The 57671-nt window shown below is 65.2% G+C and carries 49 protein-coding genes (1 of these 49 only partly in view); 25 read left to right on the top strand and 24 right to left on the bottom strand.

Going from position 1 to position 57671, the window contains the following annotated elements:
- Positions 1-43 precede the first annotated feature (43 nt).
- Genes B5X73_RS13285 through prmB form a run of 5 tightly spaced genes read right to left on the bottom strand, consistent with a single transcriptional unit; the run spans position 44 to position 4435 of the window.
- A complete protein-coding gene (locus tag B5X73_RS13285; RefSeq protein ID WP_079522075.1) occupies positions 44-334 on the bottom strand; it encodes a hypothetical protein in 291 nt (96 codons plus the stop codon).
- Complete coding sequence (locus B5X73_RS13280; RefSeq protein WP_079522074.1) at positions 334-1362, bottom strand: aspartate-semialdehyde dehydrogenase; 1029 nt, start codon at positions 1360-1362, stop codon at positions 334-336. Before B5X73_RS13280 ends, B5X73_RS13285 begins: the two co-directional genes overlap by 1 nt.
- Before the next feature lie 31 nt (positions 1363-1393).
- Complete coding sequence (locus tag B5X73_RS13275) at positions 1394-2392, bottom strand: 2-hydroxyacid dehydrogenase (protein ID WP_079522073.1); 999 nt, start codon at positions 2390-2392, stop codon at positions 1394-1396.
- Positions 2389-3498: a chorismate synthase gene (gene aroC / locus B5X73_RS13270; protein ID WP_079522072.1), complete on the bottom strand. Its 1110-nt coding sequence runs from the start codon at positions 3496-3498 to the stop codon at positions 2389-2391. Before aroC ends, B5X73_RS13275 begins: the two co-directional genes overlap by 4 nt.
- A gap of 16 nt (positions 3499-3514) precedes the next feature.
- A complete protein-coding gene (prmB, locus tag B5X73_RS13265; RefSeq protein WP_043693369.1) occupies positions 3515-4435 on the bottom strand; it encodes a 50S ribosomal protein L3 N(5)-glutamine methyltransferase in 921 nt (306 codons plus the stop codon).
- Between the two features lie 124 nt (positions 4436-4559).
- On the opposite strand from prmB, the gene B5X73_RS13260 reads away from it, so the two are divergent.
- Entirely contained in the window at positions 4560-6047 is a 1488-nt protein-coding gene (locus B5X73_RS13260; protein WP_079522071.1) for a tetratricopeptide repeat protein, read from the top strand.
- Positions 6048-6074: 27 nt separating this feature from the next.
- Here B5X73_RS13260 and B5X73_RS13255 read toward each other — a convergent pair whose 3' ends face one another.
- Together B5X73_RS13255 and hisN are read right to left on the bottom strand one after the other, a co-directional pair.
- Positions 6075-8204, bottom strand: a complete 2130-nt coding sequence (locus B5X73_RS13255) for a phosphocholine-specific phospholipase C (RefSeq protein ID WP_079522070.1) — start codon at positions 8202-8204, stop codon at positions 6075-6077.
- A gap of 6 nt (positions 8205-8210) precedes the next feature.
- On the bottom strand, positions 8211-9002 hold the full coding sequence (hisN, locus tag B5X73_RS13250) for a histidinol-phosphatase (protein ID WP_079522095.1): 792 nt from the start codon (positions 9000-9002) through the stop codon (positions 8211-8213).
- Between the two features lie 137 nt (positions 9003-9139).
- Between hisN and B5X73_RS13245 the strand changes: the two genes are divergently transcribed.
- From B5X73_RS13245 to B5X73_RS13220, 6 genes are all read left to right on the top strand, one after another.
- The gene (locus B5X73_RS13245; RefSeq protein ID WP_079522069.1) at positions 9140-10141 is read left to right on the top strand and encodes an ABC transporter substrate-binding protein; all 1002 of its coding nucleotides are present in this window, start codon (positions 9140-9142) and stop codon (positions 10139-10141) included.
- 28 nt (positions 10142-10169) lie between these two features.
- Complete coding sequence (locus B5X73_RS13240) at positions 10170-11171, top strand: ABC transporter ATP-binding protein (RefSeq protein ID WP_079522068.1); 1002 nt, start codon at positions 10170-10172, stop codon at positions 11169-11171.
- Positions 11168-12826 (top strand): ABC transporter permease subunit, encoded by a 1659-nt coding sequence (locus B5X73_RS13235; RefSeq protein WP_079522067.1) that lies wholly within the window; start codon positions 11168-11170, stop codon positions 12824-12826. Before B5X73_RS13240 ends, B5X73_RS13235 begins: the two co-directional genes overlap by 4 nt.
- Positions 12816-13571 (top strand): DeoR/GlpR family DNA-binding transcription regulator, encoded by a 756-nt coding sequence (locus B5X73_RS13230; protein ID WP_036114096.1) that lies wholly within the window; start codon positions 12816-12818, stop codon positions 13569-13571. Before B5X73_RS13235 ends, B5X73_RS13230 begins: the two co-directional genes overlap by 11 nt.
- Positions 13572-13635: 64 nt before the next feature.
- On the top strand, positions 13636-16647 hold the full coding sequence (locus B5X73_RS13225) for a TonB-dependent receptor (RefSeq protein WP_079522066.1): 3012 nt from the start codon (positions 13636-13638) through the stop codon (positions 16645-16647).
- A gap of 10 nt (positions 16648-16657) precedes the next feature.
- Positions 16658-18601, top strand: a complete 1944-nt coding sequence (locus B5X73_RS13220; RefSeq protein WP_079522065.1) for a CocE/NonD family hydrolase — start codon at positions 16658-16660, stop codon at positions 18599-18601.
- Positions 18602-18716: 115 nt separating this feature from the next.
- Here B5X73_RS13220 and B5X73_RS13215 read toward each other — a convergent pair whose 3' ends face one another.
- Positions 18717-24155, bottom strand: coding sequence for an autotransporter outer membrane beta-barrel domain-containing protein (locus tag B5X73_RS13215; protein ID WP_217699775.1), 5439 nt, complete (start codon positions 24153-24155; stop codon positions 18717-18719).
- A gap of 272 nt (positions 24156-24427) precedes the next feature.
- On the opposite strand from B5X73_RS13215, the gene asd reads away from it, so the two are divergent.
- Both asd and B5X73_RS13205 read left to right on the top strand, forming a co-directional pair.
- Positions 24428-25282 (top strand): archaetidylserine decarboxylase, encoded by an 855-nt coding sequence (asd, locus tag B5X73_RS13210; RefSeq protein ID WP_079522064.1) that lies wholly within the window; start codon positions 24428-24430, stop codon positions 25280-25282.
- A gap of 129 nt (positions 25283-25411) precedes the next feature.
- Positions 25412-25855, top strand: coding sequence for a hypothetical protein (locus B5X73_RS13205; RefSeq protein WP_036114103.1), 444 nt, complete (start codon positions 25412-25414; stop codon positions 25853-25855).
- A gap of 15 nt (positions 25856-25870) precedes the next feature.
- Here the strand turns inward: B5X73_RS13205 and B5X73_RS13200 are convergent, their stop codons facing one another.
- Complete coding sequence (locus B5X73_RS13200; RefSeq protein ID WP_079522063.1) at positions 25871-27406, bottom strand: transglycosylase SLT domain-containing protein; 1536 nt, start codon at positions 27404-27406, stop codon at positions 25871-25873.
- Positions 27407-27542: 136 nt separating this feature from the next.
- Here B5X73_RS13200 and B5X73_RS13195 point away from each other — a divergent pair, with 136 nt between their 5' ends.
- The 3 genes from B5X73_RS13195 to greB are packed head-to-tail and all read left to right on the top strand — an operon-like array spanning position 27543 to position 30825.
- Positions 27543-29063 (top strand): helicase HerA-like domain-containing protein, encoded by a 1521-nt coding sequence (locus tag B5X73_RS13195; protein ID WP_079522062.1) that lies wholly within the window; start codon positions 27543-27545, stop codon positions 29061-29063.
- Positions 29064-29065: 2 nt separating this feature from the next.
- Positions 29066-30328, top strand: coding sequence for a DUF4013 domain-containing protein (locus B5X73_RS13190; RefSeq protein ID WP_079522061.1), 1263 nt, complete (start codon positions 29066-29068; stop codon positions 30326-30328).
- The gene (gene greB, locus B5X73_RS13185; RefSeq protein ID WP_036114111.1) at positions 30325-30825 is read left to right on the top strand and encodes a transcription elongation factor GreB; all 501 of its coding nucleotides are present in this window, start codon (positions 30325-30327) and stop codon (positions 30823-30825) included. The genes B5X73_RS13190 and greB overlap by 4 nt, the downstream gene beginning before the upstream one ends.
- Positions 30826-30893: 68 nt before the next feature.
- Here the strand turns inward: greB and B5X73_RS13180 are convergent, their stop codons facing one another.
- Positions 30894-34520 carry an ATP-binding protein gene (locus B5X73_RS13180; protein ID WP_176167839.1) on the bottom strand — a complete coding sequence of 1209 codons (3627 nt, stop codon included), beginning with the start codon at positions 34518-34520 and terminating at the stop codon, positions 30894-30896.
- An 84-nt stretch (positions 34521-34604) separates the two neighbouring features.
- Here B5X73_RS13180 and B5X73_RS13175 point away from each other — a divergent pair, with 84 nt between their 5' ends.
- Positions 34605-35240, top strand: coding sequence for a response regulator (locus B5X73_RS13175; protein ID WP_036114118.1), 636 nt, complete (start codon positions 34605-34607; stop codon positions 35238-35240).
- A gap of 10 nt (positions 35241-35250) precedes the next feature.
- On the opposite strand, the gene B5X73_RS13170 is transcribed toward B5X73_RS13175, so the two are convergent.
- The 4 genes from B5X73_RS13170 to B5X73_RS13155 form a co-directional block, all read right to left on the bottom strand.
- A complete protein-coding gene (locus B5X73_RS13170; protein ID WP_079522058.1) occupies positions 35251-36039 on the bottom strand; it encodes a DUF3025 domain-containing protein in 789 nt (262 codons plus the stop codon).
- Between the two features lie 5 nt (positions 36040-36044).
- Complete coding sequence (rimO, locus tag B5X73_RS13165; RefSeq protein WP_079522057.1) at positions 36045-37361, bottom strand: 30S ribosomal protein S12 methylthiotransferase RimO; 1317 nt, start codon at positions 37359-37361, stop codon at positions 36045-36047.
- Between the two features lie 136 nt (positions 37362-37497).
- Entirely contained in the window at positions 37498-38451 is a 954-nt protein-coding gene (locus B5X73_RS13160) for an acyltransferase family protein (protein ID WP_176167838.1), read from the bottom strand.
- Positions 38452-38461: 10 nt separating this feature from the next.
- Positions 38462-38788, bottom strand: coding sequence for a nucleoside triphosphate pyrophosphohydrolase family protein (locus tag B5X73_RS13155; protein ID WP_079522093.1), 327 nt, complete (start codon positions 38786-38788; stop codon positions 38462-38464).
- A gap of 186 nt (positions 38789-38974) precedes the next feature.
- Here B5X73_RS13155 and B5X73_RS13150 point away from each other — a divergent pair, with 186 nt between their 5' ends.
- Together B5X73_RS13150 and B5X73_RS13145 are read left to right on the top strand one after the other, a co-directional pair.
- Positions 38975-39646: a dienelactone hydrolase family protein gene (locus B5X73_RS13150; RefSeq protein WP_079522055.1), complete on the top strand. Its 672-nt coding sequence runs from the start codon at positions 38975-38977 to the stop codon at positions 39644-39646.
- Positions 39643-40059: an HIT domain-containing protein gene (locus tag B5X73_RS13145; RefSeq protein ID WP_079522054.1), complete on the top strand. Its 417-nt coding sequence runs from the start codon at positions 39643-39645 to the stop codon at positions 40057-40059. The genes B5X73_RS13150 and B5X73_RS13145 overlap by 4 nt, the downstream gene beginning before the upstream one ends.
- A gap of 146 nt (positions 40060-40205) precedes the next feature.
- Here B5X73_RS13145 and B5X73_RS13140 read toward each other — a convergent pair whose 3' ends face one another.
- From B5X73_RS13140 to apbC, 3 genes are all read right to left on the bottom strand, one after another.
- A complete protein-coding gene (locus tag B5X73_RS13140) occupies positions 40206-40697 on the bottom strand; it encodes a hypothetical protein (RefSeq protein ID WP_036114138.1) in 492 nt (163 codons plus the stop codon).
- 85 nt (positions 40698-40782) lie between these two features.
- The gene (gene dcd, locus B5X73_RS13135; protein WP_036114141.1) at positions 40783-41349 is read right to left on the bottom strand and encodes a dCTP deaminase; all 567 of its coding nucleotides are present in this window, start codon (positions 41347-41349) and stop codon (positions 40783-40785) included.
- Between the two features lie 59 nt (positions 41350-41408).
- Entirely contained in the window at positions 41409-42494 is a 1086-nt protein-coding gene (apbC, locus tag B5X73_RS13130; protein ID WP_079522053.1) for an iron-sulfur cluster carrier protein ApbC, read from the bottom strand.
- 184 nt (positions 42495-42678) lie between these two features.
- Between apbC and B5X73_RS13125 the strand changes: the two genes are divergently transcribed.
- The 4 genes from B5X73_RS13125 to nth all read left to right on the top strand — a co-directional run bounded on the left by B5X73_RS13125 (position 42679) and on the right by nth (position 46615).
- Entirely contained in the window at positions 42679-43125 is a 447-nt protein-coding gene (locus B5X73_RS13125; protein WP_036114148.1) for a DUF2147 domain-containing protein, read from the top strand.
- Positions 43126-43232: 107 nt separating this feature from the next.
- Positions 43233-45347, top strand: coding sequence for a methionine--tRNA ligase (gene metG, locus B5X73_RS13120; RefSeq protein ID WP_079522052.1), 2115 nt, complete (start codon positions 43233-43235; stop codon positions 45345-45347).
- Between the two features lie 24 nt (positions 45348-45371).
- On the top strand, positions 45372-45980 hold the full coding sequence (locus B5X73_RS13115; protein WP_036114155.1) for an RnfABCDGE type electron transport complex subunit B: 609 nt from the start codon (positions 45372-45374) through the stop codon (positions 45978-45980).
- Between the two features lie 20 nt (positions 45981-46000).
- Positions 46001-46615: an endonuclease III gene (gene nth / locus B5X73_RS13110; protein WP_090355794.1), complete on the top strand. Its 615-nt coding sequence runs from the start codon at positions 46001-46003 to the stop codon at positions 46613-46615.
- Positions 46616-46662: 47 nt separating this feature from the next.
- On the opposite strand, the gene B5X73_RS13105 is transcribed toward nth, so the two are convergent.
- The 4 genes from B5X73_RS13105 to B5X73_RS13090 form a co-directional block, all read right to left on the bottom strand.
- Entirely contained in the window at positions 46663-48180 is a 1518-nt protein-coding gene (locus B5X73_RS13105; protein WP_079522050.1) for a SulP family inorganic anion transporter, read from the bottom strand.
- 12 nt (positions 48181-48192) lie between these two features.
- Positions 48193-48882, bottom strand: a complete 690-nt coding sequence (locus B5X73_RS13100; RefSeq protein ID WP_036114164.1) for a carbonic anhydrase — start codon at positions 48880-48882, stop codon at positions 48193-48195.
- Positions 48883-49017: 135 nt separating this feature from the next.
- On the bottom strand, positions 49018-49383 hold the full coding sequence (locus tag B5X73_RS13095) for a hypothetical protein (protein WP_036114167.1): 366 nt from the start codon (positions 49381-49383) through the stop codon (positions 49018-49020).
- A 307-nt stretch (positions 49384-49690) separates the two neighbouring features.
- Positions 49691-51076: a hypothetical protein gene (locus tag B5X73_RS13090; protein ID WP_043693309.1), complete on the bottom strand. Its 1386-nt coding sequence runs from the start codon at positions 51074-51076 to the stop codon at positions 49691-49693.
- Between the two features lie 223 nt (positions 51077-51299).
- Between B5X73_RS13090 and rnt the strand changes: the two genes are divergently transcribed.
- The 6 genes from rnt to phoU all read left to right on the top strand — a co-directional run bounded on the left by rnt (position 51300) and on the right by phoU (position 56709).
- Positions 51300-51959 (top strand): ribonuclease T, encoded by a 660-nt coding sequence (gene rnt / locus B5X73_RS13085; RefSeq protein WP_079522049.1) that lies wholly within the window; start codon positions 51300-51302, stop codon positions 51957-51959.
- Positions 51960-52126: 167 nt separating this feature from the next.
- Positions 52127-53122 carry a phosphate ABC transporter substrate-binding protein PstS gene (gene pstS / locus B5X73_RS13080; RefSeq protein ID WP_255349741.1) on the top strand — a complete coding sequence of 332 codons (996 nt, stop codon included), beginning with the start codon at positions 52127-52129 and terminating at the stop codon, positions 53120-53122.
- A gap of 124 nt (positions 53123-53246) precedes the next feature.
- Entirely contained in the window at positions 53247-54278 is a 1032-nt protein-coding gene (pstC, locus tag B5X73_RS13075; protein WP_051943743.1) for a phosphate ABC transporter permease subunit PstC, read from the top strand.
- Positions 54278-55147: a phosphate ABC transporter permease PstA gene (pstA, locus tag B5X73_RS13070; RefSeq protein WP_036114177.1), complete on the top strand. Its 870-nt coding sequence runs from the start codon at positions 54278-54280 to the stop codon at positions 55145-55147. The genes pstC and pstA overlap by 1 nt, the downstream gene beginning before the upstream one ends.
- A 79-nt stretch (positions 55148-55226) precedes the next feature.
- The gene (gene pstB / locus B5X73_RS13065; RefSeq protein ID WP_239709154.1) at positions 55227-55970 is read left to right on the top strand and encodes a phosphate ABC transporter ATP-binding protein PstB; all 744 of its coding nucleotides are present in this window, start codon (positions 55227-55229) and stop codon (positions 55968-55970) included.
- 25 nt (positions 55971-55995) lie between these two features.
- Positions 55996-56709, top strand: a complete 714-nt coding sequence (phoU, locus tag B5X73_RS13060) for a phosphate signaling complex protein PhoU (RefSeq protein WP_036114183.1) — start codon at positions 55996-55998, stop codon at positions 56707-56709.
- 145 nt (positions 56710-56854) lie between these two features.
- On the opposite strand, the gene sugE is transcribed toward phoU, so the two are convergent.
- The 3 genes from sugE to rlmB form a co-directional block, all read right to left on the bottom strand.
- Positions 56855-57175, bottom strand: a complete 321-nt coding sequence (sugE, locus tag B5X73_RS13055; protein ID WP_079522047.1) for a quaternary ammonium compound efflux SMR transporter SugE — start codon at positions 57173-57175, stop codon at positions 56855-56857.
- 139 nt (positions 57176-57314) lie between these two features.
- Positions 57315-57590 (bottom strand): CBU_0592 family membrane protein, encoded by a 276-nt coding sequence (locus B5X73_RS13050; RefSeq protein WP_036114189.1) that lies wholly within the window; start codon positions 57588-57590, stop codon positions 57315-57317.
- Positions 57587-57671, bottom strand: the final stretch of a protein-coding gene (gene rlmB / locus B5X73_RS13045) for a 23S rRNA (guanosine(2251)-2'-O)-methyltransferase RlmB (RefSeq protein ID WP_079522046.1). The gene runs 662 nt beyond the window's last position; 85 of the gene's 747 nt are visible here — the last part of the coding sequence; its start codon lies beyond the right edge, outside the window; it ends in the stop codon at positions 57587-57589. Before rlmB ends, B5X73_RS13050 begins: the two co-directional genes overlap by 4 nt.

Below are 57671 nucleotides of genomic sequence, written 5' to 3'. Positions count from 1 at the left end.
ACGTTGCGGTCGTTCGCGAATCCCGTACACGCCCCCCTTACAGTTAACGCGGCCGTTGCTCGGCGGCCAGTTGCTTTTCCAGCTCGGCGATCTTCCGGTCGCGTTCGGCCAGGGCTTTCGCCGCCGCGTCGGAGTTCGACTCCAGCGTGTCGACCCTGGCCTTGAGCTGCTTCACACTGGCATCCTGCGCCGTGACCTCCCGGTGCGTCGCGTCCAGTCTGGCCCGGGCGGCCTGCGCATCTTCAGCTCGCGCCGGCGCCGTCGCCCGCTGCCCGGCCATCGCAAGAGGCGATACCAGAACGAGCAGGCAAGCGGCGACGGCGCGATGATTCATTACAGATAGTCCTCGATCAGGATCTCCGCGATCTGCACGGCATTCAGCGCCGCACCCTTGCGGATGTTGTCGGACACGACCCAGAGGTCGAGGCCGCGCTCATGGGAAATGTCTTCACGGATACGGCCCACGAACACGGGATCCTTGCCGGCGACATCGCCGACCGGGGTCGGATAACCGCCGGCCTTGCGCTCGTCCTGCACGACGATGCCCGGCGCCTGCTCCAGCAGTTCGCGGGCGCGCTCGGCCGTGATCTTGTCGCGGGTCTCGATGTGCACGGCCTCGGAGTGGCCGTAGAACACCGGCACGCGCACCGCCGTCGGGTTCACCTGGATCGAAGGATCCTCGAGGATCTTCCGGGTCTCCCAGACCATCTTCATTTCTTCCTTGGTGTACCCGTTGGGCTGGAAGTCGTCGATGTGCGGGATCACGTTGAAGGCGATCTGCTTGGGAAACTTGGACGTCTCGACGTCCTGGAAGTTGAGCATCTGCGCGGTCTGCTTGCCCAGCTCTTCCAGGCCGCTGCGGCCCGCACCCGACACCGACTGGTAGGTGGCCACGTTGATGCGTTCGATGCCCACCTCGCGATGGATCGGCGCCAGCGCCACCAGCATGCCCATGGTCGAGCAGTTCGGGTTGGCGATGATGCCGCGCACCGTGTAATCGGCGATCGCGTGCGGGTTGACCTCGGACACCACCAGCGGAATGTCGTCCTGGTAGCGGAATTCGGAGGTGTTGTCGATCACCACCGCACCGGCCGCCGCGGCGCGCGGCGCGTGCTCACGACTGACGGAGCCGCCGGCGGAGAAGAAGGCGATATCCACGCCGTCGAAGTCGTAATTGGCGAGATCCTGGACGACGTAAGGTTTTCCAGCGAAATCGACCGTACCGCCCGCCGAGCGCTCGCTCGCCAGGGGCACCAGTTCGCTGACCGGGAAGTCCCGTTCGGCGAGGATCGAAAGGAGGGTTTCGCCGACCGCGCCGGTCGCACCCACCATGGCTACCTTGTAACTCGTCTTCTTGCTCATCAGTCGCTTTCGTCAGGGCGTGGGAAACAGGTCAGCTGGCGTCGGCCAGTACACCCGGATTGAGAATCGTGGGTGGCCGGCCGGCGTGGGGACCATGTCCAAACGCCGCCAGCACATTGTCCACAGCCAGCGCCGCCATATCGCGACGTGTGTCGCGACTTGCGCTGGCGATGTGCGGACTGAGCACGATATTTTCGATTTTCAGCAGGTCGGGGTGCACCTGGGGCTCCCCTTCGAACACGTCGAGGGCGGCCGAGGCGATCGTCCCGTCGGTCAGCGCCCGGGCCAGGGCCGCGTCATCGACGATGCCGCCGCGGGCGATATTGACCAGGGTGGCCGTCGGCTTCATGGCCTTCAGCTCCGCCTCGCCGATCGTATGGCGATTGGCCGGGGTGAACGGCAGCACCAGAATCAGGTGGTCCGACTGGGCGAGCAGCGTGGCCTTGTCGACGTACCGGGCCCCGCAGTCGCGCTCGATCGAGGCCTCGAGGCGCGACCGGTTGTGGTAGATCACCGGCGAGCGGAAACCGGAGGCACGGCGCGCGATGGCCTGCCCGATCCGGCCCATGCCGAGGATACCGATGGTCTTGCCGTGCACGTCGGCGCCCAGCCAGCCCTCGAAACGCGAGCCATGCCACTGCCCGTCACGCAGCCAGCGTTCGGACTCGCCCACCCGGCGGGCCGCGGCGAGCATCAGGGCCCAGGCGTAATCGGCTACCGTCTCGTTGAGCACGTCCGGAGTGTTCGACGCACCGACACCGGCGCTGGTCAGGGCATCGATGTCGAGGTTGTTGTACCCCACTCCGAGATTGGCCACGAAGCGCAGCTTCGGCGCGCCCTGCAGCACCTTGCCATCGATCTTGTCGGCGAGGCCGACGATCGCGGCGTCGGCGTCGGCCAGACGTTCCGCCAGCTCAGCTGGCGAGAACGGCCGTTCTTCGGTCTCGGCGCGCACGTCGAAGTGCTCGCGCAGACGGTCGACGATATCGGGAAAGAAGGGTCGCGAGACCCAGACGACTGGCTTGCTCATGCGTTGTCCTGTACGGCGCCGGGGATCCGCGGGGGCACCTCGCCCACATCGCCGCATTGCGCGCGATGGCGCAGCGCCTGATCCATCAGGACCAGAGCCAGCATGGCCTCGACGATGGGCACGGCGCGGATACCCACGCAGGGATCATGGCGGCCCTTGGTCACGACCTCGGCCGGCTGCCCTGCCCGGTCGACGCTGCGCCCCGGGATCAGGATGCTGGAGGTCGGCTTGAAGGCCACCGAGACGACGACAGGCTGGCCCGAGGCGATGCCGCCCAGGATGCCGCCCGCGTGATTGGAGAGAAAACCGTCGGCGGTGAGTTCGTCGCGGTGCTGCGTGCCGCGCTGGGCCACGGCGGCGAAGCCGTCGCCGATCTCGACACCCTTGACCGCATTGATCGACATCATGGCGGCGGCGAGTTGGCCGTCCAGCTTGCCGTAGATCGGCTCGCCCCAGCCCGCCGGCACGCCGTCGGCGACCGCGGTGACTCTGGCGCCCACGGAATCGCCCGACTTGCGCAGGGAGTCCATATAGGACTCGAGTTCGGGAATCTGGGCCGCGTCGGGCCAGAAGAACGGGCTGGTCTCGATGGCATCGGCGTCGAAGCCACGCGGCACCATCTCGCCGATCTGGGACACGTGGCCGCGAACGGTAACGCCATAGCGCTGGGCCAGCCACTTCTTGGCGATGACACCAGCCGCCACGCGCATGGTGGTCTCGCGCGCCGACGACCGGCCGCCGCCGCGCGGGTCGCGCACGCCGTACTTCTGCCAGTAGGTGTAGTCGGCATGCCCCGGGCGGAACGTGTCGAGGATATTGCCGTAATCCTTTGACCGCGCGTCGGTATTGCGGATCACAAGCGCGATCGGGGTGCCCGTGGTCACCCCCTCGTAGACGCCCGAGAGGATCTCGATGTCATCCGCCTCGCGGCGTTGCGAGGTGTGCCGCGAGCGCCCGGTGGCGCGGCGCTCGAGGTCGGCACGGAATTCGGACGCCTCCAGTGCCAGACCCGGGGGACACCCGTCGACCACGCACCCGATCGCCGGGCCGTGGCTTTCGCCGAAGGTGGTGACAGAGAGCAGCTTGCCGAACGTATTGGAGGACACGGTACTTCCGATGGATTCAGTTTCTTGCCGCGCGTGCGGCTGCGATATCCGAGGCGTGCTCGATCAGGTCGCGCCGCTCCAGCGCGAAGATGCCCATCTGACCGACCTTGAACTCCAACCAGACGAAGGGCACGCGCGGCAGCAACGCCGCCAGAGCGTGCTCGCTGTCGCCGACTTCGACGATCAGCAGGCCGTCTTCGCTGAGATGGTCGGCGGCCTCATCGAGCATGCGCAGGGTGATGTCCAGTCCATCATCGCCGGATGTCAGTCCGAGGACGGGTTCGTGGCTGTATTCGGCCGGCATGGCGGCGTATTCGGCATGAGTGACGTACGGCGGGTTGGAGACGATCAGGTCGTAGACCTCCCCCTTCACGCCGTCGAACAGGTCGGACTTGATGGCGCGGACGCGATCTTCCACATGCTGGAAGACGATGTTCTCGTTGGCCAGCGACAGCGCGTCGTCGCTGACGTCGATCAGGTCGACCTGCCAGTCGGGGTTGTACTCGGCCATGGCGATGCCGATGCAGCCCGAGCCCGTGCACAGGTCCAGCGCGCGCTCGATGTGGCGGTCGTCGAGCCACGGCGTGAAGCGGCCTTCGATCAGCTCGGCGATGGGCGAGCGCGGGACCAGCGCACGGTGGTCGCTCTTGAACTTCATGCCCGCGAACCAGGTTTCGCCGACCAGATACGCGACGGGCACGCGCTCGGTGACCCGGCGTTCGATGAGGGCCAGCACTTTCGCCTTCTCCTCCGCGATCAGCTTGCCTGCACCGTAAGCCGGCGGGATATCCGGCGGGAGGTGCAGCGCGGCCAGCACCAGATGGGTGGCCTCGTCGATCGGATTGTCGTGGCTATGGCCAAACGTCAGGCCGGCGGCCGAGAAACGGCTGGCGCCGTAGCGGATGAAATCGATGATCGAGGAGAGTTCGCTGGTCACGGGATACGGCTTTCGATGGGGCTGACCACGGAGTATAGCCGTCCGGGAGATAGGCGGGGCCGCCCGGCGGGCGTAGATTGGGCAGCTTCACGGGCAGCCTGTGCCCGGATCATGGGAGCCCGGCATGACCGGTTCGCTGCGCGTTTTCGCTTTGACGCTCGCCCTGACATCCACCGCCTGGGCCCACGACATGCACGATCATGGCGTGCCCGAAAAGCTCGGCACCGTGTCGTTCCCGGTCTCGTGCGCGGCGGCCGTCCAGCCCTCATTCAACCGTGCGGTGGCCCTGCTCCATTCCTTCGCCTATGGCGCCGCCGCGCAGGCGTTCCACGAGGTGACCGCGAAGGACCCGACCTGCGCCATGGCCCACTGGGGCATGGCGATGACGGCCTTCCATCCGGTGTGGGCGCCGGCCCTGCCGGCGGACAGCTTTGCCGGTGCGCAGCGGGAAGCCCTGGAGGCCACGCGCCTCGCGCCCCCGTCGCCGCGTGAGCAGCAATACATCCATGCGCTGGGCCTTTTGTTTCAACCAGGCAAGGATCTCAAACCTGCGCAGCGGACCCAGGCCTATGAGCATGCGATGGCGCAACTGGCGCGCGCCAACCCGAACGATGTGGAAGCGCACGTGTTCTACGCACTGGCGTTGCTCTCGAACGCATCGATGACGGACAGGACGCACGCGAAGCAGAAGGAGGCCATCGCCATTCTCGACCCGCTGTTCCGCCAGTACCCGGACCATCCGGGTATCGCGCACTATCTGATCCACGCCTCGGACAGTGCGGAACTGGCGGCGAGCGGCCTGCCGGCGGCACGCAAATACGCCAGCATCGCTCCCTCCGCGCCCCACGCCTTGCACATGCCATCGCACATCTTCACGCGACTGGGACTGTGGGACGATTCCATTCGGTCCAACCTCGCGTCCGAAGCGGCCGCCAAAGCCCACGACGATGTCATGGGCGAACTGCACGCGATGGATTATCTGGTCTACGCCTACCTTCAGACGGGTCGGGATAAGGAAGCCAGGCAGGTGATCGCCGACATGAAGGCCCTGGCCGATCCCGACATGAGCGACTTCGCCATCGCCTATGCCACCACGGCCATGCCGGTCCGCGAGGCGGTCGAACAGGCGCGCTGGAATGACGCCGCAGCCATCGTCCCACCGAAGACAGCGCCACCGTCCGTCGTGGCCATCGCCGTATGGGCAAGAGGCATCGGACTGGCCCGGACCGGCCATCCGGCCGAAGCGCGTGCGGAGGCCCATCGTCTGGACCAGATCGAGGCGACACTGAGGACCTCGGGCGACGACTACTGGTCGATGCAAACCGGCATCCTTGCGTCCGAAGTCAAGGCATGGGCAGCACAGACGGCCGGCGATACCTCCGCCGCGGTCGCCCTGCTCACCGATGCCGCCGAACGCGAGGATCGGGTCGAGAAACGGCCGGTCACGCCGGGTCCCGTCGTCCCCGCACGCGAGCAACTGGGCGATCTTCTGCTGCTGCAGAAGCAGCCTGCCGCCGCCCGGTCGGCTTTCGAAAGCGCCCTGGCGCAGGCACCCGGCCGCGCGGGGTCGCTACGCGGCATAAAGGCGGCCGACGCCATGCAACGCCCTTGAACGGAGGCGACGGAATGCGGTGACCGGTCAGGCGGTCCGCGGTCCCGGATCGCTCGTCGCCGGCCGACCGTCTTCGTGATGGCCAGCGAACCGTCGCAGGTAGCGCGGCTGCGCCGGTGAGACGATGTCGATGTCGTACCAGCCCGCGCTCGCCTGCAGGTCGAACGACAACGTCACCGACTGGCCCGCCGCCAGTTCCAGCTCGCGTGAGTCTTCCGGCGCATACGCGTTACGTACGCGGACCGGCACCGGGGTTGTTCCAACGTTGCTGAGCCGGACCTCCACACGACGCGCGCCAGGCACACCGGCGAGAACGGCCTCGACCGCATCGCCGGCGAAGCCGCGAAGATGCGCCAGGTATCCATGGGGACCGTGCACACGTCGATCATATGCATCGCCTGCGTTCGCCAGAGGCCAGCGATCCTCGATGCGCTTGCCCGCACTCACCGCGTAACGGCGCGGTGGGGCATCCCGCCGCAACCCGTCGTAGACCAGGAAAGCGGCGCCCAGACGCCCCGTGTTGCGGAAGACGAGTCGACTGCCATCCGCGTCCAGGGAGTGTTCTACGGACCACGCGTAGCCCAGTGCGCGCGCAGGACGGCTGCCCGCCTCCTGCACCGGCATCGCTTGTACGCGCGGGACCTCGATGGGGAGCTTGCCGTCCGATCCGGCTGGCACACCGAGCCGGGGTACCCGGTCGTCGGCGACACCGGTGAAATCGAACGCGCTGGTCAGATCGCCGCATACGGAACGGCGCCATGCACTGATGTTCGGTTCCTCGACACCGAAGCGCTTCTCGAGAAACCGCAGTACCGAGGTGTGGTCGAACGTTTCCGAACATACCCAGCCGCCACGTGTCCACGGAGAGACCACGATCATCGGCACCCGATTGCCGAGCCCCACCGGCTGTCTGCCGCGTGGATCGCTGCCAGGCACGAGCGGCGCGGAAATCTTCGGATGCGCGTCGAGGTCCATGATCTCGTCGTCGAGCGAGGCGACAAGATCGTCCGATACGACGCCCTGCCCGTCCTCACCGCTCCCGGCCGGCGGGGCGGGCGGCACGACATGATCGAAGAAACCGTCGTTTTCGTCGTAGTTGAGGAACAGCACGGTACGCGCCCAGACCTTCGGGTTCACGGTCAGCGCATCGAGCACGCTGCGGATGTAGAACGCACCGTCGGCCGGAGAGGACGTCGGATGCTCGCTGTATTTGTAGGGCGCGACGATCCAGGTGACCTGCGGCAGCCGGCCATGGATGACGTCGTCGCGCAGGTCACGCAACGTGTGCGTCGAAACACCATTGCGCACGAGTGAGCCGTTCGGATCCGCCCCTTCCTTCACCTGATAGGCCGCGAAGAATTCGAGCGAGTTGTCGGTGTAATTGTCGGTGGGCGAACCCGGCTCACCCGTGCCGCCCTGATAAACGCGCCAGCTGATGCCGGCTTTCTCCAGCCGCTCGGGGTACGTCGTCCACGTATAGCCATTGGCATCCGCGCGTTCTTCCGTGCCGGGACCATTCGGCTCGCGGCTCAGCCGCCCCGAGGGATCGCACGTCCCGCTCCACAGGTAGATGCGGTTGATCGCCGTATCGGCCAGCGCGGACGCGTGGTACGCATCGCAGACGGTGAACGCGTCGGCGAGCGCGTAATGAAACGCGGCATCGTCACGGCGCAGGTACGCCATGGTCAGCACGTCCTGTTTCTGCTCGATCCAGCGATCGTTGTGTCCGAGGTTCCACGCGCCGTGGCCGGTACTCCAGCCGTGATCGGTCCCCTCGTGGTGGTCGCCGCTGGCACGGGTGTCGAGGTGGAACGGATAGACCCAGGCCACATCGTCGCCGATGCCGCGCGACTTCCAGTATTTCGTGCGAGCGGCGCCGACGGGTTGTTTCCATACCGGATCGCCGTTACCGAGTTCGAGTACGCGCGGGTCGGCAAAACCGCGCACACCGCGCAGGCTGCCGAAGTAGTGATCGAACGACCGGTTTTCCTGCATGAGGATCACCACGTGTTCGACGTCCGCGATGCTGCCCGTGCGACGGTCCGGTGGCGTGGCCAGCGCTTTCGCGATAGCGGCGGGAAAACCCTGCGCGACCAGCGAGGCCACCGCCGTCGCACCCGCGGTCTGGAGGAAACGGCGCCGATCGCGTGAAACCATGGAAACTCAGTCCTGTCGCAGGGATTCGATGAGGGTCAGGTGCAAGGCCGGCGTCGCGGCCGCGACGACACGACCGCCACTGTCGAGGCCCAGCGCACGCCCCTCCCAGTCGGTGATCACGCCGCCCGCCGCTTCGACCACCGGTGCGATGGCGAGGTAGTCGTACGGCATAAGATTCGCTTCAATCACTGCATCGATATGACCGGACGCCAACATGCCGTAGCCGTAGCAGTCGCCACCGAAGCGACGGGTGTAGGCGGCGCGGCTCGTACGGTCGAATTTCGCCCACTCTTCCGGCGTGAACATGTCCGGCGTCGTGGTGTATAGCGTCGCCTCCGCCAGCGCTTCACACACGCTGGTGCGGCACGGATGTCCGTTCATCGTGGTACCTACCCCGACGTGGCCGATCCAGCGTTCGTCGAGCGCCGGCATGTCCAGCAGGCCGAGCACGGGACGACCGCGATGCAGCAATGCGAGCAAGGTGCCCCACAGCGGCCAGCCGGAGATGAAACTGCGCGTGCCGTCGATCGGATCGATCGACCACACGAACTCGGCGTCGATACGCGTCGCGCCGTATTCCTCACCCAGCAGGCCATGGCCCGGCCAGGCCTGCTCGATGCGCTCGCGCAGCATGGATTCCACGCCGCGATCCACGGCCGTCACGGGACTCATGTCGCCTTTCAGGGTGACATCGACGGGACGGCGGAAACGCGGCAGCGACAAGGCTCGGGCGTTGTCGGCGATACCCACGGCAAACGCCTCGAATTCCTTCCGCCCGGCGGCGGACAACGATTCCATCGACAGCACTCCAACGTTTCGGGTTGATGACAAAAACGAAAATTCTCTGCTGGATCTAAGTCCCCAGCTTTGCAAATATACCCAAAACGCCACACAGGTGGGGTATGTTGTTTCAGCGCCACAGCCCGGGGACATCGATGCGTCCATACCGCCAGATCGCCTGCACCGTCGCCCTGGGCGCCGCCTGTGGCGTGGCGAATGCGGGTAGCGTCACCGTCTACTCCGCGCTGGAGAGCGACGAAATCGCCACCTATCTCGCTGCGGCGAAGAAAGCCCTGCCCGATCTGGACATACATGTGCTGCGTCTGTCCAGTGGCGATCTTGCCGCGCGCCTGCTGGCGGAATCGGCCCAGCCGCGCAACGACGCGATCTGGGGTATGGCCGTCACCGACATGCTCGACCCACGCATCGCCGCACTGCTCACACCCATCCACGGGGACAACATCGACCGCATGCCCGCCCGCTTTCGCGGTGCGGACGCCAGCTGGTTCGCACCCACGGGCTATCTGGCCGCGTTGTGCGTCAACCGTGAAGCGCTGGCCGAACGCGGACTGCCTGTGCCGCGGACGTGGCAGGACCTGACCTCGCCGCGTTACCGCGGGCAGATCGCCATGCCCGATCCGGCATCGTCGGGCACCGGATACATGGTGTTGTCCTCGCTCAGCGATGCCGGGCGCAGCGCGAAAGGCATGGCGCTGGTCACCGCGATCGCACACAACGTGGGCCAGATAACGCTCTCGGGTTCCGCGCCGTGCAAGCTCGCACGCATCGGCGAATTTCCGATCGGCGTGTCGTTCGCGTTTTCCGCGATGCAGTCGATCCGCCAGGGTTATCCGGTGACGATGGTGATTCCGTCGGATGGCGCCGGCTACGAACTCGAAGGTTCCGCCCTGATGAAGGATGCCGTGCACGACGCGGACGCCCGCCGTTTCCTCGACTGGACCGCGTCGCCGGAAGCCGCTTCGCTGTACCGCGGTTTCAAGGAAATCGTCGCGGCGCCTGGCAGCAAACCGACCGAAGAACAACAACGGCAGGGCTTGCCCGCCGACCTCGTCGCGACGCTGCCCGCCCGCGACTTCACTACGGCGGCGCGCGAACGCGCGGCGCTCATTGCCAGATACAAGCGGCTGACGCGCTGACGCGCCGGCCCGGGGAGTCAAGGGGAACATGCATCTTCGCATCGACGACATCGCGAAGGCCTGGAACGGGCAGACCGTGCTCGACGGCGTGTCCTTCACCGCCGGTGAGAGCGACTTCGTCTGCCTGCTCGGCCCCAGCGGCTGCGGCAAGACGACGTTGCTACGCATCGTCGCCGGACTGACGCCGCCCGATGCCGGCCGGGTCATCCTCGGCGAACGCGATATCACCCGGCTGCCCGCGCGCGACCGTCGCATGGGCCTGGTGTTTCAGTCCTATTCGCTGTTCCCGGACATGACCGTCGCCGCCAACGTCGGCTACCCCATGCGTCTGCGCCGCGAGATACCCGCGACCGTCATCTCGCGCACCGCCGACCTGCTCGATCGCGTGGGCCTGGGCGCACTCGCCGCGCGCTATCCGGACGAGCTTTCCGGCGGTCAGCAACAGCGTGTGGCGCTGGCTCGCTCACTGGCCAGCGATCCGGCCATGCTTCTGCTGGATGAGCCGCTTTCCGCGCTGGATCCGGCCATCCGGACACAGCTCCGCACGGAGATCCGCTCGCTGCAACGCTCGCTGGGCATTCCGACCCTGATGGTCACGCACGATCAGGACGAGGCACTGGCCATGGCGGACACCATCGTCTGCATGAACGAGGGACGCGTGGAGCAGATCGGCACGCCGCGCTGCCTTTACGAGCGGCCGCGCACGCGCTTCGTCGCCAGCTTCATCGGCAAATCCAACCTCCTGTCCACCGCGCTCGTGCGCGAGGCGATGCCCGCGTTCCTCGAACGGCGCCCTCCGGGTGCCGAAGCCACCTTCGACCTCTGCCTGCGGCCGGAGGACCTGAAGATCGTCGCCGATCCACGCGGTGAAGGTGTGATCGAGGAACTCACCTTCCTGGGCAACCTCGCCCACGCGCGCATCGCCTGGCGTGGCCGCTCGTTACTCGTCGAACTGCCGGGGCGCAGCAACCTGAATCCGGGCGAGGCCGTGTCGGTCGATGCAACCCGCGGTGCGTGGGTCGCCGCATGAGTGCGTTGACACTGGCCGCGGCGCACACACGACGCCACATGGCGGGCATCCTGCTTATCGTGCCGCCGCTGCTGGGCCTGTCCGGCTTCTTCCTCTATCCCCTGCTGACGGTGCTGTGGCGGAGCGTCACCGACGCCCATGGTGCCGTCACGCTGTCGAACTACGCGCGTCTGTTCGACGATCCCGGCCTGCCGCGTGCGGCGCTGCACAGTCTGGTCATCGGCGTGACGACGACGCTCGGCACCCTCGCGACCGGCGTGTGCGTCGCCATGGCCCTGCACCGCTCGCGACTTCCAGGCAAGGCGCTGATTCGCGGCGCGTTGCTGCTCCCCATGCTCGCCCCCTCGCTCGTGCTCGGCCTCGGGCTGGTGTGCCTGCTCGGCCGCAATGGCCTCGTCCACCGCCTGACCGGATGGCCCACGGACATCTACGGCTTCTGGGGCCTGTTGCTTGCCAACCTGCTCTACGGGCTGCCGCAGGTCGTAATCATCGTGTCGGCCGCACTGGAGCGGACCCCCGCCCGCCACTACGACGCCGCCGCATCGATGGGTGCCACGCCCTGGCGCCAGTTCGTCGACGTCACGGCGCCACGCATCCGCTTCGCCGTGCTGGCCGCCGCGTTTCTGGTCTTCACCGAAACGCTGACGGACTTCGGCAGCGCGGTCGTCGTCGGTGGCAGCTATCGCGTACTCGCCATGGAGATCTACAGCGAAGTGGTGGGCCAGCTCGATTTCCCGATGGGTGCGACGCTCGGCGTGTTGTTGCTCGCGCCCGCCGTGCTCTCGGTCTGGCTGGGTCGCCTGGCGAAGCGCCGGCAGGACATGGGTGACGCGAGTCCGGGCCGCGCGCTGGTGCCGGAGCGCAACATGTGGCGCGACAGCGTACTCGGCGCCGTGACGCTGCTGGCCGTGCTCGGCATCGTCGCCGTCGTCGGCACCGTCGCCTACGTCAGCCTCGTCAAACTCTGGCCGTACAACCGCACCCTCACCCTGGCCAACTACCTCGGCGGCATGCCCGACGGATACGGGCCGGTGGGCACGTCGCTATGGGTCTCGCTGCTGGCGGCACTCGCCGGCGTCGTTCTGGTCTTCGCACTGTCCGCCGGGCTGCGTCGACTGCCCGGCTGGGTTGCCCGGCCGGTGCAGGTGCTGGCTTCGCTTCCCGCCGCCGTGCCCGGCATGGTCCTGGGACTCGGCTACGTGCTCACCTTCAATCACGGCGCCTTGTCGACCTGGCTCTACGGCAGCGTGGCGATCGTCGCGGCATGCAGTCTCTATCACTATCACGCGCCGTCCTTTCTTACGATGCAGACCGGTATGCGTCGTGTTCCGGAAGCACTGGAAGACGCGGTGGCGGTGTTCGGCGGCGACACACGTCACGTCGTTCGCGACGCGGTGCTGCCTTTCGCGGCGCCCGCCGCTGTCGCGACCTTCTTCTATCTGTTCATGCGCTCGCTGGTGACCCTGTCGGGCGTGATCTTCCTGGTGACGCCCGACCTCGGCCTTGCCTCGGTCACGGTGATGCGCCTGGACGAAAACGGCTTCCTGGCCCAGGCGGCGGCGTACGCGATGTGCGTCGTCCTCGCCGGCGGCCTCGCACTGGGCGCCATGCGCCTCATCCTCCACACACTCAAGGACCGACGCCATGTGGCATGAAGAACGACACACCCGTATCCGTGACCTGCTCCGCGCCAGCGGCAAGGTCTCCGTGGAGCGCATCGTCGCCGAGCTCGGCGTGTCGCGCGAAACCATTCGCCGCGACCTGGTCGAACTGGCCGCGCTCGGAGAAATCCGCCGTGTGCACGGCGGTGCCGTGCTGACCGGCGATGAGCCGCCGATCGCCGTGCGCCATGCTACCCGCGTACGCGAAAAACGCGCGATCGCGAAGAAGGTCGCCAGCCTGGTCGAGAGCGGCCAGACCATCTTCATGGATGCGGGCAGCACGATGACGCTCGTCGCTGAAGCATTGGCGACACGAAGCGGGCTCACCATCGTCACCAATGCGGTCGACGTGGCGGCGCGCTTCGCGTCACGCCCCGGCAACGAGGTTCATCTGCTCGGCGGTCGCTTCGATGCGCAGATCGGCTGTACCAACGGATCGGCGACGATCGCCGAGATCGGCCGCTATCAGCCCCACCTGGCGATCCTTTCGCCGGTGGGCATCGATGCGAAGGCCGGTGCCAGCAGTTTCGAAATGGAGGAAGCCGAGATCGCCCGTGCGATGTGCGCCAGCGCACGACGCATCGTGATCGCGGCGGACCATTCAAAAATCGGCGTACGCAGTCGCGTCGCCTGGTGTCCCGCGGACCGGATCGACGTGCTGGTCACTGACCGCCGCTCGGAAAAGTCGCGCGGTATCGCCGCCATCAGTAAGGCGATCGGCGATGTCGAATACGCCTGAAACAACAACGTGCCAGGAAGGCCAACTCACCCATCACAACCCCATGTCCTTCCCGGAGCAACCCATGATTCCCCGCCCCAATCTCCGACGCACCCTGTTGTGCGCCGCCGTCGCGGCGTCACTGACCGGCCTCGCCTATGGTCAGGCTACCACCGGCCGCATCGCCGGTAGCGCGCCTGTCGCCAGTGGCGAGACCGTGGTGATCGAAGGCAGCAATGGCATCACCCGCGAGGTCGCGGTCGACTCGCGCGGTCGTTATGTCGCCGAGGCCCTGCCGCTGGCGACGTATAAGGTGTCACTGAAGTCCAACGGCAACATCGTCGATACCCGCGACAACGTCACCCTGCGCGTCGGCGCCGCAACGGACGTATCGTTCGCCGCCGCCTCCTCGCAGGATGCCCAGCAGCTCGATCAGGTGACCGTCTCGGCCACGCAGGCGGCGAAGATCGACGTCGCCACCGTCGCATCGAGCACGGTGGTCACCTCCGCCGATCTCGCCCGGCTGCCCTTGCAGCGTTCGGCCGAAGCCATCGCCCTGCTCGCTCCCGGCGCCTCGCCGGGCTACACCGGCTTCAAGAACGCGTTTGGCGGCAGCCTGGTGAGCTTCGCGGGTTCGGCCGTCTCCGAGAACGCCTACTACATCAACGGGATGAACACGACCGATCCGCTCAGCGGCTTCGGTGGCGTGACCCTGCCCTACGGTGCGGTCGATCAGCAGGAAATCCTCAGCGGCGGCTATTCCGCCATGTACGGCCGCTCGGACGGCGGCGTGATCAGCCAGGTCGGCAAGCGCGGCACGAACGAGTGGCACTTCGGTGCGCAGGTGCTCTGGGAGCCGGATTTCGCACGCGCCAGCGCGCGCAACATCACCTACGGTCACGACAACCCGGCGCCCCCGGGCACGATCAACCAGCGCAACGACGAAAACCACGAGTGGACCACGACCGTGAGTGCGTACGCCGGCGGCCCGCTGGTCAAGGACAAGCTGTACGCTTTCGCCGCGGTGGAAATGGAGCGCAGCAAAGGCAACAGCATCGGCGACGTCAACCACGCCTACGATACCCGGTACACGTACAAGGATCCGAAGTGGTACGGCAAGCTCGACTGGAACATCACGGATAACAACATCCTCGAACTGACCGGCGTCAACCAGACGCATCGCTCCAACGGCAACAAGTACACCTACGATTACCCGACCGATACGGTGGGCGATTTCGCCAGCACGGACTCGACATACAAGACCAAAGCGATGGTCTATGTGGCGAAGTTCACCAGCTACATTACCGATGACCTGACCCTCACCGCCCTGTACGGCAAGTCGAAGCTCACCTATTACAACGAGCCGCCGGCCACCGGCGTCTCCGGCCCGTTCATCGGCAACGTCAGTCAGCAGAACCCGGCCCTCAATGGCGGCACGCCGATCACCAACGGCCAGACGCTGGATACGGTGGACAACCCGGATCATGAGTCGACCAACCGCAACCTGCGCGTCGACCTCAACTACAAGATCGGCAGCCACTCGATCACCGCCGGTATCGACAATCAGGACTCGCAGGACATCGAAGACGGTACGACCATCGGTGGCGACGGCTACGAACTCTGGTATGCGAAGGGCGATCCCAATCTCAACATCAGCGACAGCCCCTTCGTCGACAAGCCGGCCAACTATCCCGGTGGCCAGACCGGTTACTACGGCTACTACCGCCACTACAACACGCTGGCCTCGGTACGCGTCAGACAGCGTGCGCAATACATCATGGACGACTGGCAGGTCACCGACCGCCTGCTGCTCTCGCTCGGCCTGCGCAACGATCAGTTCACCAACTACAACCCGTCCGGCCAGCCGTATCTCAAGCTGACCCGCCCGCAGTGGGCGCCGCGACTGGGCTTCAGCTGGGACGTCAATGGCGACTCGAGCATGAAGATCTACGGCAATGCCGGTCGTTACTTCCTCGCCATGCCGGCCTCCGTGGCGCTGCGTACCTCCGCAGGCTCGCTGGCGACCAACCAATACTTCACCTATACCGGCATCGACGCGAACGGCCTGCCGACCGGCGTCAACTTCATCCAGTCGGCCACCGGTGGTGCGGTCTCTCCCAACGGCGAATACGGACAGCCGCCCGACCCGAAGACGGTCAGCGCGAAGAACATCAAGTCGGAGTATCAGGACGAATACATTCTCGGCCTGGACAAGCAGATCGACGCCGACTGGGTGGCGGGCGCGAAGGCTACCGTGCGTCACCTGCGCAACGCGCTGGATGACGTCTGCGACAACGGCGCGATCACCCGTGCGGCGATCGCACAAGGTGCCGACATCGACGCCGTGACGGTGGGTAGCTGCTACCTGTCGAATCCGGGCCGCGCGAACGTGTACCAGCTGGCCAATGCGAACGGCGGCTACACGAATGTCACCGTGACCAACGCCGATTTCGGCTTCCCTCACCTCAAGCGCAATTATTACGGTCTGGACCTCTACCTGTCGCACCCGTTCGACGGCACGTGGTCGGGCAAGATCGACTACCTTTACTCGCGCAGCTACGGCAATACGGAAGGACAGGTGCGCTCGGACGTGGGCCAGGGCTCGGTCGCGGCATCGCGTGACTGGGATTACGCCACGCTGATGAACTACGCCAACGGCAACCTGGGCAACGATCGCAAGCACCAGCTGAAGCTCTACGGTTCCTACCAGATCGCTCCCGAATGGCTGCTCTCGGCGAACATCCTGATCCAGTCCGGACTGCCGAAGTCGTGCCTCGGCCGCTACGGTGCGGACGAGAGCGACCCTTCCGGTTACGGCAGCTACTATCACTTCTGCTTCGGTGTGCCTTCGGCATACGGCGCGAAGGGTCGCGAGCCGTGGGAAGAGCTGGTCGACGTGAATGCGGAGTACCGTCCGCTCTGGGCCGACAAGAAGCTGGCCTTCACCGTATCGGTGTTCAACATCCTCAACCAGCAGCGCTCGCAGCGGACCAACCCGGTGTCGGGCAGCACCAACTCGGTGAACGACGGCTACCAGCAGGTCATCAGCTACACCCAGCCGCGTTACGCCCGGTTTGGCGTCACCTACGACTTCTGACGGAGCGTCCATGCATCCACTTCTGCGACTGGGTATCGTCGCGCTTGCCGCCGGAGTCCTCGCGACTCCGGCGGTCGGTAGCGAGAAGACCTACAAAGACCTGCCGACGGAAACGCCGGCCCGATTCACGCCGACGAACCCCGGCTTCGACTACGTGCGCCGCACCGTCGAGATCCCGATGCGCGATGGCGTCAAACTGCATACCGTCATCCTGATGCCCATGGGCACGGCACACGCCGGCATCCTGCTCACGCGCACGCCTTACGGCGCGGATGGCATGGGTCACCGCAGCGACAGTCCGCATCTGGACACCGCCCTGCGCGGCTACGACAACCCGGCCGACATCATCGTCCAGGACGGATACATCCGCGTCATCCAGGACATCCGGGGCAAACACGGTTCGGAAGGCGACTTCGTCATGAACCGCCCGCCGATCGGCCATGGCAATCCGACCGCCGTGGATGAGTCCTCGGACATCTACGACACGGTGGACTGGCTGGTAAAACATGTGCCGGAGTCCAACGGCAAAGTCGGCATCATCGGCATTTCGTACGACGGGTTCGAGGCGATGGTGGCGACGATCCGCCCTCATCCGGCGTTGAAGGTCGCCGTGCCCATCAATCCCATGATCGACGGCTGGATGGGCGACGACTGGTTCCATCGTGGCGCGTTTCGCCAGCAGATGATCCCGTATATCTACGGCATGGTGAATTCGCGCGGCAGCGACATCGGCTGGACGACGGGCTACCGCGACGACTACGACCTGTACCTTCGCGGCGGCTCGGCTGGCGATATCGGCCGCGCCTACGGCATGGAATCGCTGGGATTCTGGCAGAAGATTCTCGCGCATCCCGCCTACGACCGCTTCTGGTCCGAGCAGGCCATCGACAAGGTCGCGGCGAAGGAGCCGATGACCGTGCCGACCATGCTGGTGCACAGCCTGTGGGATCAGGAAGACAATTACGGCGACATGGCGGTGTACCGCGCCCTCGCGCCGCGCGATCCCGGGCATGAGAAGTTGTGGCTGGTCCTGGGACCGTGGCGTCACGCGAAGACATGGGAGAAAGCCAACACGATCGGCGCGATCGATCTCGGCAGCGATACGGGCACCGAGTTCCGCCAGAAGATCCTGCGCCCGTTTCTCGCCCAGTACCTCAAGGACGATGCGCCGAAAGCGGATATCGCGCCGGTCAATGCGTTCGTTACAGGTGAGAACACGTGGCGCAAGCTGAATACGTGGCCTTCCGCCTGCCGTGACGGATGTGTGCCCGCGATGCAGCGCTGGTTCGTCGGGGCCGACGGCGCGCTGGGGACGGCGGCACCCGCCAAGGGTGACGACGAATATGTATCGGATCCCGCGAAGCCCGTTCCCTACCGCGTGCGCCCGATTCAGTCGTGGTCGCATGGCGTGGCCGATCGCGAAGACTCGTGGCCCGAATGGCTCGTGGATGACCAGCGCGATTTCGCGTCGCGGACCGATGTGCTGACCTATGTCTCGCCCGTGCTGGATAAGCCGATGGGCGTCGCCGGCGAGCCGCTGGTCCATCTGCTCGCATCGACTAGTGGCACGGACAGTGACTGGGTGGTCAAGCTCATCGACGTGTATCCGGACGAGGTCGAAGAGAAGCCGTCGATGGGTGGCTACGAGCTGCCGGTAGCGATGGAGATCTTCCGCGGCCGCTACCGCGAGGGCTATGACACGCCGAAGGCGCTTCAACCGGACACCGCGCAGGAGTACCGGTTTCCGCTACCGACCGTGAACCATGTGTTCCAGCCGGGGCATCGCGTGATGGTGCAGATCCAGTCGAGCTGGTTCCCGCTTTACGACAGGAACCCGCAGACCTTCGTACCGAACATCTTCAACGCGAAGCCGGGGGATTACCGGAAGGCGACGCAGAAGATCTATCGCGACGGGCAGAACGGAACTTACGTCGAGTTACCCGTGGTGAAATAGAGGGACGACCGGTCAACGGCAGGCCGGCCCCACCAGGTTGCGACACCCTGGTGGGAGCCGGCGCCGATGGGGGCCAGCTGGCTGGCGATACGCGATCGCCCTGAGCCCGGAGGACTCAGAAGTCCCAGCGCGCCCCGACGTTGAAGCCCCAGCCACGCGTTCCCGCGTCACCCAGCTTCTTCTGCCAGTCCGCCTCGCCATACAGCGAGATCCGGTTGGTCCAGGCATACGTACCGCCCAGCCCCACCTCCACCATCCGACCGAAAGCACCGCCGGCGAACTGCTGCGAGATGTCGTAGCCCTCGGCGCCCACGTTCACCGACGAACTACCGCCCCAGCCCTTGATGTAGTTCACCCGCGCATAAGGCGTGGCCTTGCTGCCGCTATCCGTCACCCACGTGCGATCGAAACGCACGCCGGCTCGTCCGATCGTCTGCGACAGGTCGTTGAACTGTGTGGTGGCGCCATCGGTATCCGTCTGATCACGTAGCGCGATGTGCTGACGCGTAAGCTGAAGCTGCGGCTCCAGTTCCCATCCGCCATCGAACTTGAACGGGTACCCGGCCTCGAGCGAACCGTTCCAGCCCGAGCCGCGGATGCGCGCCGTACCCTTCGAGCGTGCGGTATCGACGTCGCCGACGTGGCGGTCGCCCTGGGCGATCGCGTCGATATAGAAACCGCTCACGTGCTGCCACGTAACGAACATGGCCACCGAGTTGGTATCGAACTTCGTACGGCTGTAACCGTCGGCCGCTTTCGGTTCGAGCCGCGTCGTGCCGTGCGTATAGGCGACACCCGCCCGCAGGGCTGACCGGTCCGCATCGAGCGCGAAGATGTTCACGCCCACCTGCACCGCATGCGTGTCGATATCGGCGTCGTAGCCGTACTGACTGAACGACCGGTTGGAGGAGTAGCTGTAGTCGCCACCGATGTAACGCACGAAGGGCTCACCGCCGAGACCCTCTCCCGCATCGTTCATATCGCGAATCTCGCCGAGCCGGCGATGCAGGTTGTCGATCGTGCTGTAACCGTAGATGGCCAGCGCGGTGGGCGAGAGAATGTACGAAGGCACCTGTGGCACGACCGCCGGGCGAGCATCGCCTGCCGGCACGAATCCGCCGGTCGATCCCGGCTGTGGCGTCGGATAAGGCAGGCCCGTCGCTGGCGTAGGCGACGGTGTAACCGTGGTGGGCGTGGGGCAAGGGCCGTCGCACACCAGAACGTTGGCCAGCCGGTAATCCCAGAACGCGTTGCCGGTGGTCGCACCACCCACGACGCGCTGAGACGCATCGCTGCTGCCAGGCTGGAAGGCGTACAAGCCGTACTGCCACGGACCTGCCGCGACATAACCGCCCTTGAGCCGGAAAGCACCGCCCGTCGACGTGCCCGCGACCTGCACGAGGGAGATACCTTCATCGGCACGCACGTAGCCATTGCGATCGGTATCGGTCAGCGCTCCCGTGCTCAGCGCGGCAGGTGTGACATCGAGCACCGTTTCACCCGATGCATTCCCCTGCACCAGCAGGCGATCGGTCTGCTGCTGGGCCAGGGCGCCACCGGCGTTGAGGTTGGTTACCAGATTCAGCCGACCGCCCGAACTCGCATAGTTGCCGTCGATCGTCAGTCGATTGCCCGGCGATCCGCTGCCCTGGGTCAGGTCGATCAGGCCGGCATTATTCACGTTGGCCGAGCCCGGCGATGCGCCCGAGATCACCGGATAGACACCGTTACCGGCATAGAGGGTGGACGTGGGATCGATGTCGACGTCGCTGTTCGCGAGCTTGAGGTTGTCCGTAAGGGTGAACTGCGCGCCGTTGGCGAGCGAGACGGTGTTCCAGCCGTTGCCGAGGTTGATACCCTTCGCAAGATCGTCGTAGGCGAACGTGCCGCCGCGTGTCTGTGTCCCGTCGAACGTCAGCGAGTTACCGCCGCCGGTCCCGGCCAGCAGATGATAGGTGCCGGACGTATCGACCTTGCCCAGCGTCGCCTGGTTACCCGTCCCGTTGCCCATGGTCAGGCCGCCTTGCAGGGTGCCGCCCGTCCAGGCGAACGTGTCGGATCCCTCCCCCGTGCCGATGTCGCCGCGTACGCTGCCGCTGACGAGACCGACCGTATCGTTACCGGCGCTACCGCGCACGGCCTGCGCCGACGGCGACGCCGCACGGATCGTGCCGCTGTTGACGAAACTGGTGCCCGTCCCATTGGCAAGATCCACGACGGGCGACGCGGTGCTTGCGGACGTCAGCACCCCGGCATTGGATACCGAGGACGCCGTCCCTGCCACAAGCGCCGATCCACCGGCCGGCGAAAGGATATTCACCGACGCGGCATTGGCCACGGAACCCGTGGTCAGGGCCTGGATACCGGTCGCGCCCGCACCGTTACCGTTGACGGTGAAGCCATTGCCGATCGAAAGGTTACCGTCGGTCGGACTGCCGTCGGCGCGGCGGAACGCGTAGCCCACACCCGAGCCGTCGACGTTGAACGTCGCCGTGGACGAGGGATCGATCGCCGTCGCGGTACGCAGTCCCGCGCCGTTGACGACGCGAAGCGTCGCACCGCGGAGCGTGATCGCGCCGGTCTCCGCGGCGTTCTCGATCGCGTTACCGGTACCCAGCGTGGTGATCGTCGTGCCCGTCGCGTTGAGCGAGGAGGCGCCCGTGTCCAGCAGTACGCCGTGCGCGCTGCCGTTGGTGACGATCGCGGAGTCACCCGAACCGAGCACGAGGCCGGCACCGCTGGTCAGCTGCACGCCCGCCACGCCATCATCCACCGTGATCGACCCGGCGGGATTGAGTCGCTGCGTCCCCGCACCTTCCACGCGCACGCCGGTGCCGCTGCCCACATGGATGCTGCCGTTGTTGGCGAACGTGCCGCCCGAGCGCAGCAAGGCGCCCGTGGCACCCGGGCCCGACAGATTGAGCGCCGCGTTGTTGATGGCCTTGCCGTTGGTCTCGACGATGAACCCGGTGGTGTTCGCCCCTGTCAGAGTCATGGCACCGGCATTGACGAGGCTGGCACCGTTCCGTGCGATATAGCCGGTGACGCCGCTGGTCGCGGACGTGAGATTCGCCAGGCTGTTGAGTTGCGTACTGGTGACGACCGCACCCTGGCTGGCGCCGGTGAGGCTGTGTTTCTGGCCGTCGGCCACGCCGGCGATGGCGCCAGCGCCAGCAAGATTCACGTTGGTCGCCGCGTCGATGGTGGCCACCGCGCCACCCTCCGCCACCACGCCCTGCGCACCGTTGCCGGAGACCGTGATACCGGCGTTGCGGGTGTTCACCAGTGAACCGGTGCCCGTGCCCAGGATACCGGTCGACTGCGCACCGGAAGCGACCATGCTCAGCCCCGTGCCATCGAAATCCGCGCCCGAGTCGAGCCGGAACAGCGTCGACTGCGCCGTCGAGACGTTCAGCGAGCTGCCACCGTTGACATTGATATGCGCGTCATCGCCGTAGGCGAAGAAGCCGATCTGTCGTGTGCCGCTGGCGAAACTCGGTGCCGCGCCGGCAGCCACATCGACCGTGGCGCGGCCGCGCGCATGGATACCGATGGCGCCATCGCCGAGCAGGTTTACCGCACCCTGCACGTTCGCGCTCGCCGTGGCGCTGCCCTGCCCTTCGGCCCAGACACCGTAATTGCGCGTGCCACTGGCGGGATCCGCGCCACCGGCGACATTGATCGTGCCCGTATTGCTCACCAGCGATGCGGTCGCGCCGGTCGAGAGCGCCTTGATACCCGTCCCGTTCACGCCATTGAGGTTGATGGTTCCGCTGTTGACGACGTTACCGGTGGCGCCCCCGTTCTGTACGAGGATGCCATCGTTTTCGCGCGGTACCGCGGCGGCCGCGCCGTTGACGTTGATCGTCCCCGAGCTGTCGACGTTCGCACCCGGCGACGTCACGAGAATGCCCGCGGCGTTCTGGGTGAGCGAACCAAGCGTGATGGTGCCCTGGTTCCGCGCGATCGCCGCGTAAGGTACGTAGATGCCTGTCGTCATCGTGCCCTGGTTGACCGCGATGTCGGCCGCCGGCGTCGCGGGTGACGTTTGCGGTCCGCGACCGATATAGATCGTGCCCGCCGCTCCGTTGGTGAAGATGGCGCTGGGATCGCCCAGCGCGATGCCGTCCATCGAGCCATTCGAGCGCGAACCCGTGACGCCGACGTTGACGATGCCGTTGTTGGTCGCGCTTGCATTGGCGCCTACGCGCACGCCGATCGACTTGCCCGCGCCGTTGGCCGAGCCGGTGGCGAGGTTGAGAATACCGTTGGTTCCATTGGTGAACGTACCGCCGGACTGCAGATCGACCGCGGTGGACCCGATGGCACCGTTGGTAATGGTGTTGTCGGCATTACGGAAGAAGTTGCCGTTGATCACGCCATTGTTGGTACCTGTCGTACCCGCTCCCGTCAGCACCAGCGCCGAGCCGTCGCCGGTGTTATGCGTGGCAGCCAGCGTGCCATTGATCGTCACATTCGCGCCGGCTTCGCCACGCACCGTCCCGCCGTTGGTGTTGACGGCTTCCAGCGTCGCGCCGGAAGCCACCGTGCCGGAGGCGTTGGGGCCAACCAGTTGCATGACGATGCGATTACCGATGGGCTGCGCCACTTCATCGGCTGCGTCGTCCGCGCTGATGCCGTAGCTGATCTGCTCGGTCGTCGCGCTGTAGCCCTTCGCGAACAACGATGCGTACGACGTGGGAGCGAGATTACCCGTCTGCAGGTTGGCGATGAGGAAATTGTTGTAATCACGCAGCTGCGCGTCATTGGTGACGGTGTGTGAACTCGTCACGCCATCGACGGTGGTGACATCGAAGGTGCCGCCGTAGTGCGAAACGTAGCTCACGTACAGGTTCTGCGGCTGGGCCGGGTTGGCCACATCGCCGTTGAAGGCGATGCGATTGCGCGAGGTCCAGTCGATGGTGCTGGCCGCACTCCCGGTGCCGTCCGCGTAGAACAGGGAGGTCTGTTTCGCCGCCATGGTCCAGCCGTTGGTGGTGGAGTCCGTCGGCACGCCGGGACTGCCGATGTCGACGGTGAGCGCGCCGCCACCACTGGTCACCGTGCCGACGCGCGCGTCGATGTACTGCTGCCCGTTGACGTTGACCACGTCCGGCACCGCGGTGCTGCCGTCAACGGTGCTTAGCCCGACCAGGTTGGCACTGTTGTACGTGGAGACGACACGCCGGCCGCCGGTGATGGGATCCGGCACGCTGACGCCAAAGTTCTGGGTGCCGGGATTCAGACGTGCCGCACCGATCCACTCGGAACCCGACTGGATCCGTCCAAGCCCCTGCAGCGCGGCGATGGTCGTGTTGCGCGTGCCCGTGTCACCCGCGGCGAAAAGCTGTGGGCCGGAGATCGTCACCACCTGACCGGGCGTCAGTACCGTGGCGTACTGCTGGTTGTCGTTCTTCGTGGGTGAATAGGCGTCGAGGGTGACGGTCTGAGCGACGACCGGACCACCCGTCAGTGCCGCGGCGACGGCGAGAAACAATTTGGCGCGACGACGGCCGCCCATCATGGCGCGGCGCGAAATGACCTGGGAGCTCATTTTTGGTACGTATCCCTATCGGGCGCCGATCCCGGCACCGTGAAGCACGACTGGCATTCCCTTACCCGGCGACGCGAGCCCCCTCACCCGTTCACCGTGGCCCTCCTGGGCCTCGTGCGAAGCAGCGACGTGTCGAAGACACGTCGGTCATTACTTAGGTATATTCGGCAGGCCATGAAAAAAACGTGCATTAATTTGCCGAATATGCGCATAGTTTTTGCACAGTCTCATCGCAGCAGCGGGAAACGCGGGGCTTCGCCTATACTTCCCCGATGAAGCCAAAGGTCCTGCTGCAGTACATCCTCCCGCACCGCTTTCTCTCGCGAATCGTCTACTGGGCGACCCGCTGGGAATGGACGCCCTGGAAAAATTTCCTGATCCGGGAGATCGTCCAGCGCTATGACGTCGACATGAGTCAGGCGGCGCAGCCCGACCCGCTCGCCTATCAGCATTTCAATGCGTTTTTCACGCGCAAGCTGAAGCCGGGCGCACGCTCCGCCGCGCCCGATCCGCAAGCCATTCTTTGTCCCGCTGACGGACGTATCAGCCAGTGCGGCCCGATTCGCGACGGCCGGATCTTCCAGGCCAAGGGCCAGGAATACACGGCGGCCGAACTGCTGGGCAGCGACGAAGCCGCCGCCCCTTTCCGAAACGGCAGCTTCGCGACGATCTACCTGTCCCCGCGCGACTACCACCGCGTTCACATGCCGCTGTCGGGCACTCTGACCGGCACGACACACGTGCCGGGTCGCATCTTCAGCGTCGCCCCGTTCGCGGTGGCCGACATTCCTCGCCTCTTTGCACGTAACGAACGCCTCGTCTGCCATTTCGACGGCGAACACGGCCCCTTCGTCTCGGTGATGGTGGGAGCGATCCTGGTCTCGAGCGTCGCCACGGTCTGGGACGGCATGGCTATCCCGCCGTACACGGCGGATATCATCCGCAAGGACTGCCGCGGCAGAGGCGTCCACATCGATCGCTTCGGCGAGATGGCCCGCTTCAACATGGGCTCGACCGTGATCCTCCTGCTGCCGGAGGGCTACCGCTTCGACGACCTCCAGCCCCAGCAGCAGGTCGTCGTCGGCCAGCGCCTGGGCCAGTATGTGGGCGCCGGCACGCGCGACTGACCCACCGCGTCACAATGTGACGAATATGTCTTCAAATTGACGCGACGTCAGCGTATGCTCCGTGGCTCCGGCGCCTCTTAGGGGGAAGCGCCGGGCTCATAAGAAGCATCCGCCCAGGGGAAGTCGTCCATGCGTCTTGTCACTCATCTCATTGCCGTCAATCGCGAGATCCGCCTTAAGCGGCAGCTCGCCGACATTGAGCGCGTCGTGCTTGCTCTTCCCGTCCGGGCACACGCCGACCTGCAGCAGCTGGTCAGGCGCGAGATGGAGCAGGCCGCGGCATGTGACTTCCCGCATCTCTACGGCACTCCGCCGGAAGAACGCTACAGCACCTATGGTCACGGGCCGGATGTCGGCCTGGGCAAGGCGCGCTCGGAAAATCCGCTGATCGCCACACGCGGCGTCGCCCTGTGGATCGCCTCGGTGTATCACGAGACCCTCGATTCCCGCCGTCCCGGCATGGAAGACCTGCACCGGCAGATTCTTCGCCTGATGCGTCAGATCAAGGAACTCTCGGCGCCGGGTAAGCGCGATGCCGCCGACGCGTGGATGGAGCCGCACGCGGTCGCCTGATTCTTTTCAGAAAGACTATCGGCAAACCGGCACGCGCAGCGCCTGCCCCACTTTCAGCTGATGCCCCTTGAGGCCATTCATCCGCGCGATGTCCTCGACGTCCGCGCAGTTGCTCTTGCGAGCGATGCTGACGAGCGTGTCGCCCCGACGCACCGTGTAGCTCTTGGACGCCGACGACGATGACTTCGACGGTGTCGACGACGATGAACCACCGGCCAGCGCGGCCGATGTGGCGGCGGGCGGGGGTGGAGCGATGATCTTCACCGCGTTGTGCAGGTCGGCCGCGAGAATGGGCCACGGACCATCGGCACAGCTGGAGGCGTAGGCCTTCTCCAGCTGCCTGGGCACTTCGAGTCGCGTACCCACCGGCTGGCTGATCTGCGGATCGAGACGGGGATTGAGGTTGCGCAACGTGCGGAACCAGCCTTCCGGCATGTCCTGCGACGAGCCGAGGCAGACCGTCAGTTCGCTCAGGGAGGCGGGGCGCTTCAATGTGATCTGGCCCGGCTCACCGTCGATCTTCGGCCACCTCAGGTGATAGCTGTCAGGGTGCAGGAAGAGCCATGCCGCGGCCAGCACCATCGGGACGTAGTCGCGCGTTTCCGCCGACATCTGGCCATAGATCTGCGGATCGTAGAAGCCCGCGCCGGGACTGCTCGCCGCGATGCGGCGCATGCGCCCCTCACCGCCGTTGTAGGCGGCCAGGGTCAGCTCGAGGTTGTTGTTGAAGGCGGCCAGCTGCTCGTCGATGTATTCCGCATTGGCCTGCGCCGCCATCGTCGGATCGAAGCGCTGGTCGAAGCCGTCCGAGTTGCTCAGGCCGAAGCGCAAGCCGGTGGCGTACATGAACTGCAGGGGGCCGGATGCGCCGGAGCGGGAGACCGCGTGCACCTTGCCGCCCGACTCCTTGGCCATGATGCCGAAGAGCAGCGCCTCGGGCAGGTCGGCTTTCTTGTAGGCCGGCCACATCTTGTAGCGCATCATCTGGTAATTGACGTAAGCGTCCATCAGGTTGGGACGCAGCTGGGTCAGCCAGAGCTCCAGCGCCGCCTTGACCGGACCGTTCATCACCATCAGGTCGGAAAACTGCTGGCCCTTGAGCATGGTGACAGCGCGCTGCGCCGCCGGTAACGAACCGATCGCGACGGAGCCCGGCAGATTCGCGTCGCCCGGCTGCGCACCGACTTCGGCACCCTGCTCCGTATCGTCCGCATCTTCGCCTTCGATGAAACTGCCGTCCTTCAGGCGCAGCAGACGATCGAACACCGCGGCGAACCGCTGCGGGTCGCAACCCGGGGTCAGGCTGCAACGGGCAGACGCGTCCTTGAGCTGGTCGAGCGACTGCTTGCGCGTCTGCGCCGCCTGCGGGGTATCGCCCCGGCGAGCTTGGTCGATCGAACTCTCGTAACCCTTGCTCGCCTGGTTCATCCGGTCGTACAACGCATTGACCTCGGGCGTGGCCTTGCCCGGACGGGACGTACCGCTGGAAGCGCAACCGGCGAGGATCGCCAGGGGAAGCAGGAGAAGCGGACGCGGCGCGCGAAAGGACATGTACGAAACTCAGGGTCAGGCAGTGGCGGCCACGTTACCCGCCGGACCGCCCGGACTCAAGCGGTCGTGCGTCAATTTTCTCCGTAACGGCATATCGTTGCGTACACTTGTTCAGGAGATTCTTAAGGATGAAACCATGCCCACGATCCTGATCGGCCGCAATGACGAGGCCGCCGTCGAACTGGACTCCCGCTACGGCAACCGCCACGGCATGATCGCCGGGGCCACGGGTACGGGAAAGTCGGTCAGCCTGATGCTGCTCGCGGAGGGTTTCTCCCGTCTCGGTGTGCCCTGTTTTCTGGCCGATGCCAAGGGCGACCTCGCCGGCCTGTCACAAGCCGCCAGCGCTCCGTCGGAAAAGCTCACCGCCCGCCTGACCAGGCTCGGTCTCACGACCTGGAAACCGCAGGCCAATCCGGTGGTGTTCTGGGACATCTACGGCAAGGCCGGTCACCCGGTACGTGCCACGGTGTCGGAGATGGGCCCGACCCTGCTCTCCCGCATCCTGGAGCTGAACGACACGCAGGAAGGCGTCCTCGAGGTGATTTTCCGGGTCGCCGACGATGAAGGCCTGCTGCTTCTCGACCTGCCCGACCTGCGCGCGATGCTGGGCTTCGCTTCAGGGCACGCCAAGGACATCTCGTCGCGCTACGGCCTGATCAGTCCGCAGAGCGTCGCCGCCATCCAGCGATCCTTGCTGAAGCTGGAGCAGGACGGTGCCGACGCCTTCTTCGGCGAACCGGCGCTCGAGTTGCCGGATCTGATGCGTCAGGACATGAGCGGCCGTGGCGTGATCAACGTGCTGGCGGCGGATACCCTGATCCTCAAGCCGCGCCTGTATTCGACGTTCCTGCTATGGCTGTTGTCGGAGCTGTTCGAGCAGCTGCCCGAAGTGGGCGATCTGGACGTGCCGAAGATGGTGTTTTTCTTCGACGAAGCGCACCTGTTGTTCGACGACGCACCGGCCGCCCTGCGCCAGCGTGTCGAACAGGTGGTGCGGCTGATCCGCTCCAAGGGCGTGGGCGTCTACTTCTGCTCCCAGAATCCCGACGACGTACCCGGCGAGATCCTCGGCCAGCTGGGCAATCGCGTACAGCATGCGCTGCGTGCGTTTACCCCGCGCGACCAGAAAGCGGTGAAAGCCGCCGCCGAAACGTTCGCGCGAAACCCGAAACTCGATGTGGTCGAAAGCATCGGCACGCTGGGCACCGGCGAAGCCCTGGCATCGACCCTCGGTGATGGCGGTGTCCCCTCGCCCGTGCAGAAGATCCTCGTGTCGACGCCTGAATGCCGCATCGGCGCGATCACCGACGACGAGCGCGCGACCGTTCGCGCGCGCTCGCCCGTCGGCGCGAAATACGACACGTCGGTCAACCGGGAATCGGCCGAGGAACGCCTCGCCGAGCGCGCCACGGCGAAGAACGCCGACGATGCGCCGCCGGTGAAGTCCGCGGGTAAAACCGGCGACGTCGCCGGCAAGGCGGGCGAAGACGACGCGGGCTGGAGCGGAGCCGTGCGTGACGCCGTCTTCGGAACCAAACGTCGGCAGGGTATGGTCGAGACGATGGCCAAGTCGATGGTGCGCGCGGCCGGAACGCGTGCGGGTCAGCAGATCGTGCGCGGCATTCTTGGCAGCATCTTCGGCGGAAAGCGCTGAGCATGCCGCGACACGCGCTCGCCGACGCCGACACGCCGTTTTCGCAGCGTGCGATCGACGGGTTCCGCTACCCCCTGGGTAGCGGCGCCCGGCTGACGCTGATCGCGGTGACGCTGGTGGAGGCGCTCTCGTTCCTGCCGGTGACCGGTCTGAAACTGCTGGTGATCTTCATCGGCTGGATGGCGATCTACGTCTACGCGTTCGAATGCCTCCGGCACACGGCGGATGGCTTCGCCGATCCGCCGGAGCTCGCGCTCAACACCGAGGACAGCACCGGCGTCGCACTGATCCTGATTCAGCTCACCGGCAACGCACTGGCCGTGCTGGCACCGTTTTTCCTTGGCATTCCCGGATTGCTCGTCTCACTGGTGTTCGCTTTCGTCCTGCCGGTGATCACGATGTCGCTCACCTTCGACGGTGTCGGCGTGGCGCTGAACCCGGCTAACTGGGTCGCGGCCATCGCCCGTTTCGGTCCGAGCTACCTGCTGCTGTTCGCCATCGTCATCCTGACCAGCCTGCTCCAGGCGGGCGCGCAGTACGCCATGAAAGATCACGGCCCGACCTTCATCGGCACGCTCGGTTATTACGCGGTGGCCAATTACCTGACCATCTACAACTTTCATCTCATGGGCGCTCTGATTCACCACAAACACGAGACGCTGGGCTATTTCCCTTCGTCCATCGCGCTGCGCGAGGCTACCGAACCCGATGACGACGACGCGCTGCTTCAGCACGTCAACCTGATCGCGCGCGACGACATTCCCGGCGCCACCGACATTCTTACGGAGCGTTTGAGAGAAGGCCTCGCACCCGTCCCGATGCATACCCGGTACCGTGAACTGCTACGTGCGCAGGACCGGCTTCCCGAGCTGCTCGTCCATGGGCAGATCTGGATCGCCGCGCTGATCGCCGGGCAGGAAACCCGGCGTGCCCTGGGCGTGGTTCAGGACTGCCTCGACGTCGATCCCGCCTTTCTCCCTGACGATCCCCGCACGTGCGGACCGCTGGCGGACGTCGCCGCGCATGGCGGCATGGTACGGCTGGGGCTGCACCTCGCGCAGGGCTACCTGACGATCTGGCCGCGTGACATGGGCGCGCCCAGCTACGGACTGCTGGCGGCGCGTCTGCACGACCGTCTCGGCGACCCCGTGTCATCGGCACGGCTCGCCCGCCGGCTGCTTGCCGACTATCCGGAACATCCCGTGAGATCCGACCTGGAAGCATTGCTGGCGACGCTGAGCCCGACATACGGGGTGTCGCCATGAGCCGCTGGCGCCCGCCGTCGCCGTCGTCGACGGCGATCATCACGCGCGAGGGCTTCGAGCGACTCAAGGCGGAGCTCGACCATCTGTGGCACACGGTACGTCCCGAAGTGGTCAAGGCACTCGCCGCGGCTGCCGCCGAAGGCGACCGGTCCGAGAATGCGGAGTACACGTACCGCAAGAAGCAACTCGGCGAGATCGATCGTCGCGCGCGCTATCTCAGCAAACGCATTCCGGTGCTCAAGGTCGTCGAAGCGGCGCCTTCTCAGCGCGATGCGGTTTTCTTCGGCGCCACGATGGAACTCGAGAATGTGGAAACCGGCGAGACGGTGCGTTATCGCATCGTGGGTCCGGATGAAACCGATGCACGCAAAGGGTGGATCAGTATCGATTCACCCATGGCGCGCGCGGTACTCAAGAAGCGGCTGGATGATGAGTTCGAGGCGGATCTGCCGGGTGGACGGACGCGGTTTGCGATTCTGGCGGTGGCGTACGACTGAGACAGGCAGGGATTGAAACGGGCAGAAACCCAGCCGGGACAGGCGGGGAGACAGCCTTGTCGGCGACTCTACGAAGCCGCCACCAGCCGCCCGGCAAACGCCTCCAAACCATCGGCAAAACGCCCGACGCCCGCGGCGAAGTCTCGCAACGCGGCCCGGTCGACGTCACCGCCTTCCCGCAACGCCAGCTCCATCCGCTCCCCCTGTTCGCCCACCTCGGATTGCCCGAAGACGTTCACACCGCCCAGCACGTGGTGAATCCATCCCGCGACCTCATCGCGATTCGCGCGAGCCGCTACGACATCGAGGCTCGTCAGCGCATCCCGCGTCGCCTGCACACCCGCCTGAATCACGCTGACGACGTTGGCGTCGGAACCGAACGCGCGGCGCATGCGATCCATGTCGATTCCGAGGTCGGGCACGCTGACCGAAGGCGCCATCGCGTGGTTGCCGGCATGGTCGGAACCGGCGTCGTCACGCGTGTCGTCGAGGTCGACACGCGCCCGCGCGCCAAGCCAGCGCGCCACGGTCTCATGAAACGCCTCGAGCCGGATCGGCTTGCGAAGAAGGTCGTCCATGCCTGCCGCGAGGCAAATCTCCCGCTGATCCGAGCGTGCGTCGGCGGTCATCGCGACGATGGGCAGACGCCGCGTGCCACCCGCCTCGCGCAGGCGCACCTCGCGCGCCACGGCATAGCCGTCCATGCGGGGCATGTGGCAATCGACCAGCAACAGATCGTAGTCGCCGACGTCGAGGGCCTCGAGCGCGGCGACACCATCGTCGACCACATCGCACCGGTAACCCCGAAGCGCCAGCTGCACGCGGACGAGCTCCTGGTTCACCGGATGATCTTCCGCCAGCAGGATGCGCGCGTCGCGAGGGGTGGCGGCGACAGTGGCCCTGTCGTCGACCTCCGTATCCTGCGACAGCGGCAGCGTGGTGACAGGCAGCTCGAGCGTCACCGTAACGACGGTGCCCCGTCCCGGTTCGCTCTCGATCGCGATGTGCCCACCCATGCGTTCCACGAGACGCCGCGAAATCGCCAGGCCGAGGCCCGTCCCGCCGAAGCGGCGGGTCGTCGACGACTCGGCCTGACTGAACGGGGCGAAGACATGCCGAAGCTTGGCCGCATGAATGCCGATACCGGTGTCGCTGACCACGAAGCGCAGGCGCTGGCGCGCGCCATGTTCTTCGTCGACGTGTAACGCCACGTTTACGGCGCCACGCGCCGTAAACTTGATCGCGTTACCCAGCAGGTTGAGCAGGACCTGACGCAAGCGCCCGTCGTCGACCATCAGCGCAGGCGCCAGGGTCTCGTCGAATGTCACTTCGACGCGCAGTCCTTTCGCCTCCGCCTGCGCCGCCATGATGGCGACGGCGCCCTCCACGATGGCGCGTGGATCCGCAGGCCGCGGGTCGAACGTCAGATGACCGGCTTCGATCTTCGAGAAGTCGAGCACGTCGTCGAGGATGTGGAGCAAGGCCTCCGCCGAATGCTCGATGGTCGACACCATCTTGCGTTGCTCCCGATCCAGCGGCGTGCGCTCGAGCACGTCGAGCAGGCCGATCACGCCGTTCATCGGGGTGCGGATTTCGTGGCTGATCGTCGCGAGGAAATCGCTCTTCGCGCGGGTCGCGGCTTCCGCTTCGTCACGTGCATGGGCGACGCCGCGCGCGGCCAGTTCCTGCGCGGTCACGTCGACCCAGTAGCCGTTCCATCGCACGCTGCCGTCTGCCGCGGCCAGCGGCACCGCATCGGAGCTGAGATAGCGCGTGCGCCCGCCGACCTGGGCGCGAACGGTGACATGCAGCGGCGTGAGTTCGCGGGCGGATCGTTCGAACGCTTCGCGCAGCGCTTCGCGATCCTCGTCCGGCACGGGCGCCAGCATGGTTTCGCCGCCGGCGAGCAGCTCGCCCGGCTCCATGCCGAGAATGCTTTGCGGATCGCCACCGACATACGCCATCGCATAAGCGCCGTCGGCGCCGCGGACTGCCTCGTAGACCACCGCGGGCACATGCGCCGTGACCTCGGCGAGACGCCGCTCGGTGCGTTCGCGTCGGCGCGTCTCGCGACGCAGATTGAGGTACGCATAGCTGATGGCGATCAGCGAAGCCAGCAACACCGCGACGAAGGGCAGCACGCGCCCCGCGATTTCACGCCATGTCGGTCCCACCACGTAGTGGGAGGCGAACCAGGTGTTGCGGATCTCCTGCTGCCGGTGCGTCGACAGGTTGACCAGCACACGGTTGACCAGCGGAACCAGCGGCGCGAGTTCACGCCGCACACCGATGGCGATCGCTTCGTTGTCGCCGGTGGGAGCGGCCACCTTCAGCTGGCCGAGGAAATTTTCGCGGATGAGGTAATCGACCGAGGCCAGATTGCCAACGAACGCATCCCCCTCACCGGCCGCAAGGCGGCGCAGGCCGTCCGCCTCGGTATCGACGGAGACGATCTGCACGCCGGCAATGCGCGAGAGCAGCCGCCGGATCGGCTCGCGCGTAGTGTTTCCCAGAACGCGTTTACCGACCAGATCGTCGCGGCCGGCCACCGTGGGCGAGCCCTCGCGCGTCACGATCATGATCGGAAAGTCGAGGTAAGGCACGCTCGGTTCGAGGAACGGCGCTGTCGCACTCTGCGGATTGATGGCCGCGACGAGGTCGACATCGCCCCGATGCACCCGCTCGACCGTGCCCGCCCAGTTCTCGCTGGGCACCTGAGTGACGCGGATACCCAGTTCGGCCGCGATCTCGCGCACGTAATCCAGCGACAGGCCCTCCGCCTCACCCTGCCCCGTGATCAGGCTGAAAGGCGCATAGCTGGGGTCCACCCCCAGACGCAGAGGCGGCAGCGCCTCCAGCCAGCTCTTCTCCTTTTCACTGAGAGGAATACCGGCCTCCCTCGGCCGCGGCGCGATATCCCGCCCCACCCAGCGCGCACGCAGGCGGCCGTGATCCGCGGCGGTGAGCTCACCCAGGGCGTGGTCCAGCGCCCGCCCCAGCGGAGCACGCTCCGCAGGCACAGCGAAGGCCAGCGCGCTGATCGGCAGCGCGAGCGGCGCCCCGACGCGAAGCTCATGATCCAGCCGCAGGCGCGAGACGAACTCGCGTGCCGAATACGGGTTGTCCAGGTACGCGTTGACGTCACCGCTGCGCACGCGCTCCAGCGCCTCGGCCGTGGAGGCGGTCTCGACCAGAGTCGTCTCAGGCAGCTCGCGACGCAAGGCCGAAATGTCGAAGTAGCCGGTATGGACGGCCAGGCGCTTGCCGACCAGATCGCCGGGACGGTGCACGATGGGCGCGTCCACCCGCTCCACCACCGCCGGGAGGGATTCGAAGTAGGTCGCACCCACACGAATGCCGGGCATGCCCTGTTCCAGCGGCGTGACCGACGTGGCGACATCGATCTCGCCCCTGGCCAGGCCCGCCAGGAGCGCCGGCCAGCTCGGATATTCGCGAGTCTGCAACGTGACGCCGAGCTCCGCGGCGATCTCGCGCAGGTAGTCCGGGCCGAGACCCTCGAGTTCACCGTCGCGAAGCTCCTCGAAGGGGGGATAGCCCTCCGGGTAGGCGCCGACCGTGAGTACGGGGTGGTGGCGGAGCCATTCGGCATCCTCCGGGCGCAACGGCACGTCCGGGGTGGCCATCGCCACACTGGCAAGCACAAACAAAATTAACGGGAGCAGGCGTCGGATCACGTGGGAGGCTTCGTCAAGGTAACCTTCTGGGCATAATCGGTTCGAAGCTCAATGTGTCGCAACGTATTCAGGAGAACGCAAGGCATGCCACTCAAGGTCATTCTGGCAGACGATCACCCCCTCGTTCTCGTTGGCGGGCGGCTTGCGCTCGAGAATGCGCATATCGAAGTGGTCGGTGCGGCGAAGGCGGCCGACGAACTTCTGGCCATGCTCGCCGACCGCGAATGTGACGTCGTAATTACGGATTTTCTCATGCCGAGCGATCGGCAGGACGACGGATTCCCACTTCTCGAAGCGATCGCCAAGGATTATCCGCATATCGCGCTGATCGTCCTGACCATGATCAACCGCCCCGCCGCGCTTCAGTCGATGCTCTCACGCGGCGCACGCGGCATCGTCGACAAACGTGCCCCGATGGACGAGCTGGCCACGGCCGCACGTGCGGTCTCCGACGGCGAAACCTACCTCAGCGAAACCCTGCTCGACATCCTCAACGAGGCCGACGAGAGCTCGGTCGCCATGCCGGGCGCTCCGTTGTCACCCCGCGAGACGGAAGTGATCCGCGCGTTCGTCAATGGCATGTCGCTTCAGCAGATCGCCGACCGCGAAGGCAAGTCGGTCAAGACGATCAGCCGCCAGAAGCGGGATGCCATGCGCAAGCTGGGCGTCGACCACGACAGCCTCCTCGGCGACTACGTGCGGGATCACGGACTGAGCTGAGCGCTTTTCGCTAAAGCGGTGGCGGGTAGACCCGCCCGGCGCGCAGCGGCTGGAAACACGGCGCCGTGGTGTAGAACGACGCCTCCCCCGTATCCGCGTGCCACCCCGGCACGCCGGATACCGGCAACGGCCGAAGTTCCTGTGGATCGTTGAGAACGGCACCGCTGTGGATCGCCTCGGCGCAGACGGCACGCGCATCGCGACCGTCCATGACGACCAACGCCTTCCCCACCAGCAGTTTCTCCGGCGTCAGAGCATGCTCGAGCAACGCATGGCCGAACACCTCGACGCTCGCTTCGCCGCGCAGCCAGGCCTCGCGATGCGTCCAGAAGAGCGTCGACCAGTCGTGTGCATCCCAGGCGTGCAGCATGGCCGGATCGCGCAGCGAAACGATCATCCCCGCTTCGTCGAAATGCGTCAGCGCGCACTGCGGACGTGAGCGCTCCCGCGGTCCCATGCGCGCGATCTCATCCATCTGGCGCGCATTGAGCGCGCGTTTCAGCGACGGGTAGCGCAGCCAGATGAGCGCGTTGAACAGGTCGTGCCAGTTCTCGGCACGCGTGGCGATCGCGCCTTTGCGGGCGATGCGCTCCTCGTAGTGCAGCCCGTCGTCGAGCAGGGCCTTGTCCTGCGTCACGAAGCGCACGGCGGAACCGGGCGGGAGCAAGGCATTCAGCAGCGCGGTATCGGGCCACGTATCGCCGTCGAGGAGCGACGTGTAATCGCCCCAGGCGGAAAGCGGCGGCGACGCGAACACGCTCCGATCGAGCGAATCCCGCGTCGGCGCCACGTAACGCATGGGACTTAAGCCAGACGACCGTAGAGGTCGTGGGCGTCGGCTTCTTCGACGACGACGTCAACGAACTGGCCAGGCTTCAGCAGCTGGCCATCGTCGATACGCACGGCACCGTCGATTTCCGGCGCATCGGCGCTGGAGCGGCCCCAGGCGCCATCGGTATCGATTTCGTCCACCAGCACCTTGATCGTCCTGCCCACTTTGCGCTGCAGCTTGGCGGCGGAAATCTCGGCCTGCACCGCCATGAACTGCTCGAGGCGGTCTTCCTTGAGTTCTTCGTCGATCTGACCCGGCAGGTCATTGGCCCTGGCGCCGTCGACCGGCGAATACGCGAACGCACCCACGCGATCGAGTTCGGCCTCACGCAGGAAGCCGAGCAGTTCCTGGAACTCCTGATCGGTCTCGCCGGGGAAGCCCACGATGAACGTGCTGCGGATGGTGAGATCCGGCACCTGACGACGCCAGTTCTGCACGCGCTCCAGTGTCTTGTCGACGTTACCCGGGCGCTTCATCAGCTTGAGGATGCGCGGGCTGGCGTGCTGGAACGGGATGTCGAGGTACGGAAGGATCTTGCCGTCCGCCATCAGCGGCATGATTTCGTCGACGTGCGGATACGGGTAGACGTAGTGCAGCCGGGTCCAGATGCCCAGTTCGGACAGGCCCTCGCACAGCTCGGTCATCCGCGTGCGGTACGACTTGCCACGCCATTCGCGCTCGGCGTAGCGCACGTCGACGCCATAGGCGCTGGTGTCCTGCGAGATCACCAGCAACTCCTTCACGCCGCCGCGGGCCAGCTTCTCGGCTTCCATCAGCACCTGGTCGACCGGGCGGCTGACGAGGTCGCCACGCATCGACGGGATGATGCAGAAGCTGCAGCGGTGATTGCAGCCCTCGGAAATCTTCAGGTACGCGTAGTGCTTGGGCGTCAGCTTCACGCCGGTGTCGGGCACCAGATCGAGGAACTTGTTCCGGGTCGGCGGGATCGCCTGATGCACCGCGCTCATCACGCTGACGTAGTCCTGTGGGCCCGAGATGGACAGGACGTCGGGGTAGCTCTCACGGATCAGCTCCGAACGCTTACCCAGGCAACCGGTGACGATCACCTTGCCGTTCTCGTGAAGCGCCTCACCGATGGCATCGAGCGATTCCTGAACGGCCGAATCGATGAAGCCGCAGGTGTTGACGACGACCGCGTCGGCCTCGCCGTAGCTGGGCACGATCTCGTAGCCTTCGACCTTCAGCTGGGTGAGGATGCGTTCGGAGTCGACGAGGGCTTTCGGACAGCCGAGGCTGACGAAACCGACTTTGGGAGCGGCCTGGGACATTGCCGTGGGTACCGGGGGTATAGGAAGCCGGGCATTATAGCGGGTTGGCGGCCACGCGGCCGGGCGGCCCTTCACGTCTGGCCCCCAAGGCCTTCAGGCCGCCCAAATCTCCTGAATCAACACCTCGGTGTAAAGCTTAATGAAGGTCCGCTTCCGAAACGACGCGTGCCCTGCCTGGCGCGCTATTTCCAAATGGCCGACCCGGCTTGAAGCGTAAGGCCTTCTTTTCGATGAGGTGCCACGAGGCAGCGGCCAGAGCAACGGTTACGGGCACGGTGATGGACAGCAGTTCAAGGTAAGGCGTTTCCCGCCCCCAACGTGCGACTCCTATCTGCTGCACGGGCCATGCGTATATGTAAATGCCATAGGAGAGATCTCCGACTTTTGAAATGTTTCGCAGACCAGCCCATGACCGCACGCCAATCGCAATTGTCAGTGACGGAACGACGAAGGCGAGCCCAAGATTGGTCTGATCAACGCGGATGAGTGCGTAGCCGATGACCAGGGATGACAGGGTCGGCAGGGGTTTGCGGAGGTAAGGACAGGCCCGCAACAGACTTCCTGCGGCGAAGAAGAGCCCGAAGTCAGCGAGGAAACTCTCCCCGGACTGCAGGCCGGAAAGCACGAAGTAACCAAAGACTCCCACAGCGAACACGATAGATGGACGCCGCGTTGCAACTCCGGCAACGAGAAGCAGCCCGTAACAATAGACCTCGTACGGAATGGTCCACAGTGATCCGTTGGTGAGGTGTCTTGGGTTTTGAGGAAATCCCGTCAGTCCAAGCACAGCTATCACTGCAAGCGTCAGCGGAATTGATACACAAAGGGCCGGCATCATCCGGAGGGCGCGACGGGCGGTAAAGCGCAGAATATGGGGGTCTTTCAACCAACTGGATGTGACCAGATAGCCGCTGATTGAAAAGAAAATGAGCACACCCAGGTTGCCGAACGAATGATCCCCGACAAACCTTGGTTCAGCGCGTCCGGACAGAGCGAACTGATGGCTGATCAGCACGAGGAAGGCGCCAAATAGCCTCAGTGCATCAAAATTGTTGCGCTGTCCGTGAGTCATTGCTTCTTCCTTGAACACGGCCATTTTCTCAGGTGCGCAGCTCGCCAGAGACGTATTCGATCAGTTCGCTGGTGTTTCTCACGTACTCGTTTTCCAGGTCGATGCCGCACTTGTTGGCCAGTACCATGATCGACCATAAGCAGTCCGACAATTCATGACCGAGTTTGACTTTGCAGTCATCGATGTCCCGGACACCCGCATTCGCCTGAATCAGTTTGGCCAGATCGCCGACGTCACCTACGAAACCAAGTGCGAGTTCCTGCGTCGTCCAGACACGCCCCCACCGCTTGACCTCGAGCTGTTCGTAGAGCACGTTCAGCTCTAGTGCCGAGGTCTCAAGTTCACTGAATTTCATGCTGGCGACTGCCACAGGCTGATTCCATTTCCGTGTTGGATACGGCGGAACACTACACGCGCCCGCAGCTGCCAAACCAGTGCTGCCTCGCGACCACCGGGCCCGGATAGGCCTTCACGCACATCCCGCCGACATGTGGCCGGGTTACCCTTACGGGTATTCCTACCACCTCCGGAGATTCGCCCCATGGGCCGCACCCTGATCCTCGACACCTCACGCCCGCACGAAAGCATGGACGCCTACCTCGCCGAGCCGACCGGCGCCCCGAAGGGTGGCGTCGTGGTGGTCCAGGAGATCTTCGGCGTCAACGCCCATATCCGCAGCGTGGCGGACCGTTTCGCGGCCGAAGGCTACGTCGCCATCGCGCCGGCGCTGTTCGACCCGGTCGAGAAGGATGTCGAGCTTGGCTACGACCAGGACGGTATGCAGAAGGGCGTCAAGCTAATCGGCGAGTTGGGTCTTCTGCGCCCGATGCAGGATGTGGGCATCGCCGCGAAGCTGATCGCCGACCAGTACAAGGTCAAGGTCGGCACGGTGGGCTACTGCTGGGGCGGTACCGTTGCGGCGTTGGCGGCCCTGCGTCTCGGCTTGCCCTCGTCCAGCTACTACGGCTCGCGCAACGTGCCCTTCCTGAGCGAACCGGCCAAGGCCAACGTGATCTTCCATTTCGGCGAGCGCGACCACTCCATCCCGCCCGAGATGGTCGAGAAGCATCGTGAGCTGAAACCGGAAATGGATACCTGGGTCTACCCGGCCGACCATGGCTTCAATTGCGACGCACGCGCCAGCTACGACGAGCCGAGCGCAAAGCTGGCCTGGGAGCGCACCCTCGCCTTCTTCGCCCGCGAACTGGCATGAGCGAGGCGTTCGACCTCGATCCGCGGATCGCCGGTGACACCCTCGTCGTCGGCGACCTCCCTCTAAGCCGCGTCCTGCTGATGCGGGACGCGCGCTATGCGTGGCTGGTGCTGGTGCCGCGGAGAGCGGGGCTGGTCGAGGTTTCGGATCTTCCCGACGAGGAACGCGCCCTGCTCTGGCAGGAGGCCGGCCTCGCCGGGAGCGCCCTGCGTGCCGTGGCGCCGTGCGACAAGCTCAATATCGGGGCGCTGGGCAACATCGTGCGCCAGCTCCATGTCCACGTTGTCGCCAGAACCGAGGGCGATGCGGCGTGGCCGGGGCCGGTGTGGGGGTTTGGCAAGGCGGAGCCTTATGCGGATGGTGAGGCGGAGAAGCGGGTCGAGGCGCTGCGGGAACTGCTCGGCTTGAGCTGATACCGCACCAGCCATCGCCAGCAGGGCTGGCTCCTACAAGAGCCGGGGACAGCCGAGACGGCGCCAGCAAGGAACGGGCCCGGCAAGAACAAAAAAGCCCGGAGGCGCGAGCCTCCGGGCTTTTTTCGAGCAGAAGGCCTGAGGGCTTACTGCTGCGTCTGCGGGTCGTAGGCGCCGCTGGAGGCTTCCTTACCCTGCATGCGGTCCGGCAACGCGGCCTTCTGCGGGGTGTCCTCGAGCTGGCGTGCCTTTTCTTCCACGGCGTTCAGGCGGGTGAGCTCGCCCTTCTTGTCGTAATACACGGCAAAGCCGTAGTCCAGCTGCATGCGGGCCATGAAGCCAAGATGGATGTCACGGATCTTGGAGTCGTCGCTCGGGATCAGCAGGACCGTCTTCGGCAGCTTGCCCTGGTCTTTCAGGTAGGCGAAATGGCTGCCGGTGTCGGCGGCGGAAAGCACCGCGTTGTCCACGACGAACTGGCCGCTCTTATAGGCCTTGATCGTGACGTCGAACTGGCCCTGCTCTTTGGCGACGGGGTCGTTCTTCGTGGCACCGCTGTGGCAACCGGCGAGCACCAGCATGCTGGCGAGGAGCATCGCCGCGGCGGCGCGGGACAGGAGGTTGGGAACTCGGATCATGCGGTGTCTCCGTGGATCGGCGTTTCGTGAAAGTGGGAAGTTTACCCCGCGCCCCTATCAGGCGCGGATGCGACCGGAAGGCCGTTCAGGTACTCGGCAGGGTGACGCCGCGCTGGCCCTGGTACTTGCCGCCGCGATCGGCGTAGGACACCTCACACTCCTCGTCGGATTCGAGGAAGAGCATCTGGGCGACGCCCTCGTTGGCGTAAATCTTTGCGGGCAGCGGCGTCGTGTTCGAGAACTCGAGGGTGACGTGGCCTTCCCACTCCGGCTCGAGCGGCGTCACGTTGACGATGATGCCGCAGCGGGCGTAGGTGCTCTTGCCGAGGCAGATGGTCAGGACCTGACGCGGAATGCGGAAGTACTCGACCGTGCGCGCCAGCGCGAAGGAATTCGGTGGAATGATGCAGACGTCGGATTTGACGTCGACGAAGCTGCGCTCGTCGAACGCCTTCGGATCGACGATGGTCGAGTTGATGTTGGTGAACACCTTGAACTCATCGGCGCAACGGACGTCGTAGCCGTAGCTCGAGGTGCCATACGAGACCAGCCGGTGACCGTCGCGCTCCTTGACCTGACCGGGCGCGAACGGCTCGATCATGCCGTGCTGCTCGGCCATGCGGCGGATCCACTTGTCGGACTTGATGCTCACGTACTTGTCTCCCTCGCTGGAGCCGGAAAGGTATAGGAACGTCGTCGAAGACGCTACTTTCAGGTGTTCTGGATGACGATCTTGGGGAACGAGATCGCCTTGTTGCGGGCCTGCAGAGACAGTTTCGCCGCCGTGGAACGCGCGATGGCGCGATAACGCCCGGCCAGATCGGATTCCGGGATCGCCGCCACGGTGGGCTTGCCGTCGTCCGACTGCTGACGGATGCGGATGTCGAGCGGCAGATCGCCCAGATAGGCGATACCGGCTTCTTCCGCCATCCGTGCGCCGCCGCCGTGGCCGAAGATGTGCTCCTCGTGACCGCAGTTCGTACAGATGTGCGTCGCCATGTTCTCGATGACGCCGAGCACCGGCACCTCCACCTTGCGGAACATGCCCAGCGCCTTGCGCGCGTCGAGCAGCGCGATGTCCTGCGGCGTGGTGACGATGACGGCGCCGGAGACCGGCACCTTCTGCGAAAGGGTCAGCTGGATGTCGCCGGTTCCCGGCGGCAGATCGATGATGAGGTAATCCAGGTCGTCCCAGCGCGTGTCGTTCAGCAACTGCATCAGCGCCTGGGTGACCATGGGACCACGCCAGATCATGGGGGTATCCTCGTCGATCAGAACGCCGATGGACATCGCCTGCAGGCCATGGGCGTGCATCGGCTCGATGCTTTTGCCGTCGGGAGACACCGGTTTCCCTGACAATCCGAGCATGCGCGGCTGGCTGGGACCGTAGATATCGGCGTCCAGGATGCCGACCCGGGCGCCTTCGGCCACCAGCGCGAGCGCCAGGTTCACCGACACGGTGGACTTGCCTACCCCGCCCTTGCCCGACGCGACGGCGATGATGTTCTTCACGCCGACCATGGGAGACAACTGGCCCTGCACCTTGTGGGGATGCACGCGCCAGGTGACCGACACGGCGGCCGAGGCGATGCCCGGCTCGGCCTCGAGGGCCTGACGGGCCTGCTCGGTCGCTTGTGCGACATAGCCCACGGCGGGGTAGCCGAGCTGGATGTCGACGGAGACACGGTCGCCATCGACGCCCACCGCACGCACGGCGGCGCCGAACGGCTGCCCCGAGTGCGGGTCGATAACGCGGTCGAGGACACCGCGGACGAGGGATTCGCTGGGCTGGGTCATGGGGAGAGTTGAGCAAAATCGAAGATCGCCCATTATGCCAGCTAGCGTGCCTCGACCGGGCCCGCACGTTGGCGCGGGGCCCGGGGGCCGCAGCCTTGCCTCGTGGCGCGATGCAGCTTGACGGGGCTGCCGCCGCTCGTCAGGCTCCGGCCGTACCTTACCGTATGGGGAGCACCGCCATCCTATGAAGTCCCTGATCCGCACCGCCGCTGCCCTCGCCCTCGTCGCGAGCGCCCTCCCCGCCTTCGCCGCCACGGATACCCCGGTCGGCAAGTGGAAGACCATCGACGACAAGACCCACGAAGTGAAGTCGATCGTCGAGATCACCGAGCACGGCGGTCTGCTGGAAGGCAAGGTCGTGGAGGTGCTCAAATCCGACCACGGTCCTCACCCGGTCTGCTCCGAGTGCGATGGGGAGCGCAAGAACAAGCCCATCGAAGGCATGACCATCATGTGGGGCCTGAAGAAGGACGGCGACGAGTGGTCCGGCGGCCAGATCCTCGATCCGGCCAAGGGCAAGATCTACAAGGTGACCCTGAAGCTCGAGGACGGCGGCAAGAAGCTCGATGTCCATGGGTATATCGGGTTTTCGCTGATCGGTCGCAGCCAGGAATGGGTGCGAGCGGAGTAAACAGATACATCGCGCGCGAGGCGCGCTCCTACAGGGGCGGGGGCCCAGGGGCCCGTCGCCCCCTTCGCATGCCATAATCCCCGGTCCCAAAGCAGACCGCGATCCTCATGGCCCGCCGCATCCTGGTTACCAACGCTCTACCCTACGCCAACGGCCCGCTTCATCTGGGCCATATGCTCGGCTACATCGAAGCCGACATCTGGGCGCGGGCGCAGCGAATGCAGGGCAACGAGGTCTGGTACGTCGCCGGTGAGGACGCCCACGGCACGCCGATCATGCTCGCCGCCGAGAAGGTCGGGCTGACGCCTGAGGAATACATCGCGGGTATCCGCGCGTCGCACGAAGCGGATTTCACCGACTTCCACTTCAGCTACGACCAGTACCACACGACGCATTCCCCGGAAAACCGGGAAATCGCGACGGACATCTACGTGCGCCTGCGTGATGCCGGGTATATCGCCCGCCGCGACATCCAGCAGCTGTATGACCCCACGCGTGACATGTTCCTGCCGGACCGCTACATCAAGGGCACCTGCCCCAACTGCGGCACGCCAGACCAGTACGGCGACAACTGCGAGAACTGCGGCGCCACCTACGCACCGACCGACCTGATCAACCCGTACTCGGTGATGTCGGGCGCTACCCCCGTGCTGCGTGACTCCGAGCATTACTTCTTCGAGCTCGGCAAGTTCGAGCAGCTGCTGCGCGACTGGTTCGCGGGCAAGTACACCGACGGTAAGCCCACCGCCAACAGCAGCGTCGTCGCCAAGCTGGCGGAATGGATCGACGGCGGCCTGCGTGACTGGGACATCTCGCGCGATGCGCCGTATTTCGGATTTCCGATCCCCGACGCGCCGGGCAAGTTCTTCTACGTGTGGCTCGACGCACCGGCGGGTTACCTCGCCTCGTTCAAGGCACTGTGCGAGCGCAAGGGCATCGTCTTCGACGACTTCCTGCGTGCCGACAGCACCGCCGAAATGCACCACTTCGTCGGCAAGGACATCATCAACTTCCATGGCCTGTTCTGGCCGGCGATGCTGCACGGCGCGGGTATGCGCGTGCCGACCGCGCTGCATACCAACGGTTACCTGACGGTCAACGGCGCGAAGATGTCCAAGTCGCGCGGCACCTTCATTCAGGCGCGCACGTTCCTGGACTCCGGCCTCGACCCGGAAGCCCTGCGCTACTACTTCGCCACCATGCTTGGCCCGCAGCCGATCGACGTCGACCTTGACCTCAAGTCGTTCGAGGAACGCGTCAACTCGCATCTGGTCGGCAAGTGGGCGAACATCGCCAGCCGTACGGCGGGCTTCCTGCACACGCATTTCGCCGGCAAGCTGTCCGATCGCTTCGACGACGAGGCGACCGCACTGTGGAAGGACCTTCTGACACAGTACGAAGGCATCGAAGCCGTCTACGAAGCCGACGAATACGCCGAAGCGACGCGCCGTTTCGTGTCGATGTCCGATGCGGTCAACGGCTACATCGCAGCCAAGGCACCCTGGGTGATCGCCAGAGACGACGCGCGCCGCGACGAACTGCAGCAGGTCTGCTCGTTCGCGATCAACGCGTTCCGCCTGCTGTCTGGCCTCCTCAAGCCCATCGTGCCGACCACCGTCGCCGCCGCTGAGGCATTCCTCGGTGCGCCGATTACGACGTTCGCCGATGCGCGCCGCGAGCTATTCGGCCACACCGTCAACGCGTTCTCGCCGCTGTTCGGCCGCCTCGATCCGAAGAAGATCGCCGCCATGGTCGACGCCTCGAAAGAATCGCTAACTCCCGCTGAGCAGGCTCGCGAAGCCGCCGCGGAAGCCAGGCCCGCCAAGAAACCCAAAGAAGCTCCGAAGCCCATGACCGACGCCACCGCTACCGCCTCCACCGATACCGCCGCCACCATTTCCATCGACGACTTCGCCAGGCTCGACCTGCGTATCGGCAAGGTGACCGTCTGCGAGTTTGTCGAAGGCTCGGACAAGCTGCTCCGCTTCGAACTGGATGCCGGCACGCTCGGCACGCGCCAGATCTTCTCGGGCATCCGCGCCGCGTATGGCGAGCCGGAGAAGCTCGTCGGCCGCAACGTGGTCTTCATCGCCAACCTCGCGCCGCGCAAGATGCGCTTCGGTCTGTCCGAGGGCATGATCCTGTCCGCCGGTGACGGCGGTGCGGACCTGTTCCTCCTCGACGCCGACCAGGGTGCGGCGCCGGGCGCCACCGTCCGCTAAACACGACCCGGCAACGCGCCAGCCATGACGCCAACGCTCGCCGACCGCATCGACACGCTCCTGCCGCAAACCCAGTGCGAGCAGTGCGGTTTCCATGGCTGCCGCCCCTACGCGGAGGCGATCGCCGCCGATGAAGCGGGCATCGATCGCTGCCCGCCGGGTGGTGCCATCGGCATCGCCCGTCTGGCCGCCCTGCTCGATCGTCCCGTGGTGCCGCTCGATCCGACGCATGGCGTGGAGAAGCCGCGCACGCTCGCGCGCATCGTCGAAGCCGATTGCATCGGCTGCACCAAGTGCATCCAGGTGTGCCCGGTCGATGCGATCCTCGGTGCATCCAAAGTGATGCACACCGTGGTCAGCGATCTGTGCACCGGCTGCGAACTCTGCGTACCCGCCTGCCCCGTCGACTGCATCCGGCTCGATCCGATGCCGCTGGCACAGGCGGACGACCGCGAGCACGCCGACGCGGCGCGACGTCATTTCCAGCGCCGTGAGGCACGTCTTGCTCAGGAGCGTGCCGAGCGCGAACGCCAGCTCGAAGCGAATAAGGCCGTGGTCGCCGCGCCCACCGCACGCAACGCGGTCCTCGAAGCGCTCGCCCGCGCGAGGCTGCGGAAGAAGGACACTCCGTGAAAAAAGCCAACGTGGTCGAGATGTTCAGCCGCCTGCGCGAGCTGGATCCGCATCCGAAAACCGAACTCGAATACACCACGCCGTTCGAGCTGCTTTCCGCCGTGGCGCTGTCCGCGCAGGCCACCGACGTCGGCGTGAACAAGGCGACGCGCAAGCTGTTTCCGGTGGCCAATACGGCCCAGAAGATCCTCGATCTGGGGCTCGAAAAACTCAAGACGTACATCAGCACGATCGGGCTCTACAACAACAAGGCGAAGAACCTGATCGCCATGAGCCGGATTCTCGTGGATCGTTACGACGGCGAAGTACCGCAGTCACGCGAGGCGCTCGAAGAACTGCCGGGCGTCGGTCGCAAGACCGCCAATGTGGTGCTCAACACGGCATTCGGGCAGCCGACGATTGCCGTCGATACGCACATTTTCCGCGTTGCCAACCGCACGGGGCTGGCACCCGGGCCGGATGTGCGCAAGGTCGAGGACAAGCTCGAGAAGGTGATCCCGAAGGAATTCATCCAGGATGCGCATCACTGGCTGATCCTGCACGGGCGCTACGTATGCAAGGCGCGCAAGCCGGCATGTCCGGACTGCGCGATCATCGACCTGTGCGCCTACAAGCACAAGACAAAGCCGGCCTGAGCCGGCTTTTCTTCTTCGCGAGGGGACGTCGCGCGCGAGGCGCGCTCCTACGCAGCCTGCCTGGAACCCTCGACCCGCCGTCCCAGTTCGTGCCAGTCGACGATGAGTTCGCAGCCACGCTTTGACGCGTTCTGCCCCCACTCTCGCAACAGCTCCAGCGACGCCTGATCGACGTGGACCAGCCGGTCCATCCGCACGCTGAGGCGCGTATTGGCCGGCACGGCTTCCAGCTTGCGCGCCATCGTCGGTACCTTGAGGAACGTCGCCGAGCCCTCCAGGTGCAGCGTCGCGTGACCCGGCTCGTCGTGATGCTGCACGTCCATCTTCAGCTTCGACGACAACAGCGCCAGGCGGAACAGCGAGAGACCGAAGCCGACGATCACGCCGGTCAGCAGGTCGGTGGCAACGATAGCCACGGTCGTCGCGACATAGACCGCCGCCGTACCTTTGCCGTACGCCGCCAGCGTCTTGATCTGGCCGGGATTGACCATCTTCACGCCGGTAAAGACCAGGATGCCGGCCAGGCAGGAGATGGGCGTCATGCGCATCAACCACGGAAGCAGCATCACGAAGGCCAGCAACCAGCCGCCGTGCAGGATCGACGCCATACGTGTGGCTGAGCCGGCCTGCACGTTCGCGGCGCTACGCACGATCACGCCCGTCATCGGCAACGCACCGAGGAAACCGCAGATCAGATTGCCGACGCCCTGCGCCGTCAGTTCTCGGTCGTAGTTCGTACGCACGCCGTTGTGCATGCGATCCACCGCGGCCGCGGAGAGCAGCGTCTCCGCGCTGGCGATGAACGCAAACGTCGCCGCCGCGACCAGCAGCGACGCGTCGAACAGTCCGAAGAGGCTACCCATGCTCGGCAGGCTCACCGCCGAAAACAGGTTGGCGGGCACGTCGACTCGCTTGACGTCCACCGCCGTCAGTTGCGCGATGAGCGTCATCGCAACCACCGCGAGCAAGGCACCCGGCACGAAGCGGAGCTTCGCCGGGCGCAGCTTCTCCCAGCCGAGCATGATCGCAATGGTGCCCAGGCCGATCATCAGGGCGGCGGGGGCCTGCCCCTCCGCGGCACCGGTGACCGATTCCCACGCTGCGGAGGGGAGCGCCGCGAAGTTTTCGAGACCGCGTGCTTTCGGAATCGCGTCCAGCAACACATGGGACTGGGACGCGACGATCAGGATGCCGATGCCGGACAACATGCCGGCGACCACCGCCGGCGACGTCATCCGGAACCAGACGCCGACTTTGCACAGACCGGCGACGATCTGAATCAGGCCGGCAAGCAGCACGACGGGGCCAAGAGCGGCCACGCCGTGCTCGCGCACAAGTTCAAACACCAGGACCGCGAGGCCCGCCGCGGGACCGCTGACCTGCAGCGGCGACCCCGCGATCGAACCGACGATGATTCCGCCCACGATGCCGGTGATCAGTCCTGCGCTGGGCGGCATGCCCGACGCGATCGCGATACCCATGCACAGAGGCAGAGCGACAAGAAAGACGACCACCGAGCCGAGGAGGTCGCGGCCAAAGAGGCCCTGGGAAAAGTATGCGCGCATGTCGTGCCTTCCTTAAGCGGCGTTTGCTACCGGCACGGGCGTGGAGAAACGCGCGTGCGGTGTCGCGTCCGGCGCGTGTGCATCGCCGGCGACGAGGGGACGGAACCTTCCTTCCAACGGATCGAAGGCGGTGATTTCGGTGTTGGCGATGTCGTAGATCCAGCCGTGAATACGCAGGCTGCCGTTGGCGATCGCGGCTGCGACGGCGGGCAGCGTGCGCATGTGTTCCAGCTGGCCGACTACGTTTTCTTCGGTGAGATAACGCAGACCCTCTTCGCCCAGGATGGTCGGACGATTCTCGGCGACGACGTAGCGAGCCACGTCGGCGTGCTTCAGCCACTGCTCGACCGACGGCTTGCCCTTCAGCGCCGCCGGGTTCTGCAGCGCCTTCATCGCGCCGCAGTCCGAGTGGCCGCAGATGACGATGTGCTGAACCTTCAGCGCCGTCACCGCGTATTCGATGGCGGCGACCACGCCACTGACGTGCTGCGCGTACGGCGGGACGATGTTGCCGACGTTGCGGTAAACGAACAGGTCGCCCGGCTGAGCGTTGAAGATCAGCTCCGGCATGATGCGCGAGTCGGCGCAGGTGATGAACATCGTATGCGGCGTCTGGCCGGACGCCAGTTTGGCGAATACCTCGCGCTGATCGTCGGTCATGTTGCGGCGGAAATTGTCGAAGCCCTGGATGAGACGTTCCATGGTGGTTTCTCTCTTCGTTGGCGGAAACAAGGCACGAGCGCGCACGCTCGCGGCGGCTGGCGGATTGCCAGCGCGCGAAAACTGCAGGTGAGAAAAAGAAGGTGGGGCTGTCGGCGCGCGAAGGCGCCGGACCGATCAGACGATCGGAGGCCGCAGCTCGAGGCTGGGATGATGCGCGTGAGGCGCCGGCCGGACGTCCGCATGACGGGAGGTGCTGACGTGGGGAATCGTCACGACATGCTGAGGGGGGACATCGAAGGTATCGTCGAGGCCGCCGCTATTGTCTTCCAGCGACGGCACGGGATCCTGATCGTCGAACGAGGCCGTGTCGTCGGCAACCGCCAGCGCGTGCTGCGCCGCGTGTTCCTGGGAAGCCACCGCCGCGGCGAGGCCGCTGGCGGAGGGCGCCGCATTCACGCCGACGCACGCGACGAACAACGCGAAGAACACGAAAATCGTGCTCGCGAAGCGGCGCATGGCGGGGGCGAAAAGGGTCTGCATGAGCCGGAACCTACGACAGGCTTCATGACGTTCGCAAGTGTGGCGATGCAGCAAATTCAGGCTTGGGGCATTTTTGTGTGCTGAAACGTGACGTGGCAACGGTTTTTGCCGGTGACCGGGCACGAGGCGGCCTGCGCTTATTCAGATATGGACGTCCGAAAGACCGTTGGCTGCCTGAGATCATTCGCAACGAGAATTCGCTGACAGGGTCAGTTACCACGAACGCATGGCCGCGTAAGGCAAAAAAACGGCGGGCTTGCGCCCGCCGTCCGGTTCGTCCCTGAGCAGAACTCCGTTCCGATATCGATCAGAAGGTCAGCATGCCCCAGAAGCCCACTTCGTTGGTCTTGTAGTGGTAAGGGGTGGCGAACGGGCCGTCGAGCTTGTTGTGCTTGTAGACGAGGGCCAGCTTCAGGTTCTTCAGCACGTCGTACGAGACGCCGGCATTGTAGTACTTGTCCTTGATCTTCTCTTCGACGTTGACCAGGTTGTCGTACTTGTAGTCGACCTTGTCGTAACGAGCGAAGACGGCGAACTGGTCGTAGAACTTCCAGTCAGCCCAGAGCGAGTAACCGTCGGCCTTGTCCTTGGTCGTGCCGGTGGCCACGCCGGTGCCGGCGCCCGTACCCTGATACTTCAGGATGTCGTCCCAGTTTTCGGTGTGGAAATATTCCGCACCGACGCCCCAGGTCTTGTCGCGCCACGCCAGCAGGGCATCGCCGCGAGTCGCCGTACGGGTCGGGGCGCCAGCCTCGACGTCGTTGCCGCGCTTGCCGCTGTAACCGCCGATGGCGATGACCATCTGCTCGATCGGCGAGTAGCCGAGGCGGGCTTCCGTGTCGACGCTCTTGGAGCGGCTCAGGTTGCGGTAGCCGCGACCGTTGACCACGGACACCTGGTAGTTGACCGAGTTGTCGCCGGTCGTGGCACCCATCGCGTGGATACCCCAGTCGGACGAGTTGCCGAAGGCGCCGACGCCGCCGGCGGTTGCGGTACCACCGCTGCGACCACCTTCAAACGAGCGATCGGTGATGGTGTTCTCGACGTAGCGGTAGCCGTACCACTTCTCGACGAACGGGATCCAGGGCATGTCGGATGCACCGAAGCGCACCGTGAACAGCTGGTCGAACTTGCCCTGCACGTAGGCCTTCTTCACGAACAGGCTCGTGGACGAGAGCGACGACTGGTAGCTGAAGTCGGTCGTCAGGTTGGCCGACCAGATGTCGTTGAACTTGTGGTCGACGGTCAGGTAGAAGCGCTTGACGTCGAAACCCGTGCCGTTGACCGAACCGTGACCATCCTTCTGGATCGAACGGCCGTTGCCGATCTTCTCGTCGTGATCCTGATTGGTCACGTCGAAGAACATCGTGCCGCCGATCTTCGTGTTGTCCACCAGCTTGTTCAGCGCGTCGAGCTTCTTGGCGAGCTCGTCGGCCGGCTTGGCGGCGGTCACCTGCACGTCGTTCACGGCCTTGGCCGTCTCGATCTGTGCGTCAGCCTGGGCTTCCTGCTTGGCCTGAAGGTCGGCGACCTGGCTCTGGAGGGCGGCCAGCTGCGCCTGCAGCTGCTGGAGGGTGGCGGCGTCGACCGTGACGCGGGCCGGCTGCTGCGACTTCTGCGTCGCGGCGAGGGCCGAGAAGCTCGTCAGGCCCAGACCGGCGGCGATGGCCACCGTGAGCAACTTGGAACGCATGGGATTTCTCCGCTTGGTTTTTAGAATGTGTGTGGTCCCCTGTGTCCCCACTGAGCTTTTTCTGTCCGAAAAACCTCAAGCGGGGCCAACGGCGCGAAGGATGGGCCGTGGCGTTTACCGTTCAATGCAATTTTTGTTACAGATCGAAGACATGCGCACATCCGCTTAACACGGACGGCACAGACGGACGCCGGACGGGCCCCCCGGCTGATATCCTTCACGCATGGATACGACCAGTAACAGCACCGCTTCGACGATGGCCGCGCGGTTCCGGGGCTTTCTGCCCGTGATCGTGGATGTGGAAACCGGGGGATTCGATTCGGAGCGTGACGCGCTGCTGGAGATCGCCGTGGTGGCCGTCACCATGGAGCCCTCGGGCCTGCTCGTCGCCCAGCCGGCCGTCGCGGCCAACGTGGAGCCCTTCCCGGGCGCCAATATCGACCCGCGGTCCCTCGAGATCACCGGCATCGATCCGGACCACCCGTTCCGAGGCGCCCTGCCCGAGCGTCAGGCCCTGGATCACGTCTTCAATGCGGTGCGCGAGGCGGTCAAGGCCTCGGAGTGCCAGCGCGCCGTGTTGGTGGGCCATAACGCCGCATTCGATCTGGCCTTCCTTAATGCGGCCGTGCGCCGCGTGGGGCACAAGCGCAATCCGTTCCATCCTTTCAGCTGCTTCGATACGGCCACGCTGGGCGGCCTCGCGTACGGACAGACGGTCCTGAGCAAGGCCGTACTGGCCGCCGGCATCCCGTTCGACAGCCGCGAAGCCCATTCGGCGATCTACGACGCCGAGCGCACCGCCGAGCTTTTCTGTGAAATCGTCAATCGCTGGCGCCATCTGGAGCTCGCGGAGCGCGACCAGACGGCCCCGATCGAAGTCTGAGGCATTTCGTAAGTTCATGAATATGACAGCAAATCGGATGCTGTCATATCGCTGCAACATTCAGTACGTCTCATTGCAACACGGCAGGGCTGCAATACGGCCCCAGGCGGTCAACGCCTGACACTCATCCATCCGAGGACTACTCCGTGTTCACACGTAAACTCCGCATCGCTGCGCTCGTCGCCGCTTCCCTGTTCGGCATGTCCGCCCAGGCCACCGACATCACGGGCGCCGGCTCGAGCTTCGTTTACCCGGTCCTGTCGAAGTGGTCGGCGACGTACGCCGAAGCCACCGGCAACAAGCTGAACTATCAGTCCGTCGGTTCGGGTGCGGGTATCGCCCAGATCAAGGAAGGCACCATCGACTTCGGCGCGTCCGATGCTCCGATGAGCGCTGAAGACCTCACCAAGTTCGGTCTGGGCCAGTTCCCGGTCGTCGTCGGTGGCATCGTGCCCATCGTCAACCTGCAGGGCATCGCCCCGGGTCAGCTGAAGATCGACGGCAAGCTGCTGGGCGACATCTACCTGGGCAAGATCGCTCGCTGGAACGACCCGGCCATCGCCGCCCTGAATCCGGGCGTGAAGATTCCGGACGTCAAGATCACCGTCGTGCACCGCTCGGACGGTTCGGGCACCTCGTTCAACTTCACCAACTACCTGTCCAAGGTCAACCCGGAGTGGGCGTCCAAGGTGAAGTTCGGCACGGCCGTCGAATGGCCGGCCGGCGTCGGCGGCAAGGGTAACGAGGGCGTCTCGCAGTACGTCCGTCAGATCCCGGGCTCGATCGGCTATGTCGAATACGCTTACGCCACCAAGAACAAGCTCTCGTACACGCAGATGCAGAACGCTGCCGGCACGTGGGTCCAGCCGAACGCCGACGCATTCGCCGCTGCCGCCTCCACGGCGGACTGGAAGTCGGCCAAGGACTTCAACCTGATCATGACCAACGCCCCGGGCGCCCAGGCGTGGCCGATCACGGCGACGACGTGGGTCATCATGTACAAGAAGTCCAAGAACGCCTCGCACAGCAAGGTCGCCTTCGACTTCTTCAAGTGGTCGCTCGAGAAGGGTCAGTCGCAGGCCGCTTCGCTCGACTACGTCGCGCTGCCGCCGGCTCTCGTCCAGCAGATCGAAGCCTACTGGGCTGCCGAGTTCAAGAACTGATCCATCCGGTCTCAACGGACCGGCTGTCATATAGCCGGTCCAGAGTATCGTCCAAGGGGGTCGCCGTTCCGACAGGGACGGCGACCCACACGTTTGCATAGGCTCCCGGGAACCCGAACCCATCATGCACGCCACCGTCAGCAACGCCGTGCCCGACCAGGAACGTCAGGCGGAAGCGTCCCGGAACGCGCGGGATACGCGTAACGACCGGCTGTTCGGCTGGGCCCTGAAGGCCTGCGCCCTGCTCGTTCTGCTCTGCCTCGTCGGCGCCGCCGCTTCCACGCTCTGGCTGGGCCGCGACGCGTTCGCCACCTTCGGCTGGGGCTTTCTCACCAGCGCCGTGTGGGATCCGAGTAACAACCAGTACGGCGCCCTGGTGCCAGTGGTCGGCACGGTCGGCACCGCGATCATCGCCCTGATATTCGCCGTGCCGGTCAGTTTCGGCATCGCCCTCTTTCTTACCGAGATCGCCCCTGGCTGGATGCGCGGTCCGGTCAGCTCGGCCATCGAACTGCTGGCCGGCATTCCCTCGATCATCTACGGCATGTGGGGTCTCTTCATCTTCGCCCCGTTCGTGGCGGAGAACGTCAAGCCGTGGCTGATGAACAACTTCAGCGCGGACCCGCCGGACGGCAAGGTGTCGTGGCTGGTCCAGCACGTGCCCTTCATCGCGAAGTTCTTCTCCAGCGAGTACCCGTTCTTCGGCGCCGGCGTGCTCACCGCGGGCCTGGTGCTGGCGGTGATGATCATCCCGTTCATCTCTTCCGTGATGCGCGAGGTCTTCCAGACCGTGCCCACCCGCCTGAAGGAGTCCGCTTACGCCCTGGGCTCCAGCACGTGGGAAGTGGTCTGGGACATCGTCGTCCCCTACACCCGCACGGCCGTGATCGGCGGCGTGTTCCTCGGCCTGGGCCGGGCGCTCGGCGAGACGATGGCGGTGGCTTTCGTCATCGGCAACACCTTCAAGTTCACGCCGTCGCTGCTCGAAACCGGTAGTACGATCGCCTCGACCATCGCCAACCAGTTCGGTGAAGCCGAGGGTCTGCAGAAGTCCGCGCTCATGGCGATCGCCTTCCTGCTCTTCGTGGTGACCTTCATCGTGCTGATGATCGCGAGACTCATGCTCCGCCGCCTGGCTTCGAAGGAGGGCAACTGATGTCCGCCTCGCTCTATACCAGGCGCCGGATCAAGAACATCCTCGCGATGGCCTTCAGCATCGTGGCGACCTGCATCGGCCTGCTCTTCCTCGCGTGGATCCTGTGGGAGACGCTGAGCCAGGGCCTCGCCGGGCTCAAGCCGCAGCTGTTCACCAAGATCACGGCGTATCGCGAAGAGGGTGGCCTGGCCAATGCCATGGTCGGCAGCCTGATCCTCAACGTGCTGGGTATCCTCATCGCCACGCCGATCGGCGTGGCCGCGGGCACCTGGCTCGCCGAGTATTCGCGCCGCTCGAAGCTCGGTCCCACGATCCGTTTTCTCAACGACATCCTGCTGTCGGCGCCGTCGATCGTGCTCGGTCTGTTCGTCTACACGGTGATCGTCCTGCCGTCCAAGTGGCTGACCAATGGCGACGTGACGTTCTCGGGCATCGCTGGCGGCATCGCGCTGGCGCTGATCGCCCTGCCCGTCATCGTCCGCACCACGGATGAAATGCTCCGCCTGGTACCCGGCACGCTGCGCGAAGCGGCACTGTCGCTGGGTGTCCCGCAGTGGAAGCTGACGATGCAGATCCTGGTGCGTTCGGCGCGCTCGGGTATCGTCACCGGCATCCTGCTGGCCCTGGCCCGCATCAGCGGTGAAACCGCGCCGCTGCTGTTCACGGCGTTCGGCAACAACTTCATGACGTTCAACCCGATCGACAAGATGCCGAGCCTGCCCCAGGTCATCTACGAATACACCAAGGACCCGAGCCCGGACATCAACACGCTCGCCTGGGCCGGTGCTTTCGTCCTGACCATGTTCGTGCTGGCGCTCAGCCTGATCGCCCGCCTCGCCTTCTCGCGTTCCAAGGTGTCCCATGACTAAGATGAACGAAGTCGCCTCCAAGCCGGGATTCGGCACCTCGCCGCATGCCGCCGTCGACCTCGGCCAGGTGCCGGCGAAGATGACCGTGCGCGACCTCAACTTCCATTACGGTGAGTTCCATGCGCTGAAGCACATCGCCATGGACGTACCGGAGAAGAAGGTCACCGCCATCATCGGTCCGTCGGGCTGCGGCAAGTCCACCCTGCTGCGCATCTTCAACCGCATCTACGCGATCTACCCGAATCTGCGCGCCAGCGGCGAGATCGTGCTCGACGGCGAGAACATCCTCGACCCGAAGTACTCGCTCAACCGCCTGCGCAGCAAGGTCGGCATGGTGTTCCAGAAGCCGGTGCCGTTCCCCATGACGATTTTCGAGAACGTCGCTTACGGCATTCGTCACCACGAAAAGCTCAACCGCACCGACATGGAGGGCCGTGTCGAGCAGGCGCTGCGTGGCGCCGCATTGTGGGACGAGGTGAAGGACAAGCTCAAGCAGAGCGCACTCGGCCTCTCCGGCGGCCAGCAGCAGCGTCTGTGCATCGCCCGCGGCATCGCCCTGAAGCCGGAAGTGCTGCTGCTCGACGAGCCGACCTCCGCGTTGGATCCGATCGCCACGAGCCGCATCGAGCAGCTGGTCGAGGAGCTCAAGAGCCAGTTCACCATCGTCATCGTGACGCACAACATGCAGCAGGCGGCGCGCTGCTCGGACATGACCGCGTTCATGTACATGGGCGAGCTCATCGAGTTCGACCGGACCGAGAAGATCTTCACCAAGCCGGACAAGAAGCAGACCGAAGACTACATCACCGGCCGGTTCGGCTGAGCGCCCCCTATTTCGAGGTCCCGCGATGAATACTCCGCACCAGCACATCATCAAGAGCTACGACGACGAACTGAAGCGTCTCACCGGCGAAATCGTCCGCATGGGCGAGATCGCCGTCGCGCAGCTCGAAGCCGCCATCGACGTGGTCGAACGTCGTGACGAGCGCGCCGCCCAGCGCGTGGTCGACAACGACGACGCACTCGATTCGCTCGAACAGGAAATCAGCCAGGACGTCGTGCGTCTGCTCGCCCTGCGCGCGCCGATCGCCGGCGACCTGCGCAACGTGTTCGCCGCGCTGCGTATCGCTGCCGACATCGAGCGCATCGGCGACTACGCCGCCAACGTGGCCAAGCGTTCCATCCCGCTCAGCCGCGTCGCCCCGATCACCGCCGCCGGCGGCCTGAAAAACCTGGCCGAGCTGGCCGCGGACCAGTTGCGCAACGTGCTCAAGGCGTACGACGAGCAGGACGCCGAAGCCGCTTATGAAGTGTGGAAGTCGGATGCGGATCTGGATGAGGCCTATACGGTCGTCTTCCGCGCGCTGCTGACGTACATGATGGAAGACCCGCGCAACATCACGCCCTGCACCCATCTCCTGTTCATGGCAAAGAACATCGAGCGCATCGGCGACCACGCGACCAACATCGCCGAGAACGTCTGGTTCGTCGTCCACGGCGAGCCGCTGGTGGCACCGCGCACCAAGCGTGACACCACCGCGAATCCGGATTTCGATAAATAAAACGACACGGTCTGTGGGGCGACCGCCCCGTAGGAGCGCGCCCTGCGCGCGAAAAGCCTACGCAGCGAGGAAGGGATAAGGTTTCTTCGCTGCGTAGGATTTTCGCGCGCGGGGCGCGCTCCTACAGGGCAGATGCGGGCCCCGGTCAGGCGCCCGACGTCAGCTTCAACCCAAGAATCCCGACGACGATCAGTCCGACGCAAAGCAGCCGCAACGGCTGCGCCGACTCACCGAACAGAATGATGCCGAGCGTCACGGCGCCGACGGCACCGATGCCTGTCCACACCGCGTAAGCCGTACCGAGCGGCAATTTTTTTGTCGCCCAGGCGAGCAGGACGATGCTGATGAGCATCGCGCCGCCCGTGAGCACGCTGGGTAGCGGCTTCGAAAACCCTTCGGTGTATTTCAGGCCGACCGCCCAGGCGATCTCGAACAGCCCGGCAAGGACGAGGATGAACCAATACATGGGAGTGAGCTCCGCAAGAGCGGGGTCGTCCCCGCGGAGATAGTGCGCGCCCCGGGGTCGTCCCCAGGGGCGGACCGGCATTGCGCCGGTCCGTTTTGCATTATACGGAGGAGGTGTAACCCCCCGCTGACCGAATGCCTCAGACGACCGGTGGAACGACCGCCTTGCGCGCCCGGACACCACGCACGATGCCGTACACGCTGATGAGGAACCAGGCCAGCTCCTGCACGAACGCGGACAGGTTGAACATGCCGAAGATCAGGGAAAGCAGGATGCCGAAGGCACCCAGCAGGTTCATCACCTGGTACGTATACCCCTGCCCCGACAGCTTATGTGCCTGAAGCAGAAAAAACGCGACCAGCACCAGCGCAACGCCGACCAGGCCGGCCCAGTCATGCCAGAACATCGAACTCATTTCTTCGCACCTCGCTGACGCAGCGCCTCGAACAACACGATACCCGTAGCGACGGATACGTTGAGACTCTCCATGCCACCC

The sequence above is a fragment of the Luteibacter sp. 22Crub2.1 genome, assembly GCF_900167995.1.
In the GTDB taxonomy this organism is placed as follows: Bacteria; Pseudomonadota; Gammaproteobacteria; order Xanthomonadales; family Rhodanobacteraceae; genus Luteibacter; species Luteibacter mycovicinus.
Note: the sequence above shows the minus strand (reverse complement) of the source record. Positions and strands in the feature narration are given on the sequence as shown.

Excerpts from the sequence above, each read along its gene's own strand:
- B5X73_RS13125 (WP_036114148.1), top strand. The coding sequence starts at position 42,679 with ATGAAGTCCCTGATCCGCACCGCCGCTGCCCTCGCCCTCGTCGCGAGC.
- B5X73_RS13260 (WP_079522071.1), top strand. The coding sequence starts at position 4,560 with ATGACCGGTTCGCTGCGCGTTTTCGCTTTGACGCTCGCCCTGACATCC.
- B5X73_RS13285 (WP_079522075.1), bottom strand. The coding sequence starts at position 334 with ATGAATCATCGCGCCGTCGCCGCTTGCCTGCTCGTTCTGGTATCGCCT.
- B5X73_RS13255 (WP_079522070.1), bottom strand. The coding sequence starts at position 8,204 with ATGGTTTCACGCGATCGGCGCCGTTTCCTCCAGACCGCGGGTGCGACG.
- B5X73_RS13215 (WP_217699775.1), bottom strand. The coding sequence starts at position 24,155 with ATGAGCTCCCAGGTCATTTCGCGCCGCGCCATGATGGGCGGCCGTCGT.
- phoU (WP_036114183.1), top strand. The coding sequence starts at position 55,996 with ATGAATACTCCGCACCAGCACATCATCAAGAGCTACGACGACGAACTG.
- B5X73_RS13200 (WP_079522063.1), bottom strand. The coding sequence starts at position 27,406 with ATGTCCTTTCGCGCGCCGCGTCCGCTTCTCCTGCTTCCCCTGGCGATC.
- metG (WP_079522052.1), top strand. The coding sequence starts at position 43,233 with ATGGCCCGCCGCATCCTGGTTACCAACGCTCTACCCTACGCCAACGGC.
- B5X73_RS13195 (WP_079522062.1), top strand. The coding sequence starts at position 27,543 with ATGCCCACGATCCTGATCGGCCGCAATGACGAGGCCGCCGTCGAACTG.
- B5X73_RS13090 (WP_043693309.1), bottom strand. The coding sequence starts at position 51,076 with ATGCGTTCCAAGTTGCTCACGGTGGCCATCGCCGCCGGTCTGGGCCTG.
- asd (WP_079522064.1), top strand. The coding sequence starts at position 24,428 with ATGAAGCCAAAGGTCCTGCTGCAGTACATCCTCCCGCACCGCTTTCTC.
- B5X73_RS13280 (WP_079522074.1), bottom strand. The coding sequence starts at position 1,362 with ATGAGCAAGAAGACGAGTTACAAGGTAGCCATGGTGGGTGCGACCGGC.
- greB (WP_036114111.1), top strand. The coding sequence starts at position 30,325 with ATGAGCCGCTGGCGCCCGCCGTCGCCGTCGTCGACGGCGATCATCACG.
- B5X73_RS13155 (WP_079522093.1), bottom strand. The coding sequence starts at position 38,788 with ATGAAATTCAGTGAACTTGAGACCTCGGCACTAGAGCTGAACGTGCTC.
- B5X73_RS13150 (WP_079522055.1), top strand. The coding sequence starts at position 38,975 with ATGGGCCGCACCCTGATCCTCGACACCTCACGCCCGCACGAAAGCATG.
- apbC (WP_079522053.1), bottom strand. The coding sequence starts at position 42,494 with ATGACCCAGCCCAGCGAATCCCTCGTCCGCGGTGTCCTCGACCGCGTT.
- B5X73_RS13205 (WP_036114103.1), top strand. The coding sequence starts at position 25,412 with ATGCGTCTTGTCACTCATCTCATTGCCGTCAATCGCGAGATCCGCCTT.
- pstB (WP_239709154.1), top strand. The coding sequence starts at position 55,227 with ATGACCGTGCGCGACCTCAACTTCCATTACGGTGAGTTCCATGCGCTG.
- B5X73_RS13230 (WP_036114096.1), top strand. The coding sequence starts at position 12,816 with ATGTGGCATGAAGAACGACACACCCGTATCCGTGACCTGCTCCGCGCC.
- rimO (WP_079522057.1), bottom strand. The coding sequence starts at position 37,361 with ATGTCCCAGGCCGCTCCCAAAGTCGGTTTCGTCAGCCTCGGCTGTCCG.
- B5X73_RS13275 (WP_079522073.1), bottom strand. The coding sequence starts at position 2,392 with ATGAGCAAGCCAGTCGTCTGGGTCTCGCGACCCTTCTTTCCCGATATC.
- B5X73_RS13095 (WP_036114167.1), bottom strand. The coding sequence starts at position 49,383 with ATGCAGACCCTTTTCGCCCCCGCCATGCGCCGCTTCGCGAGCACGATT.
- pstC (WP_051943743.1), top strand. The coding sequence starts at position 53,247 with ATGCACGCCACCGTCAGCAACGCCGTGCCCGACCAGGAACGTCAGGCG.
- sugE (WP_079522047.1), bottom strand. The coding sequence starts at position 57,175 with ATGTATTGGTTCATCCTCGTCCTTGCCGGGCTGTTCGAGATCGCCTGG.
- B5X73_RS13220 (WP_079522065.1), top strand. The coding sequence starts at position 16,658 with ATGCATCCACTTCTGCGACTGGGTATCGTCGCGCTTGCCGCCGGAGTC.
- B5X73_RS13115 (WP_036114155.1), top strand. The coding sequence starts at position 45,372 with ATGACGCCAACGCTCGCCGACCGCATCGACACGCTCCTGCCGCAAACC.
- B5X73_RS13235 (WP_079522067.1), top strand. The coding sequence starts at position 11,168 with ATGAGTGCGTTGACACTGGCCGCGGCGCACACACGACGCCACATGGCG.
- B5X73_RS13190 (WP_079522061.1), top strand. The coding sequence starts at position 29,066 with ATGCCGCGACACGCGCTCGCCGACGCCGACACGCCGTTTTCGCAGCGT.
- B5X73_RS13240 (WP_079522068.1), top strand. The coding sequence starts at position 10,170 with ATGCATCTTCGCATCGACGACATCGCGAAGGCCTGGAACGGGCAGACC.
- B5X73_RS13050 (WP_036114189.1), bottom strand. The coding sequence starts at position 57,590 with ATGAGTTCGATGTTCTGGCATGACTGGGCCGGCCTGGTCGGCGTTGCG.
- B5X73_RS13170 (WP_079522058.1), bottom strand. The coding sequence starts at position 36,039 with ATGCGTTACGTGGCGCCGACGCGGGATTCGCTCGATCGGAGCGTGTTC.
- B5X73_RS13140 (WP_036114138.1), bottom strand. The coding sequence starts at position 40,697 with ATGATCCGAGTTCCCAACCTCCTGTCCCGCGCCGCCGCGGCGATGCTC.
- B5X73_RS13225 (WP_079522066.1), top strand. The coding sequence starts at position 13,636 with ATGATTCCCCGCCCCAATCTCCGACGCACCCTGTTGTGCGCCGCCGTC.
- B5X73_RS13145 (WP_079522054.1), top strand. The coding sequence starts at position 39,643 with ATGAGCGAGGCGTTCGACCTCGATCCGCGGATCGCCGGTGACACCCTC.
- pstA (WP_036114177.1), top strand. The coding sequence starts at position 54,278 with ATGTCCGCCTCGCTCTATACCAGGCGCCGGATCAAGAACATCCTCGCG.
- B5X73_RS13245 (WP_079522069.1), top strand. The coding sequence starts at position 9,140 with ATGCGTCCATACCGCCAGATCGCCTGCACCGTCGCCCTGGGCGCCGCC.
- B5X73_RS13175 (WP_036114118.1), top strand. The coding sequence starts at position 34,605 with ATGCCACTCAAGGTCATTCTGGCAGACGATCACCCCCTCGTTCTCGTT.
- hisN (WP_079522095.1), bottom strand. The coding sequence starts at position 9,002 with ATGGAATCGTTGTCCGCCGCCGGGCGGAAGGAATTCGAGGCGTTTGCC.
- B5X73_RS13105 (WP_079522050.1), bottom strand. The coding sequence starts at position 48,180 with ATGCGCGCATACTTTTCCCAGGGCCTCTTTGGCCGCGACCTCCTCGGC.
- rnt (WP_079522049.1), top strand. The coding sequence starts at position 51,300 with ATGGATACGACCAGTAACAGCACCGCTTCGACGATGGCCGCGCGGTTC.
- B5X73_RS13100 (WP_036114164.1), bottom strand. The coding sequence starts at position 48,882 with ATGGAACGTCTCATCCAGGGCTTCGACAATTTCCGCCGCAACATGACC.
- nth (WP_090355794.1), top strand. The coding sequence starts at position 46,001 with ATGTTCAGCCGCCTGCGCGAGCTGGATCCGCATCCGAAAACCGAACTC.